Source organism: Alkalimonas collagenimarina (genome assembly GCF_030717845.1).
GTDB classification, from domain to species: Bacteria; Pseudomonadota; Gammaproteobacteria; order Enterobacterales; family Alteromonadaceae; genus Alkalimonas; species Alkalimonas collagenimarina.
Genome location: NZ_JAUZVZ010000006.1, coordinates 57,672 through 113,609, shown reverse-complemented (window position 1 = coordinate 113,609; position 55,938 = coordinate 57,672). Strand labels below are relative to the sequence as shown.

The following is a 55,938-nucleotide window of genomic DNA, read 5'->3' as shown; positions in this document are numbered from 1 at the left end:
GCTCCGGTGGCGGATGAGTTCAATGCACTGGGCTGGCAGGTTGCTGTCGGCGCATCAGGCACCGTGCAAGCCATGCAGGAAATATTGATTGCGCAGGGCATGGATGAAACCATCACGCTGCCCCGGCTCGAAGGGATCATGCAACAAGCCGTAATCTGTGGCCGGCAAGATCAGCTCAGCATTATCGGCTTGGCGCAGGAACGTAAACAGGTGTTCCCATCTGGTTTAGCCGTGCTTATCGCCTTGTTTCGCTCATTGCACATCAAAGGCATGACTCTCTCTGGTGGTGCTTTGCGTGAGGGCGTGCTGTACAGCATGCTACCACAGCTGCAAGGTACTGATGTCAGGCAACACACCATCAATAGCTTAATGGTGCGTTATCATATTGATCAACAGCATGCCAGCCGTGTGTCTGATATGGCATTGTCGCTTGCCAATCAAGTCGCTTCGCGCTGGATGCTAACCGGCTTTGATGGCCTGAGTTTATTGCATGGCGCAGCCCTACTGCATGAGCTTGGTTTGCTAATCGAGTACAAAAATCACCATCACCATGGTGGCTATATCATCAGCCACTCCGATCTGCCGGGGTTTACCCGGGCACAGCAGCAATTATTGATGGCTTTGGTGCATAACCATCGGGCCGATATCAACCGTGAGCTGATTGCCAAACAAACCATGACCTCGGTCCTGTTGACGGTACGTCTGACCCGTATCCTGAGGCTGGCAGTGGTGCTATCCATGCGCCGTCGGCATGAAGCACTGCCAAACGTCAGTGTATCTGGCAAGGGTGAGCAACTGATCCTACAACTGCCTGCCGGTTGGCTCGATCAGCACCCGCTGATGCGAGCTGAATTGGAGCAGGAAGTGCAGTATCAGCAGGCTGCTGGCTGGGAGCTGGAGCTGCGTTAGGATGATTACCATCCTTCCTTGCCCATTACCGGCGCCCGCCGAACTGCTGCAACTACAGGTGCTGCCAGCGCAACAACCTTTTGTACTGCCTATCGGGGAACAGTTAGCGCAGCAACGCGCAGGTGAACACTTTCAGTTACTGTATCAGCAAGGACAGTTGGTGGGTTGCTTCATACTGGATAACGACTATGGTCGTTATCATTCCTTTGCTAAGACAAACGACCTTGGCTTGCGTGGGTTTTTTATCACGGCATCAGCGCAAGGGCAAGGCTCTGCCAAAGCGGCACTGCAACAACTTCCCAGCTATGTGCAGCAGCATTTTCCTCACGCTCAGCGTTTGCTACTGACCGTCAACTGCCGTAACACAGCGGCTCGTCAGCTGTATCAAGCGACCGGCTTTCAGGACAGTGGTAGCTTGTATCATGGCGGCCCATCCGGGCCACAGCATGTGATGTGGCGCGAACTCTAAAGGAGCAAGTATGCGATATTCTGTTGAGCATCAGCCCGAACTGCAACGCTTCCGCATTGTGCAGCAAGGCGAAGAAGCACTGCTGGAATACCAGCTGTTGGGTGATAGCGTCGATTTCTGGCGCACCTATGTACCCGACGCACTGCGTAACCAGGGCATCGCTGAGCAATTGGTGCGACATGGGCTGAGCTGGGCACAGCAACAGCAGCTCGGCGTGCAGGCCAGCTGCTGGTATGTGCAGAAATTTTTGTAAGGATTCACTATCCAGAAAGGACTTAGGCTATGCAAGGAATGCTGCTAGCAACTATTTACCTGAGTGTCCTCGGCACGCCATTTTATGCTTTCTTTACCAGTATTGCTGTGCAAAACCTAAAACGCCTGCTGCTGGTTTCCGCTTCCGTGATGGAGTTGCAACCGGATAATCAGCTGCAATAACCAGTGCCTGGTCAGTTCTTTTCTTGCTGCAACCACATCGCCACTCTTTTGGCAAAGTAAGTCAGGATGCCATCGGTACCAGAGCGTTTAAGAGCTAGCAGGGGCTTTATATTTGTTAATAATTAGCTGTTAAAATAATTCATTAATTAGAGTTTAATAATTATTTTATTGACTTTTGGTTTCCGTTATAGGTACCCTTTTCAGCAGTTATTAACTGCTGGGGAGCCTAACTGACTATGATGACTTTATACAATCGCTACGCCAGCAAGCATTACCAAAACCGGCCATTCAAGGCATTTATGCTGACATTTTTTTTAGTATTGTGCGGTTTTATAAGCTACGTTGCTGAGCAGTTCTATGCCTATACCGGAGCTGTGATCGTAATGGGGGTCATGACAAAACATATTCTCGAATACATAGAAATGACCTATGAAAAACGCGATCAGAGTGCGAGTTCGCTTGATGCAAAGAACTGACCGCATCGCCGGTCAGTTCTTTTTCTCCTGCAACCAAATCGCTACTTTTTTGGCAAAGTAAGTCAGGATGCCATCGGCGCCGGCGCGCTTGAAGGCCAATAGGGATTCCATAACCACCGGTTGTTCTGCCAGCCAGCCGTTTTGAATGGCGGCCATATGCATGGCGTATTCGCCGCTAACCTGGTAGGCGTAGGTAGGAACGCCAAATTCGTCTTTGACCCGCCGCACAATATCCAGGTAAGGCATGCCGGGCTTTACCATCACCATATCCGCGCCTTCTTCCAGATCAAGCGCCACCTCGCGTAAGGCTTCGTTGCTGTTGGCCGGGTCCATCTGATAAGTTTTTTTATCGCCACCTTTTAAGTTGGCGGCAGAGCCGACGGCATCGCGAAAAGGACCATAGTAACTGGAAGCGTATTTAGCGGAATAGGCCAAAATACGGGTATTGATAAAACCAGCTTCTTCCAATGCTTCGCGAATGGCGCCAATACGGCCATCCATCATATCCGAGGGAGCGACCACATCGGTCCCGGCTTCAGCATGCGACAGTGCTTGCCTGACCAGTGCCGCGGTAGTGACGTCATTCACCACATAACCGCTATCGTCGATGATGCCATCTTGCCCATGGGTGGTGAATGGGTCGAGCGCGACATCGGTAATAATGCCTAGCTCAGGCACGGCGGTTTTCAGCGCCCGAACAGCACGTTGCGCCAGCCCTTCCGGGTTCCAGGCTTCTTCGGCATCCAAAGATTTTTTTGTACTTGGCGTGACTGGAAATAGTGCAATCGCTGGGATCCCTAAAGCAGCCAATTGCCTGGCTTCTGCGACCAACAAGTCGATACTGAGGCGCTCAATGCCGGGCATAGAAGCGATGGGCTCTCGCTGTTGCTCACCATCCAATACAAATACCGGATAGATCAAATCATTGACGGTCAGTTGATGCTCCGCCATCAACCGGCGACTGAAATCAGCCTGACGCATACGGCGCATTCTGTTGTAGGGAAAATAACTAGCTTGAGACATGGGGTTGTTCCTTTGAAGCGGTATCCGAAGCCGATGCATTGAACAAGGATGGATAGCTGATCACTTGGTTTCGGCCGGCATTTTTTGCCTGATACAAGGCTTTATCTGCGCAATGAATGTAATACTCGGGGCTGGAGTCAGCATCAGCATTGGCGGCATAGCAGCCGGCACTAATGGTGACGGCTAACTGGTGTTCTGCAACGTGCAGAGCAGCGGCGGCCAGCAAAGCGCGAATACGTTCAGCAACTTCCACGGCACCTACCGTATCGGTATTGGGTAAAATCAAGGCGAACTCTTCACCACCATAGCGGCAAACATGATCACTGCAGCGCTTTAAGTTGCTCTGGATTAATTCAGCCACTTGACGAATGATTTGATCGCCTGCCAAGTGGCCAAAGTCGTCATTCACTTGCTTAAAAAAATCAATATCGAGCAAAACAACCGCGAGAGGACGTTGCTCACGGCGACTACGATTGAGCTCAGCAACCATTTTTCGATCAAAATATGCCCGGTTGCGTACTCCAGAAAGCGCATCAGTAGTGCTTTGGGCTTCGAGCAGCTCATTCTTTTCTGCCAATTCTTGCAGGGTAATTTGCAACTCAAGGGTCCGTTCCTGAATGATGTTATCGAGCTGAGCCTCCATGCGCTCTATGCGACGGCGATACTTGTATATTAACCAGCTGCTGAATGCGATAGCGCTGACGAACCCTCCGGTTAGGGCTGCCACAATGGTTCTAAACTCTATCCAATCCAACAGCGTCATGGCATACCTCGCTCAAGATTAAATAGTGTAACACTATTTTGCCAGCACTGAACCTCGACATCGTGCAACGAAAGCCCTTTTAACTGCGCCACACGCTCAGCTATAGCCGGCAAGTAAGCGGGTTCGTTGCGTCGGCTTTTAGGCTTAGGGGACAGGTTTTTTGGCAGCAAATAGGGTGCATCAGTTCCCAGACAGATACGATCAAGCGGTAAGTAGGTGATGGCATCGAGCAATGCCTGATTTCGCCGATCGTCACAAAGCCAGCCAGTAATACCAATATAGAGGCCAAGGTCGAGATAGGCTTTGAGTTGTGTGCTATCGCCGGTGAAACAGTGAGCAATACCATGCTTGATGCCATAATCCTTGAGCAGCTGATACTGGGTATCAAACGCATCGCGTTCATGCAAATACACCGGCAGAGCTACCTCATTGGCTAGCTGCAGTTGTTTTGAAAAAACATCAATTTGATCCGCTTGGCTAGAGAAGTTGCGATTAAAATCTAAGCCACACTCACCAATAGCGACAATATCGTTGTTAGTCAGAATGCTCTGTAATTGTTGCAGCCAGTTCGGCCCGGCCTTGCTGGCTTGATGCGGGTGGATGCCTGCGCTAGTGCTGCAATCTGCATGCAGTTGGCACCAGTTGATATTGTGCTGGCATTCGGCAAGGTCAGATGCGATCAAGATCTGCCTTTGAACACCTGCCATGTGAGCGCGTGCTAAGACCTGTTCGCGATCGGTTGTAAATTGTTCACTGAACAAGTTGACGCCAACATCACACCAGGCCATTCGTCTAGTTCATCCTACGGACACGGGTAGAACGGTTACTGTCATCGTTACTTAATATAAATGAGCCAAGCATGGCACGGCGAATATAATGCTCTTCACCAGCTTTAACGGGGTAGTATTCACTGCTGTTTTGTCGCCAGGTTTGGCCATTTTCAAAGTGAATCACCAAATGACCACGAGCATCTTGCTCTACCTTGCTGACAACGGAGTAGATGCGGTCGGTTTCATTGGCCGCAGCTTGCCTTGGCTTGCCAAATTGGTCTTCCGCCGTAGCAGCAGATGCCGCAGGTGTTGCAGCCGCGGCAGGTTGCCGGGCTTGTTGATTTTGTTTTGCAGCAGTGGAGGCACCTTGCTCGCTAGCATCCACTTGAATCGAATCGTAGCAGTGCAGTCGCAGCTGATTATCTTGTTCCTGTTGGCATAGCGAAAGCGCTTGTACCACAGAAGATTCGGCAGCTTGCAGAGGCAACAGCATCAAAGTTGCAAGAGCGAAACAGGGCAAAGCCAGTAGATGGTTACTTTTCATTATTGAGTTCCTCATCCGATTCGGTGTCGCCATTATCGGCATCGGCTGCTGGTTGATAAAAACGGCTTAATAACAGCCCACATTCAAATAAAAACCACATCGGAATTGCCAACAGGGTTTGGGAGATGACATCCGGTGGAGTCAGCAACATACCGAACACGAAAGCCCCGACCACAATATAGGCTCGTTTGGCAGCTAAAGCTTTGGCTGTCGTGGTACCCGACCAAATTAACAGCAGAATAACGACCGGGATTTCAAAGGCAATGCCAAAGGCAAAAAAGAGCTTCAGGACAAAATTCAGATAGCTACTTATATCGGTAGCAATGGTAATACTTTCCGGGGCATAACTGGTAAAAAAAGCGAACACAATGGGGAAAACTACATAGTACGCAAAGGCGATGCCTGCATAGAACAACAAGGTGCTGGAGATGACTAAGGGAGCAACCAACCGCCGCTCTTTCTGGTACAGGGCGGGTGCAATAAATTGCCAGACTTGTAACAAGATGTAGGGGATAGCTAAGCCAATAGCGACCACAAAGGTTAACTTAAATGGCGCAAAAAATGGCGACGCTACATCGGTGGCAATCATACTGCTGCCATCTGGCAACACCGCAATTAATGGCTTCGATAGCAGCTCATACAAGTCGGCGGCAAAGTACGCTAAGCAAGCGAACACAAGCAGCACAGCAATGACGCAGCGCAGTAACCGGTTACGCAGTTCAACTAAGTGTCCAAGCAGGCTGTCAGGTTCGGCTTTGATCGTCATCATTCTCTGCTGTTTTTGTTTGCTTTGGTTTACTGGAGGGATTGACATCTGCCGCGGCCTGCTTTAATTCAGCAACAGCAGATTTTTCTTCATCGGTTAAATCCAGAAAGCCTTTTTGCTCAGCTTGTTTTAGTTTTTGATGCAGTTCATGGACCCGTAGATTGTCATTCAACTCAGCTTGCATTTGTTGACCAAATTGCTTGACGGAGTTGATGGTTCGGCTGACCGAGCGAATAGCACCAGGCAGCCGCTCAGGGCCCAGAACCAGCAAGGCAACAACGGCAATGACTAACAGCTCCCAGAAACCCATTTATGGCTTGTCGTGTTCTTTCTGCTTGGCAGATGTTGATGTCTGTTCAGCATCAGAGTCAGCAGGTTTCTTCAACTGATCAGGTGATCCGTTGTGGTCATCATCAGCCTTGCTTTCATCGTCTTTGATGGAGCTGCGGAAGCCTTTGATTGCTGAGCCTAGATCCGTGCCGATGCCACGTAATTTTTTTGTACCGAACAGCAGTACGATGATTGCCAATACAATCAGTAATTGCCAGATACTAATGCCACCAAAACCCATAGTAGTTCCTTAAATACAGCTGAAATGTTTCAGGTTACGACCATACTGCTTTCGCAGCAAAAAATAAAGCACCCGTTGCGACTGCTGCGGCAGCCAGCATGGTGCCCGAGCTGAATAAAAGCGCCGCGACAATGGCCATGGAGCCAGCGCCAATAGCAGACAGTAACCGAGCCGCTTGCCGTTCTTTTTGCAGCTGCTGCTGTTGCATTAATTGCAACATCATACCTTGTTGTTTAGGCAGCTGCTCCAATACCCGGTGCAACAACGTTGGCATTTGCGGTAGCTTTTCAGCCCAAAACGGGGCATTTTCTTTTAATTGTTGCCATAAGGCCGGTAAACCAATTTGTTGTTGCAGCCAGTTTTCAAGAAATGGCTTGGCGGTTTTCCATAGATCCAGCTGCGGATACAATTGACGGCCCAGCCCCTCAATGTACAGCAAGGTTTTTTGCAGTAGCACCAGCTGTGGCTGCACCTGCATATTAAAGCGTCGGGCCGTGCTAAATAAATTCAGTAGCACATGACCAAAGGAAATATCGGCCAGAGGCTTTTGGAAAATAGGCTCGCAAACGGTGCGAATAGCACTTTCAAACTCCTCGACATTGGTGTCTGCTGGCACCCAGCCAGAGTCAAGATGAAGTTGAGCAACTTTGCGGTAATCACGGTTAAAGAATGCGACGAAATTTTCGGCCAGATAGCGCTTATCTTCGCTGTTTAAGGTGCCGACGATGCCACAGTCAATGCCGATGTATTTTGGGTTGTTTGGTGTTTCGCGGGAAACAAAAATATTACCGGGATGCATATCGGCATGAAAAAAACTGTCGCGGAACACCTGCGTAAAAAAGACCTCTACTCCACGTTTGGCCAGCAGCTCCATATCGGTGCCTTGAGCTTTTAATGCCTCAATATCGGAGACGGGTATACCATAAATACGCTCCATCACCATCACATTGATACGACAATCATCGCTGTAGACATAAGGAATATACAGCGAGTCAGAATCCATAAAGTTGCGACGCAACTGAATTGCATTGGCTGCTTCGCGCTGCAAATCGAGTTCATCAAGAATGGTTTTACGGTATTCGGCGACGACCTCGCGTGGCCGCAACCGTTTGCCATCGGGTAAGAAACGAGCGGCTGCTTCAGCGGCTGTATCCATCAAGGCTAAATCGGCCAGAATTTGTTTACGAATACCCGGACGTATGACTTTAATCACCACATCGGCATCTGGCCCATCCACTTGCAGCATCTTGGCGGCATGGACCTGAGCAATTGATGCTGAAGCCAGCGGTTGCAGAGAGAACTCAGGAAACTTGTCATGGATCGAGCTCAGACCAAGGGCTTGCTCGATCAGTACTTGAGCTTGTTCGCCGGGAAAAGGCTCTACTTTATCCTGCAGTTTTGCCAACTCATTGGCCCATTCTGCAGGCAATAAATCACGACGGGTCGACAGCATCTGCCCTAGTTTGATCCAGACCGGGCCAAGGCTTTGCAAAGCCAGCCGCAGCCGAATACCCATCGGTTGATCGGCGTGTTGATTGCGAAGCCAAAAGGCACTTTTACGCAGCAAGCGGATATACCAGGGGCGATGCGTCTGCGGGATCAGTTCATCCAGCCCGTACTGCAGTAAGGTTTTCTGAATTTGATAAAAACGTCCTATCTGCACCGGTTACTCCTGCAATGCGGTCAATTGTTGCTGCAAACGATCCACTTTAGCTTGTAAGCGACTCACGTCGACGCTGAATTGCTCGACTTCTAGCGGATGCGGCGTAAGTTGTAATTCGTCTTGCAACAGCTCCGTACTGAGTTGATCGAGTTGTTGCGCTTTGCTGGCAATGACACGAGTCATTTGCTTGAGGCTTACTTCTACCTTATGTGCCATACCATCGCCCAGATAGCTGGCCAATTTGCCGCTCCAGTCTGGCTGCAATTGCTGGAAAAAGCCACTGAATTGCTGAGCGACCTGTAAATCTCCTTCGACTTGCACCGCATCCTGCTTGATGAGCTGTGTTAACTGATTAGGATCGCGCAAGCGCTTCAGGCTCGCCAGATCGGTTTGAATGGCACAATCGACCGGCTCTTGATGTTGATTCAGTAAGATAGTGGAGTCGGTTGCCGTTAGCACCACCCGTAACTTCAACTCTTGCAACTGAAAAGCAAATTGCTTGCCCGCCAATCGTTTCAAACGAGGTTTTGCCTCTTGATCCATGGCAATGATATCAGCCAGTACTTTTTCTGCCAGACTGAGCAGGAGTTGTGGCCAGAGCTGCATCATCAGAACTTGTATCCGCGATGCAGCGCGACAATACCACCCGTCAGATTGTGGTAGCTGACTTCGGCAAAGCCAACCTGCTCCATCATCTGTTTGAGGGTTTCCTGATCAGGGTGCATCCGGATGGATTCGGCAAGGTACTGGTAACTATCGGGATCATTGGCGATCAGTTGGCCCATCTTGGGCAGCAGCTTAAACGAGTATAGATCGTACGCTTTACTGAGCAACTCGGATTCTGGCTTGGAAAACTCAAGCACCAGTAAACGACCACCGGGTTTTAGCACCCGAAACATCGATGCTAAAGCCGCTGATTTATTGGTGACGTTACGCAGACCAAAGCCAATGGTGATGATGTCAAAGCTATTATCGGCAAACGGCAGGGCTTCTGCATTGGCCTGCACATAATCGATGTTATCGACCAGCCCCTGGTCGCGCAACTTATCGCGGCCAACATTCAGCATGGAAGCATTGATATCGGCTAACACTACTTTGCCGGTAGGGCCAACCCGTTTGGAGAATAAGGCCGTTAAGTCGCCGGTACCACCAGCCAGATCCAACACGCTTTGACCGGGGCGTACGGCACTGCAGTCGATGGTAAAGCGTTTCCATAAGCGGTGAATGCCAAATGACATTAAATCATTCATCACGTCGTATTTCGCGGCAACCGAATGAAATACATCGGCAACCAGCGACACTTTTTCGTCTTCGGCAACGGTTTTAAAGCCGAAATCAGTGGTTTTTGCTTTGGAGTCAGACATGTTGTGGCCTTGGAAACGAATTCAGGCGCTAGTGTAAAAGATCTACTGGCTTACGCCAACTGATCAAGCCAAATGAATCTGTGTTGATTGGTCTTAGAGCATGGATTCTGTGGCGACTTGATTACGACCCCGATGTTTGGCGATTTGTAGTATCTGTGACGTTCTGGCGAGGAATTGCTGCCAGTTCTCTTTGGCCTGATACAAAGAAACGCCTAATGAGATGGTGACTTTGGGCAGGGTTTTTTTATTGCGAGCCGAGACAAATCGCAGCTTTTCGACGCCTTTACGCACCTGTTCGGCGATTTCACCGGCGGTACGAAGATCAACATCAGGCAGTAAAATGAGGAACTCTTCCCCGCCAGCTCGAATGGGGAGGCCACTGTCTTGCACGTAACTACGTACTTTGCGAGCCACCTTGCTGAGGATAATATCGCCGATGGTATCGCCAAAATCCTGATTGAATTGGCGGAAGTGGTCCAAATCGACAGCGATAGCCGCTATTTGTCGCTCTGGCTGTTCAGTGAACCACAGCTCAAGATGTTCTTGCATCGCCAACCGGTTGTATAAGCCTGTTAGCGGGTCAAGCAAGCGCAACTGTTTCATTTCTTTTAATTCATTGCGTAATTGGTGGCTTTGTTGGTTGGCCATATCGAGCTGTTGATTTAATTGTTGGTGGCTGCGGCGTACTTTTTCGGTGGCTTCAATCAGCTGCATCATGTTCAGCTTTAAAGCGGGATCCTGATGGATAAGTTCGGGCAGTTGATGATCAAGTAGCTCGAGATATTCACTGGTCGCCTCATGAGCAATATCCGTGCAACCAGAGAGCCGGCTCACCATACCACCGACTCGTTTCACCAACTGCTCGTTGTGTTGCTGGGTTTTTTCCACCCAATGGCTGTAAAGCTCAGCCATAATGAAATCATCAAAGGGTAACTTGGCAGCGACTCGTTGCTCGATGGCCTGACAAAGCCCATCATTGCTGCCACTGCTGTATTCATAGCTGACCGTATAGTTGACCGGATGAGGCGCAAGATTGTGCCTTAGAAGAAAAGCTGCAGCTTGAGAAGATTTTTCTCGTGCCAGCGCAACCGGGTCATTATACATCATGACAGCGTAAACTCCGTTGGATACTACATTGAACGTAGCGCAGTATAAAAGTACAGCTCAACCACGCGATTTGTCTGGTTGACCCAGCCAGAATCAACCGTATCGCTTGTTATAGCCTCTAACATAACGACTTCAGGGCAGTTAGCCAAGTCCTTTTTAACATTTGCTGTTAATTTATCTGACAACGCTGTTTTTTTATGCCACTCAGGTTATAAATGCGGCTAGTGGTAAGGTCAGAGCGTTGGTCGAGGCTGGCATTCGGCTGCAGGATCGGTAGAATCCATTTACAAACCAGAAACAGAAGGGGGTTGCATGAGATTTTTAGCCTATTGTGTCGGAGTGATGCTGGTACTGGGTTGTGCCAGTCAGCCATCTGACAGCAGAATGACTGATCAGCAGTTTAGCGATTTTGCGTCTGCATTGTGGCAGGCAGAGCAAAAGCGCAATCAAGCGCAAGAAGGCCGTCTGGCCGATTTGTCAGCCGAGCACTTGGCAGTTGTGGCCTCAGAACGTAAACAGTGGCTGGATCGTCTGGCCGTGATTGAGGTGGAGTCTTTATCGGAGCAAAATCAGATCAATCATGCCGTGTTAACGTATCGACTGGCGAATAGTTATGATCAGTATCGTTTTGGTGCGCATCGGATGCCATTAACGGCAGAGTCAGGTTTTCACAACAGCCTTGCGTTCATGGCGCAGCGGGGTGGTTTCCGCCAGACGGACGATTTCGAACAGTACTTAAGCCGACTAGAAGATATGCCTCGTTACTTTCAACAGCAAATCGATTGGATGCGACAAGGTATCGCCGATGGCATGACACAGCCGCAGGAAGTACTGACTGGTTTTGAACAGAGCATCATTGCTTATGTGACTGAGCAGGAAGAAGATAATGTGTTTTATACCCCCTTTCGTCGTCAACCGGAGGGGATTGCTGATGCAGAGTGGCAACAACTGACTGAACGGGCCAGGCAAGCCATTCGGGATGCCGTGAATCCAAGTTATCAGTCGTTTTACCAGTTTTTCGTTGATGAATACTACCCAAATGCTCGTCAAACGCTGGCTGCAGGGCAACTACCCGATGGCGAAGCTTACTATCAAAACCGGTTGGAGCATTACACCACTTTGCAGATGACACCAGCTGAAATTCACCAGATTGGCCTGGATGAGGTAGCGCGCATCAGGGCTGAGATGCAGCAGGTGATTGATGAGCTTGAGTTTGAAGGCAGCTTTGCTGATTTCGTCGAATTTTTGCGAACCGATCCACAGTTTTACGCCGAAACCCCACGCGAATTGATGATGTATGCGGCCTATTTATCGAAAAAAGCCGATGCAGCTTTACCTCAGTTTTTTCAGGTGTTGCCACGCACCCCCTATGGTGTAGAGCCTGTACCAGCTGAAATTGCCCCTAAGTACACCACGGGCCGCTATGTCAGCTCAAATCGTAGCACGGCACCGGGTTACTACTGGGTCAATACCTATGCCTTGAACCGTCGCCCACTGTATGAAATGGAAGCACTGACCCTGCATGAAGCGGTACCAGGGCATCACCTGCAGGTTGCATTGTCTCAGGAGCAAGATAGCCTGCCTGATTATCGCCGTTCATTTTATACTTCGGCCTTTGGTGAGGGCTGGGGGTTGTACGCCGAATACCTTGGTTTAGAGATGGGCTTTTATCAAAATCCATACTACAACTTTGGCCGGCTCTCCTTTGAGATGTGGCGGGCGGTACGATTAGTAGTAGATACCGGACTGCATGCCAAAGGTTGGAGCCGGCAGGAAGCCATCGACTTTTTGGCAAACAATAGTGCCCTGTCGATGCATAATGTCGTGACTGAAATTGACCGCTACATCAGCTGGCCCGGACAGGCGTTATCCTACAAGTTAGGTGAAATCACCATTCGGCGCTTGCGTCAGGAAGCTGAAGCCGCTTTAGGCAGTGACTTTGATATCCGTGAGTTTCATGATGAAGTGCTGAAAAACGGCAGTGTGCCCTTGCAGGTACTGGAACGACAAATCAACCGCTACATTGAGCAAAAACAACAAGCAGGTTGAGTCATCTATGCGGCCTAAGGGAGGCCGAAAAAAAACAGCAGTCGATGAGCTGCTGTTTTTTTATGTCAGTGAATTAAGATTCAGTGACGAATGGTGATTTTTGGCTCGGTGTCGATCTCACCATCTTGATCGATCGCAGCGAACCGTTGGCCTGCTCGTAATACGGCCAGGTTGCCGGTAGTGGCATGACGAACGAAAGCCAGTTCGTAGCCGTAACGCTGGAGCTCGGCCACAGAAAACTTTTGTGCCAGATTGAGTTCATCCCAGAACTGTTGCATTTCCCTAGTCGACTGGCGCCTTTCAATAAGTGCGGTTTGCATAACTACTTACCTTATTTCCAGTTACGTCGAAAAGCTTCAGTCCTGATCGTGAATCAGGCTGAGGATATTCTGCCATTCAGTGTCGGAGACAGGCATCACCGATAGTCGGTTGCCTTTTTTTACCAATGGCATCTGTTCCAGTGTACCGAATTTTTTCAACTTGTCGAGTGGTAAAAGTTTACCAAATTTTTGCTTGTAACGAACATCTACGGCTACCCAGCGGGGCTGCTGCTCAGTAGCTTTTGCATCAAAGTAGAGGCTGCTGCTATCAAACTGTGTTGGGTCTGGGTAGGCGGTGCGGCTGATGCTGGCTATACCGGCAATGCCCGGGGGCTTGCAACTGGAGTGGTAAATAAATACCAAGTCATCAAGCTGAACTTGATCGCGTAAAAAATTACGTGCCTGATAATTTCGAACTCCATCCCAAAGAAAGTTACGCTCTGGCTCTGCTGCCAGATCATCAATGCTGAGTTCGTCGGGTTCTGTTTTAAATAACCAATAAGCCATAGCTTCGTTGCGAATGAGGGTGTATTTGTTGGTATACTAGCTTGCATCCCCTTCTGGATAAAGCAAAAGCGAGCAGGTACTCATGAGTCAGGTGTTGGATAATTTATTATCATTGTTAAAGCTAGAGACCATCGAGCTTGGGCTGTATCGTGGTCAAAGTCAGGACCTCGGGTTTAAAGCAGTCTTTGGTGGTCAGGTTATGGGGCAGGCGCTGTCGGCTGCCAAGGAAACCATAGCCGAAGATCGTAAAATCCACTCTTTCCATTCGTACTTTTTACGACCTGGTGATGCCAGTAAGCCCATTGTGTATGAAGTCGAAGCGATTCGGGATGGCAAAAGCTTTAGCACCCGGCGGGTCAGCGCCATTCAATTTGGTAAAGCAATTTTTTACCTTACGGCGTCGTTTCAGCGCGAAGAGTCGGGTTTTGAGCATCAGGACGTGATGCCGGAAGTGCCCGGCCCGGATGAACTGGTGTCGGATTTGGATTTTTATCAACAACATGCTGAGCTTATTCCAGAAGCATTGCGCAGTAAGTTCATTTGTGAAAAACCAATCGAAATGCGACCGGTTGATTTTCAAAACCCTTTCCAACCTGAAGTGAGCCTGCCCAAGCGCTATGTTTGGTTTAAAGCCAATGGTCAGATGCCGAATGATTTACGGGTACATAAATACCTGCTGGCTTATGCCTCGGATTTTAATTTCTTACCCACCGCCCTGCAGCCGCATGGCCGCTCTTTTATGGCGCCCAATATGCAGGTCGCTACCATCGACCATGCCATGTGGTTTCATCAAGACTTCCGCTTTGATGACTGGCTACTGTATGCCGTTGACAGCCCCAGTGCTTCTGGTGGTCGCGGCTTGGTACGTGGTCAATTCTTTAACCGTCAGGGCCAGCTGGTTGCATCAACCATGCAAGAGGGTGTGATCCGCCAGTACCCCGTTACCAGCAGCTCATCCTGAGGCCATTCGATGCGGTGGTTATTTCTTTGACTCCGTATCATGAGATATATGGGTTCTGACCAAGGCTTGAATGCTTTGCAAGACATCAGCGTGCAGCAGCGAGTTTACTGTGGTGGTCAGCACTTTGATCTGCGCTGATGGAGCCAGCTGCCCGTCCTCACTTGCTTGTAAGTAATTCTGTTGGCGCAGTGCTCTGATCAGGGTGGCAAACAGTTGTTTATCCAGATACTCCGGGGCGGTAATGCCATGCAGCGTTAACAAACGTGCAGCCAAGGCTTGGCTTTGTTGCTCCAGGGTGGCTCGGCTGATTTGCTGGAATGACTGCGTGCAGGATGATTGCAGTAAATTCAATACGATGGCGTAGCGTTGCAACGTATCGGTGCTTATCCCTGCTAATAAACCTAACATACGATAACCCGACTGTTGCTGGCTAACCGTTTGTACTCCTTCATCCGAGAGCTCCACCAATTGATGCTTTGCCATAAAATCAAGCAATTGATCTATCATCTGCTCTGGAAGGCTGGTCGGTTGCAAATACAATTCGGCCGCCAATAGCGGAAACAGCTGCTGAACTGTTGCTATTAACTGAACTTTGGTAAGGTGGCGCTGCCTTAATAAAGCCGAGGCCAAAATAGCTGGCATCATAAACAAATGGATGACGTTATTTCGGTAGTAACTAAGCAAAATGCTTTGCTGCAGATCCAACTCGATGATGTCGCCAAAGTGATCATGGCTTTGCGTGATCTTCTCCAATTTTAACGCATGTTCGACCAACTGCGACGGTGTTTGCTCTGGGCTGGTCACTCGGCTGTGATAGGGAAGTTGTTGCTGTAAATCCAGATAAAGTTGGATTTGTTGTTCCAGTTCAGGCCGTGCCAGAGCTTTGTGGCGTGTCGCGAGCAACACCAGTGCAATTAAGTTAATGCTGTTGAGCGCTGCAGCCTGATTAATATGCACCATGATGGTCGTGGCCAGCTCGTCAACTACGGTGCCAAGCCATGCTGGTTTATGGGCTTCGCTTTCATCGCGCAGACGTTTCCAATCAGGTACCCGCTCGGTCATAAAGCTGTTCAAAGCAATCGGTTCACCAAAATTAATGTAACCAAAGCCATAATTACGGAGCTTGCGCATGGCTTTAAATACACCAAAAGCAGATTCCTTCTGCTTGGCTGATCCTTTTAATTCCTTTAAGTAGGTATCCACTTCCATCACATGTTCATAACCAAGGTAGACCGGCACCAAGGTGATGGGCCTATCAATGCCTCGCAGCAGCGCCTGTACCGTCATGGCCAGCATGCCAGTTTTCGGCGTCAGCAAACGACCAGTGCGGCTACGCCCCCCTTCCGGGTAATATTTCACGGCATAGCCTTTGCTAAAAAGCAGGCTCAGGTATTCACGAAATACAGTGGAGTAAAGCTTATTGCCACTAAAGCTACGGCGAATAAAAAAGGCGCCACCACGGCGGAAGATTGGGCCTGCTGGCCAAAAATTCAGGTTAATGCCGGCTGCTATATGGGGGGGCACCAATCCCTGATGATAGATCACATAGCTCAGCAGCAGATAATCCATATGACTGCGATGACAGGGTACATAAACGATCTCATGGCCTTTTTGTGCCAGCTCTTGCAATTGTTTACTGTGGTTAATACTAAGACCGTGGTACAGCTTATTCCAAAGCCAGCTGAGCACTCTGTCACCTACCCGTAATGTAGACTCACGGTAATCCGCCGCGATCTCTAACACCAGTTTCCGTACGCGCTGCCGGGCTGCAGCTTTGGTGATGGAGTGCGTTTTCGCTTCATCAGCAATGGCTTTTTTTAGCGCCGATCGTGCGAGTAAAGCGTGATGCAGTTGATTTCGATTCATCAATCTGGGGCCTGTCGCCGCCAATCGCTGACGATAAAAATGGATGCGCGACATGCGAAGTAGCTTGCGGGCAATGAGTGGACCATGGCCAAACTGTGTGGCCATTTGTTGCAGAGCAACCGGCTTGCTCAACCGGATCATGGTGTGGCGGCCTGAAATCAGTATGATCAGCAATTTAGCCAGCCAGTTGGGTGAGTGAGCTTCTCCTATCAACCATTTGATACTATTTTCTTTGCCTGGGGCCCGGCCCCATAAAATAGCAGCTGGGATCAGCTGGGCGTTGAGTTCTGGTTGCTGACTATGCAGTTGCAGCAACTGTTGGCCTTGCTGCAATGCGGTCGTTTTTGAGCGACCACCTATCAGCTGATGTGGGCGTTCCAGAAAAAGTATGCGATCCAGTTTTTGCCCTGCGCACGTGACCGGCTGCAGTGGGTCTGGTAACTCCAGCTGCTGGCAAACACGACGTAAAGTCGCCAGATCACTGGCAGATTCGGTATGGCAGATATAAAAAATGGGCTGGCTGCGGTCAAGTTGCAATTCCGTTATCGGATCATCGGGCAATACTTTGAAACGCACCAAAGGACGCAATGGCCATTTTAATAAGGATGCGAACCACTTTAATCGCAGCAACATACAAGCATCTCATCAAGACAAAATGCTATTTTAGCATGGCAAAGTAAAAGCATGAATGACTCCGTTCTGCGGAAGGTTTGCATTTGCTAAAAGACTGTATATACTAACAGTAATCACTGTATAGGTAACCAGCACTATGAGACCACTTACTGCACGACAGGCTGAAATTTTACAATTAGTACGCGATTATCAGGCGGAAACAGGTATGCCGCCAACTCGCGCAGAAATTGCACGCCAACTTGGGTTTAAATCTGCCAATGCGGCAGAGGAGCATTTAAAAGCACTGGCCCGCAAAGGGGTGATTGAAATGCTACCGGGTACTTCGCGCGGTTTACGTATTATTGAAGACGAAACCGAGCAACCTGAGCAATTGGGTCTGCCGCTGATCGGTAAAGTCGCCGCAGGTCAACCCATTTTGGCGGCCGAAAATGTGCAGCAGCACTATCAATTGGATGCACACTTGTTCAAACCTCATGCGGATTTTTTATTGCGGGTACAGGGTATGAGTATGCAAGATATCGGTATTTTGGATGGAGATTTGCTGGCCGTCCACAAAACTGAGCGAGCTGAGCAGCGCCAGGTCATCGTAGCGCGTGTCGGCGATGATGTGACGGTGAAACGATTTGAGCGTCAAGGTAACAAAGTGCTGTTGCATCCCGAAAATGCAGACTTTGATGTGATTGAAGTAGATTTGACAGAACAAGACTTTCACATTGAAGGTTTGGCTGTGGGGGTAATACGCAATGGAAGCTGGATGTGATGATTAATACGGTGACGAGGTCCCGGATCAGACAGTAGCCCCCTAACTATCTGAGACAAAAAACAGAAAGCGCTGGTATGACCACTTGGTTTTGCCAGCGCTTTTGCTATTTAGGGGTTTACACTGAGCGCGATTTGGATAATTCTTACACTAAGGCTGGTTATAAAATAAGTACCTAAAAAAGGGCAGCACCAGTTCCGCTTTGTGCGATAACAATCAAATCATTGTGCGCTAGCAATGCGAAAATAACTATAACGATTTCAAATCAGCAATTGCGAAATGTCAGCCATGGATCACGATGTACTATGGGCTCCGTTTCTGCAGCTTGCTTTTGCAAAATGTCAGAGGAGAAGTAACGTGGCGAAAACGAGAGGTTGGCGTTGGTCGCTACCCGCCTTGTTGTTGGCAGGCCCGGCTTGTGCTTCAGGTTCTAACCTGAACATGACCCCCGGTGTAACGGATATCAGTCTGCAGGTTTACAATCTGCACATGACGATTTTCTGGATCTGCTGTGCAATAGGCTTGGTAGTATTTGGCGCAATGTTTGTGTCCATTCTATTGCATCGCAAATCCCGTGGGGTCGAACCGGCCACCTTTCACGAAAGTACTAAGGTAGAAATTATCTGGACGGCGATCCCGGTGTTGATCCTGATCGTGATGGCGATTCCGGCGACCAGAGTACTTATTGCCATGGAGGACACCAGTGATTCGGATGTTACCGTGCTTATTACGGGTTCGCAGTGGCGCTGGCATTATGAGTACCTTGATTACGATATCAATTACTTCTCCATTCTGGCGACACCGCGTGGTCAGATTGAAGGCCGCCTGCCAAAAGGTGAAAATTATTTGCTGGAAGTTGATCGACCGCTGGTGATTCCAACCGATAAAAAAGTTCGCTTTTTGATGACATCAGATGATGTCATCCACTCCTGGTGGGTGCCTGATTTTGCCATCAAAAAAGATACCAACCCGGGTTTTATTAACGAAGCCTGGACTCAAGTCAATGAACCCGGTATTTATCGGGGTCAATGCACAGAGTTGTGTGGTATGGATCATGGCTTTATGCCAATAGTGGTGATTGCAAAAGAACCTGCTGATTTTGAAATATGGGCCAAAGCAGAAGAAGCTCGCATTGCTGAAATTCGTGAAGAAGAGCAGCGCCTATTAGCTTTACAGATGAACCTGGATGAGCAAATGGAGTTGGGTGAACGCGTTTATATGGCGCATTGTGCTGCCTGCCATCAACCGAATGGTGAAGGTTTGCCTCCGATGTTCCCGGCACTGAAAGGCAATCAGGTTACTATGGAAGACCGTGCTGAACACATTAAGGTGATGGTGGACGGGCGTCCGGGCACCTCAATGGCATCTTTTGCCCGTCAGTTGAGTCTGCGAGAGCTGACTTCGGTGATTACCTATGGCCGTAATGCCTGGGGGAATGATACCGGAGATGTAGTGCAAGCAGCTGAAGTCTACGAATACATGCAGGGGAAGGGGAGTAACTAATGAGTACAGTAACCACTGCAGATCATCATGATGAGCATCATGATCATAAGCCGACGGGGATAAAACGTTGGCTGTTTACTACCAACCACAAAGACATTGGTAGTATGTATTTAATTTTCGCACTGGTGATGTTTTTCATCGGTGGTGCGATGGCAATGGTGATCCGCTTGGAATTATTCCAACCCGGGTTGCAATTTGTCGATCCCCAGTTCTTCAATCAGATGACCACGGTACACGGCTTGATCATGGTATTCGGCGCGGTAATGCCCGCCTTCACCGGGCTTGCCAACTGGATGATCCCGATGATGATTGGGGCGCCTGATATGGCGTTGCCACGAATGAACAACTGGAGTTTCTGGATTTTACCCTTTGCTTTCTTAATCCTGTTGATTACTTTGTTTATGCCGGGCGGTGGTCCTGATTTTGGTTGGACTTTTTACGCGCCGTTATCGACAACTTACAGCAACGACACCACTGCATTGTTTGTGTTCTCTGTTCACATCATGGGTATTTCATCGATCATGGGTGCGATTAACGTCATCGTAACCATCGTCAATATGCGGGCACCTGGTATGACCTGGATGAAAATGCCATTGTTTGTCTGGACCTGGTTGATTACTGCCTTCTTGTTGATCATGGTAATGCCTGTTTTGGCCGGTGTGGTGACCATGGTGTTGACGGATAAATACTTCGCTACCAGTTTCTTTGATGCCGCTGGTGGTGGTGACCCTGTGTTATTCCAGCATATTTTCTGGTTCTTTGGTCACCCTGAAGTGTACATCATGATTTTACCTGCTTTTGGTATTGTCTCGGCCATTGTACCAACCTTTGCACGCAAGAAACTGTTTGGCTACGCCTCCATGGTGTACGCAACCGCTAGTATTGCAATTTTGTCCTTCCTGGTATGGGCGCACCATATGTTTACTACCGGCATGCCGGTGTTTGCTACGTTGTTCTTTATGTACACCACCATGCTGATTGCAGTTCCAACCGGGGTAAAAGTATTTAACTGGGTGGCTACCATGTGGCGTGGGGCGATGACTTTTGAAGTGCCAATGATGTTTGCACTGGCCTTTATCGTGCTCTTTACCATAGGAGGACTCTCTGGCGTAATGTTGGCGATTACTCCAGCAGACTTCCAGTACCATGATACCTACTTTGTAGTGGCTCACTTCCATTATGTCTTGGTGTCTGGTGCGGTGTTCTCGATTGTGGCTGCAGCGTATTACTGGCTGCCAAAATGGACCGGACATATGTACGATGAGAAATTGGGACAGCTGCATTTTTGGTGCTCGCTGATTTCGGTTAACTTATTGTTCTTCCCGATGCATTTCGTTGGTCTGGCGGGTATGCCGCGACGGATCCCTGATTATGCACTGCAATTTGCCGACTTTAATGCCTTTATCAGCGTGGGCGGCTTCCTGTTTGGTTTGTCACAGTTGATCTTTGTCTGGGTGATCATTAAGTGTGCCCGGGGTGGTGAAAAAGCGACAGCTCAAGTGTGGGAGGGAGCCGAAGGTTTGGAATGGGAAGTGCCATCACCAGCGCCTTACCACACCTTTGGTACACCGCCACAAATAAAATAAGGAGTCAGCAGCATGAATGCAAAACAAAGTACATTGATTGGCAAATTAAGCCTTCTCGTTGTGGCCATGTTTGCATTCGGTTATGCCTTAGTGCCTTTGTACGATGTGTTTTGTGACATCACTGGGATCAATGGCAAGACGGCTGCTGAACCTGTGTCGGCTGAGGAAGCGATTGTCGATACCAGCCGGGAAATAACGATTGAGTTTATTGCCCGGCCAAATCAGCAAATGCCATGGATATTCAAACCTGAGGTGCGCCGAATGACGGTACACCCGGGTGAAATTCATGTCATGAATTACCTTGCTGAAAATCCGACGATTCGCTCTATTGTGGGTCAAGCCGTGCCATCGGTTTCACCTGGCCGGGCGGCACTATTTTTCCATAAAATTGAATGTTTTTGCTTTACTCAGCAGTATTTAGCGGGCGGGAAGGACATGTTGATGCCATTGCAGTTCTATGTCGACCCAGCGCTGCCTGCTCAGTACAGTACTATTACGTTGTCGTACACGCTCTATGATGTGACTGCCCAATGGCAGCCAGATGAGCACGACAATGCATCTGAATTTGGGGAATAACAATGAATAATGAAAGTTACCAAAAATACTATGTTCCCGATCAAAGCCCGTGGCCTATTGTCGGGGCCGTCGCTCTTTTCTTTATTGCCATGGGAGCAGGCCTCTTTGTCATGGATATGGATAAAGAGCAAAGCGGTTGGGGCGGCTACATGCTGTTGCTTGGCATCGCTATTTTATTCTTTATGTTGTATGGCTGGTTTAAAAATGTGGTTGATGAGTCGATGTCCGGTTTATATAGCGCACAAATGGATCGCTCATTTAAGCAGGGCATGAGCTGGTTTATTGTGTCTGAGATCATGTTCTTTGCTGCCTTATTTGGTGCGTTATTTTATGCCAGGATGATTGCTATACCTTGGTTAGGTGGGGCCAGTAATAATGAAATGACCGGTGCTATATTATGGCCCGATTTTTCAGCGGTTTGGCCTCTACTGACCACGCCTGGTGGTACTGAAACTCAAGCTATGGGCTGGGGTTTACCTGCCATCAATACCACAATCCTGGTCATATCTTCTATTACCTTGCACTTTGCTCACACCGGCCTTGAGCAGAATAAGCGCAAGCAATTAACGACGATGTTGTTGGTCACCTTAATACTAGGGGTTATCTTTCTGGGATTGCAGGGCTATGAATACGTGCATGCTTACCGTGATTTAGGTCTTCGGTTGGATTCTGGCATTTATGGCAACACCTTCTTTATTTTGACCGGCTTCCATGGCATCCATGTGGCACTAGGAGCAATCATCCTATTCTTCGTGTTCTTGCGGGTATTGAAAGGGCACTTTACACCTGAGAAACATTTTGCCTTTCAGGCTGGCGCCTGGTATTGGCACTTTGTAGATGTGGTGTGGTTGATCGTATTCTTTGTGGTCTATGTGCTATAAGGGATGGCGTGTCGGGTGGAGTGAAGGCTCCACCCTCAATAGTTATCTTTAGTAAGGCCTGGGATTTGGTGTGATCATGCCGGTGGCTATGGCCAGTAGAATGAGCAAAAGGGCGATAGCGGAAACAAGTACACGCTTACCAAGAAACTGACTCATCCGCACCGTTCCCGGTTCACTTCTTAACATGGTGAACAGCGCACGAAATAAATTAAAAACAATAAAGAGCAGTAGTGCGATGATAATTAATTTTAGCCACATCTATTCTAGTCTCCCGAGATGTTGTTATGCAGTTTAAAGTTAGACGCATGCATGTTCATCTGCATCCGGTGTGGTTCTTGATCACTTTGACGGCATTTGCGATTTTAATCAAGCTCTCCTGGTGGCAGCTGGATAGAGCGGCTGAAAAAACCGGTCAATTGCAGCAGCAGTCCGAGTGGCAAGCGCAGGGGCCAGTGAATTGGACGCAATTACAGCGTATTGACTTGTCGCAAGCTGATTTATTGCAGTTTGCGGATCACGGGCAGTGGCTGGCACCCATGGTGTGGTTAGTCGATAATAAGATTGTCGATGGTAAGGTCGGCTACGATGTGGTGGTTCCAGTGCAATTTAGTCGCTTTGATGCCCCATTACTGGTAAATCTGGGCTGGATTGAAGGGGCTGGTAGCCGGGCTGAATTACCAGAATTTGAAATTCCAGAGCATTTAGCGATAGAAGGTGTGCTGCGTACCACATTTGGCAATATACGCTTGGGACAAAACCTTGAGGATCATGGTCAGTGGCCGATGAGGATCCAGCAAATTGAATTGGATGACTTAGCGGCGTATTTACCACAGCCAGCGTTTCCTGCTGTTATTTATCAACAGGGCGCTAGCCCGTTTGTTACCCATTATCAAGCCGTCGTGATGCCACCTGAGAAGCACCGGGGGTATGCATTGCAATGGTTTTTGTTAGCAATTGCGGTGGTGGGTGTCGCCCTGGCGGCCAGTATTCGTAAAGAGGGAAGTGATGAGTAAGAATAAGTTTTTAGCATTATTCCTGGTGTTCTGTTTTTTGCCACTCATTTTAGCAAAACTAGCATTGCACTTTGATTGGTTTGAAGGTGGTACGGTCAGCCAGGGAGAGTGGTTGCAAGAAGAGGTTTTCGCTTTACCTGCATTAGAGGCCCATGAGAAAGTCTGGCGTCTAGCCGTGGTCCCGGCCGGTACCTGTGACGAGTTATGTGAGCAAGGTTTGTATTTAGTGCAACAGATGTTTATTGGTTTGGGCCGTAAGCAGGCGCAGGTACAGCCATTGTTGGCCAGTGCAGAGCCTATCACTGAGTTAAAGCAAAGATTCCCGGTATTTACCTGGCAACAAGCAACAAATCACAGCGAGATAGACAATTATATCGTTATTATCGATGTGCAGGGTTTGGTCTTGCTTCGATACCCCCTTAGCAGTGATGAGTTGTCACAGGCCGATATTGCTCGCCACATTCGTTCTGACTTACTTAAACTGATGAACTACGATCGGATCCGCGTATGAACAAAAGCATGCTAAAAACTCTATCCAGCTGGACCTTGGTACTGACCATGGTAGTGATTATTCTTGGTGCCTATACCCGGCTCACCGATGCTGGCCTGGGTTGTCCTGATTGGCCCGGCTGTTATGGATTTCTGAAAGTGCCAATGAGCTCAGAGCGGATCGCGCTGGCAGAGCAGGCTTTCCCTGAACGCCCCCTTGAGCCGTTTAAGGCGTGGAATGAAATGGTGCATCGCTATTTTGCGGGTACCTTAGGCTTGATGATTGCTGCAATATTCTTTTTCAGCTGGTTCGGTAAAGAGCAAGGCCCACGCTTATTGCCAACTTTGCTCGCTGGCTTGGTGATTTTTCAAGCGGCACTTGGCATGTGGACGGTCACCATGAGCTTACTGCCTATCGTGGTCATGGCTCATCTGATGGGAGGTTTTACCCTGCTCTGTTTGCTAGGGCTTTATTGGTTGCAGTTGCGGCCAGAGCTCGTTGAGGGCATAGAGACAAGGCTAGCGAGCTTAAAGCCGCTAGCTGTAATCACCACCATCGTTGTTGCACTTCAAATTGCATTAGGGGGCTGGACTGCTGCAAACTATGCGGCACTTGCCTGCATTGAGTTACCTATTTGTGAGGCAGGTTGGAGCAGCCGACTGGCGATTTCAGAGGCCTTTGATTTGCACTTAGGGCATGATGATTATGAGTTTGGTGTGATGTCGGCCGATGCCCGCCAGACCATTCATGTATTTCATCGACTAGGAGCTGTGATTACCTTACTTGTGGTGGGGCTTTTTAGCGCCTTGTTGTGGCGTCGGGCAGAAACGTCTACCATGAAAAAGTTAGCGGTGGCCTTAGCGCTGATTTTACTGCTACAGTTTAGTTTAGGCGTGCTCAATGTCGTGCTGCATTTGCCGTTGATCAATGCAGTCGCGCACAACTTTGTTGGTGCTAATTTATTGCTCTGTATGGTGCTGATTCTGTATCAGTTGCGCCACCGAGCTAAGCAACAGGAGATCCACTAATGGCAATCGCAAAGCAAGCAACCCGGTTTGGTTTTGCCCAGTGGCGAGATTATTTAGAACTGACTAAACCGAAAGTGGTTGCGTTGCTGGTATTGACGGCTTGGGTGGGAATGATGCTGGCCAGTCCGTCGTTACCTGATGTGTGGGTGGTTTTGTTGGCTACGGTAGGTATTGGTTTGCTTTCAGCCGCTGCTGCGACCTTAAATCATGTGGTTGATCAGAAGATTGACGCCAAAATGGCTCGAACGCATAGCCGGCCCGTTGCCAAAGGCCGTATCAGTTCGGCCCAAGCCATAAGTTTTGCTCTGATCTTAGCCTCGCTAGGTTTTGTTATGCTGTATCTGGGCGTGAATGCACTCACAGCCTGGCTTACCTTGCTTAGCTTATTTGGCTACGCGGTGGTGTACACCATGTTTTTAAAACGTGCTACGCCTCAAAATATCGTCATCGGTGGTTTAGCAGGTGCGATGCCACCGCTGTTGGGTTGGACTGCCGTCACAGGTAGTTTGCATGGCTATGCGCTGCTGTTAGTGATGATCATTTTCACCTGGACACCTCCCCACTTTTGGGCCTTGGCAATTCACCGTCGGGATGATTACGCCAAAGTAAACATGCCAATGCTACCTGTTACTCATGGTATCGACTTCACCAAAAGTGCAATTCTGCTTTATACCGCGTTGTTATTCATCGTCTGTCTACTGCCTTATGTGGTGGGAATGACCGGATTGATTTATTTGGTAGGAGCTTGTCTGCTCAATATTCGTTTTATGCAGCACGCCTGGCGTTTAAAGTTTGGTGCCGATGAGGCTCAGGCAATGAAAATGTTCCGCTTTTCCATTGTGCATCTGATGGTGTTGTTTTTAGTATTACTGCTTGATCATTATGTAAAGGTATCACCGATTTATGGTAGCTAAGTTTTTTTATGGGGTGGTCGCCGTGCTGGCGTTACTGGCTGGCATTATTGGCTTTCATCACTGGCAGCAACAGCATGAACCAGAACATACGTTGATGTATCCACAGGCAAGAACCTTGGCCGATTTTCGTCTGCAAGGCCATACGGGCTCCGCAGTGACTCGTGAGCAGTTGTATGGTCAGTGGACTTTGGCATTTGTTGGATATACCTATTGCCCGGATATTTGCCCGTTAACACTGGCCCAATTGGCTGGGGTGCATGAAGACTTACAGCAGCATGTTAAAGAGCCATTAGGGATCTGGTTTGTCTCGGTTGATCCAAACCGCGACACGCCTGAGCAATTAGCCAATTATGTGCATTACTTTGATCAAGCTGCTGTGCTTGGTGTGACTGCTGGCCATGACCAGCTTTTTCCTTTTGTTCGGCAACTGGGTTTGATGTACGCCATGTCCAGCACAACAGAGGAACACTATCTGGTCGATCACAGTGCGTCTATCGTATTGATTAACCCGCAAGGGCAGTTGGTGGCCATGTTTAAACCAGAGCTAGCTGCTGGCCGGGTGCCGACTGTCCGAACCGAAGACTTGCTGGCAGACTTCCCTTGGGTCATTCGCCAGCTAAAGCGTGGTTAGTCGCTGGAGCGGCCATAGAGCCATGGCTGGGAGTACCAGTAAAAGTAGCCTCGTTTACTAATGGATGGAGCTGTGCAATTGTAACGACTGCGGCCTTGGTTGACCGCTTTGCTGGCCTGGGCTTGAAATGTTTGGTCATCCAGCCAGTCTGGTTCAATCACTTCCATCCCAGCGTAACAGCGTAGTTGGGCCGGCCGAAAATCTTCTACTTCTACTTTCAGCGTTAACACCGGAGGGTTGTTTTCACTGTGGACCATTGGGTTGGCATCAACATGCTGAATGATGGAAAAAGGAAGTGTGCGTAGTTTTTGAGATAAATCAGTCATATCGGCAAAGCGACCAGCTGCTGGAAAGCGTGGCAGCCTGGTTAGTTTTGTGGTCGGGCCAACAGCACCAGATTGCTGACCAATACCGATAAAACCAAGCTCTTTAACCAGAGACTCCAATGCAGGGCTAAACTCACCATAAGGATAAGCCAACCATTGGTGGCTCTGCCCTGTTTCTTCTTTAATACGCTGCTCTGCCGTTACAATGGTGTCCTTCATCCGGGCCAACCACTCTTGTTCGCTCTCATTGGGGTTAGGCTGAGCCATTTTTTCATGGTACATAGCATGATTGGCCACCAGCACACCATCATCTGACATCTGCTTGATTTGCGGCCAACTCATAACCGGGCCTGTTCGATTGTCGATATCGCCCGGGCTGATAAAAATAGTGTAAGGAAAACCAAACTCCATCAAAATCGGGTGTGCAGTAGTAAAGTTATTCTCATAACCATCATCGAAAGTGATCACTACAGCATTATCGGCAACCGCTTTGCCTTGTTGCAGTTGCTGTAGCAGCGTATCTAGCCCGATGACTTCAAAATCATTTTCTTGCAGGTAGGTCAGGTGCTGGCGAAATTCATCTTCAGTGGTGCTACTGACCCGAGGCGTATCTTCAGCAATATGATGATAAATCAACACCACTGCTGCTTGAGCGGGCTGAAGTATCCACAGTAAGATAACAGTTAACCATAGCGTCGATAATTTCATAGCACCTACCTATTGATTTTTTCGTACCAGACCGTGTTCGTATCAAGCATTGTGTACAGTAGAGACGTTTAGTAATACGAATGCTCGCCACGCTGATGTTCTGTCATATCCTTTACACCCGTCAACTCGCCCGCGAAACGATTGAGTAACTCTTTCTCAATACCTTCTTTTAAGGTTAAATCAACCTGAGCACAGCCATTGCAGCCACCGCCAAATTGCAATACCACAATGCCAGACTCGGTCAGTTCAACCACAGAAACCTGACCACCATGATTGGCTAATTGAGGGTTGATTTCGGAATCAATGACATATTGTACGCGTTCCTGTAACGAGGCATCGTCACTTACCTTACGTACCTTGGCATTCGGCGCTTTTAATGTCAGCTGCGATCCCATTTGATCGGTGACAAAATCAATGACTGCATCAAGAAGGTAAGGCTGACTTTCTGCGTCTACAACCGCGTTAAAGCCATTAAATGTCAACTGTTCATCGGTTTCTTCGACCGAGTCTGGCGGGCAATAGGATACGCCACACTCCGCGTTTGGCGTGCCTGGATTGACCACGAACACACGAATATGTGTTCCTGCCGGTTGTTTGGCTAACAAGGTCACGAAATGACTTTGTGCAGTTTCTGAAATAGTGATCATCATGAGTACCTGACTAAATTACTAGGGTATAACCTATCATACTCTGCCTTGCGCTCTGTTTCCAGCCCTGCTTGAGTTTGCTGTCAGTTTCATAGACACTTAGCGTTGTAAAATCTCATAAATTTATTTGGTTGGAGAACCTGGATGAAAAATCTGTCACTTGCCTTTTTCGTGCTCTGCAGTAGTTTTGCTGTTCAGGCGGTGCTGCCAGATGGCCCACTGAAACCTGACGTACCAAAACCATCGCAGGTCAGTGGTTATGCGATGGGAGAATGGCATTGGCGGCATGATCAAATCCAACACTATTTTGAACAGCTGGCTTCGCAATCTCCATTAGCCCAACTTGAGGTCATCGGGTATTCGCATGAACGTCGCCCCGTATTGCAATTGGTGATTTCATCAGAGGCAAATATGCAACGATTGGCGCAGATCCGCCAGCAAAACTTAGCTCAGAGTCAGGGCCAGACATTGGCAGAAGATGCGCCGGTGGTAATCTGGCTGGGCTATGGTGTGCATGGTAATGAACCAAGTGCCGCCCATGCCGCGGTGTCATTGGCGTATCACTTGACCGCATCGAACTCTGCCGAGGTACAGCGCTGGCTTGATGAGGCGGTTATTTTGATCCAGCCTAGTCTCAACCCGGATGGCCATGATCGGTTTTCGCATTGGGTCAATATGCATCGTGGCGCTACACCCGTTGCCGATCCGCAGCATCGGGAGCACGTTGAACCATGGCCAAATGGTAGGCCAAACCACTATTGGTTTGATTTAAATCGCGACTGGTTGTTGTTGCAACATCCAGAAAGTCAGGCGCGTATTGCGCAGTATTATCACTGGCAGCCGCAGGTGGTCGGTGACTTTCATGAAATGGGGACCAATAGTAGTTATTTTTTCCAGCCAGGGATCCCGAGCCGGAATTATCCGCTCACCCCAGAGCGTAACTTTGAGCTAACGCGTTATTTGGCGGAGTTCCATGCCGCTGCTCTGGATAGTAAGGGTGAGTTGTATTATACCGAAGAGAGCTTTGATGATTTTTACATAGGTAAAGGCTCGACCTACCCGGATGTTACCGGTGCTGTCGGGATCTTGTACGAACAAGCCAGCAGCCGCGGGCATGCACAAGAATCTATCCATGGTGTATTGACGTTTGAGAAAACCATCGATAACCAACTCACAACCTCTTTATCCACCATTCGTGGAGCAGTGGAATACCGCAAAGAACTGCAACAATACCAACAAGCATTTTTTCAATTGGGTCAAACCGAATCCCGGCAAGAAAATAATCGTGGCTACATGCTGACCGAGGCTGAGGATAAAACTCGTCTAACCAGCTTATTGCAACTGTTACAACAGCATCAGATAGAGGTCTTTGCCTTACAGCGAGACTGGCAAGATGGCCAAAACAGCTACAAGGCGGGTGAAAGCTATTTTGTCCCTTTGCAACAACCACAATACCGTTTGTTAAAAGCTGCTTTTAGTACCCGGAAAAACTTTCCTGATAATACCTTTTACGATGTGTCCAGCTGGACTCTGCCGTATGCTTATAATATTGAGTTCACCACCGTGCAGCGCGATCCATCCAGAGCGCTGGCATCACAACCATGGCAGCCAACAAATCGATTTGCTGCCGTGCCAGAAGGGGATGCGTATGCATATGCCTTTTCCTGGCAGGATCAGTCGGCTCCAGCCATGCTTCAGGCTGTATTAGCATCTGGTTTATCAGTAAAGATGGCGCGTGGGGATTTTACGGCAGTGACCAGCGAAGGGGAACATGCCTTCAAAGCTGGCACAGTACTGATCCCTGCCGGCTTACAGCAACAGAATGGTTGGTTCCAGTATCTGACCGAAATTCAGCAATCGTTCGGTCTGCAGGTGCATGCGATACAAACCGGCCTGACTTCTGCTGGCAGTGATTTAGGCAGTCATCGCTTTATTCCGGTGCATTTGCCTGAAGTGCTACTAATCGCAGGACCGGGTATCAACTCTACTGAGGCCGGAGAGCTTTGGTATAATCTTGAGCGTTTAGCTGGTATTTCGCCAACTATGGTCGAGCCAGACCGTCTGCGCCGGGTCGATTTGAAACGCTACAGCCACATTGTTTTACCCGACGGCAATTATCGGCAATGGGGAGAGCAAGAACGTGATCAGTTACGCAGCTGGATCCAAGACGGAGGTATCCTCTGGGGGCAGAAACGTGCGGTGGCCTGGCTGGCACAGCACGAGTTGCTACAAGCTCAGGTCTGGCACAGCAATGAGATGGCGAGGTTAATTCCACAGCATGATTTACGCTATGCTGATCAGGAGGCGTTATCGGCCAAACAACGTATTGCTGGCGCTATTTTTGAAGCTGAGTTGGATCTGAGTCATCCGCTAACATTTGGGTTACCACGCAATCGTTTGCCGGTGTTTAAAAACTCAACTCTGCTTTTGCAGCCATCCCCGTTGCCTTTTGTTAATGTAGCTTTGTACAGTGAGCAGCCTCATTTGGCAGGTTACACCGCAGAAGAATATGTACCTCGTATTGCTCAGGGCGCGGTGTTATTGGCGCACAATCTGGGGCAGGGGCGAGTGATTGCCATGACGGATAATCCGGTGTTTCGTGGTTACTTTAAAGGCTCGAGTCGATTGCTGGTCAATGCTATGTATCTGGGCCATGCATTTCGTGCCAGCGCTTCCCATGAGGACGAAGACGACGAGTAAAGCTACGCTGGTGAAGGATTAGTCAACAGCAGACTCGGTAATAGCCAGCGTCCACAATTGGATGCTGTGAGCACCCGCCTGCTGCAATGCTTTACAAGCGAAGCGCATGGTTGAGCCGGTGGTGATGACATCATCAACCAAAGCAATGGACTCTGCTTGCTGGATCCACTGCTGCTGTGGCTGCAGTACCTGGAAAGCCTGCTGTAAATTTCGCAAACGCTCTGTACGATCTAGCTTTAGTTGCTGCTTATCGAGCTGCTGACGGTCTAGCAAAGCAACCACTGGCCGTTGCCAGACATCGGCTAGTGCAGTGGCCAGCAGCTCGGCCTGGTTAAAACCACGTTGCCGTTGTCGCTGTTTTGGCATCGGAATATAGGTCAGTACATCGGGGAGCGGAAACCCGGCTGCTTGATAGCTGTGCGCCAACTCAGCAAAGCTCGTCAGTAGCCACTGGCCGGCCGCTAAATCTTGTTTAAACTTCCATTGTGAGATAGCGAGCTTCCAGGGTTGCTGATACCAACTCAGGCTGACCAGGCGCTCTGCTTTTAGTTTGGGTAAACCGCGCTGAACAGCCGGTAACCACAACAAGTTGCCTTGATAAAATGCAATGTCAAATGTGGGCAAGGCATGGCAACAGGCATCACACAATTGTTGTTTGGGCTGATGAACCGGTAAAGTACACCAGAGACAGCGGTTGGGTAGCAGCCAATGCAGCCCTTGAGTGATTAGCCTGGTAATCATAATGTGTTTTATTTGTTTTTTAATGGTGAATTATGGCAGTGATAACCGAAAGCCGCAAACCCTCGCTGGTGTTATTGCATGGTTGGGGCATGAACCGGGCGGTTTGGCAGCAATGGCTGCCGATGCTTGAATCCGATTGGAGGGTAACGACATTGGATCTTCCTGGTTTTGGACAGTCGGGTCAGTACCCCGAGCCGTATCAGTTAGCAGCGGTTTGTCAGCAGCTTGAAACCGAACTGCCAGAGTCGTCCGTGCTCTGTGGCTGGTCTTTGGGTGGTTTAGTGGCAGTAGCGCTGGCTGCTCGTTATCCAGAGCGAGTCAAAGCCTTGGTGCTGATGGCCGCTTCACCCTGTTTTATGGCTCATGCCTCATGGCCGGGTATGGCCGCCAGTCTGTTCCAGAAATTTCAGCAGCAGCTTAGTCACGATATCAATCAGACCATTCAACGTTTTTTGGCGATCCAAGCCATGGGTAGCCCATCAGCTCGGGAAGATATTAAGTGCTTGCGTCAGGCGATTTTGCAGCAACCCACCGCACAGCCAGCGGCGCTTATCGGCGGACTAGCGTTGTTAGCCAGCTGTGACTTACGGCATGAGTTGAGCGCGTTGGCGATGCCAGTATTTGCCGGTTTTGGCCGATTGGATACCTTGGTACCTGTATCTGTCGTGGATGCTTTCAGGGCGTGCCAACCAAATGCATTGATCCATCGTTTTGAGCATGCCTCACACGCACCGTTTATTTCGCATCCGGTTGAAGCCGCAGAGTGGCTTTATGACATACAAAAACAGCTCCATGCTCAGGCCAGGTAGCCTGCTCTTTGGTGGTTGTTGCTGATTTAAATTCGGCAGAAAGCTTTCAATTTTGCTCGAAATGGTCAATAATTGAACATTCCACGCAGTCATTAAAGGAGGTCCTCTATGGAGATCCAATCCGCATTCGCAGCAGGCATGCAAGGGTTACAACGTGCCAGCACCGGGGTCACGGACGCCACCTTAAATATAAACCAGCAAACGCAGCAAAACCGTAACAATGCGGCTGAAGCTGAAACGCAGCGGCCGGTGGCAGAAGCTGAACAAGCTGAAAATGGCACACTGGAGTCCACAGCGCAAAATGCTGTTGGTCAGGCTGGTGCCCCAAGTGTTGAAGCGAGCTTGGTTGACTTAAATGTCCAAGAGCTTAATGCTCAGGCCAATGTTCGTTCTATCCAGTCTGCCGATGAAGTGCTGGGTACTATTGTGGATATCCGTGCTTAAACGGAACCCTGATGAACATCACCTCGCATTATCCTAATGTCAGCCTGAATACCAGCAACCCGTCGACCGATATGGCTCGACGGGACAATCAACGTCGTGAGCTGATTGAGCCGGTTAAAGAGCTGAGTAAAGGTCCGGCAGAAAAGCCGGTCGCGAGTGATGATAAACAAAAGCAGCAAGCGATTAATGGCGGCAACAATGGTGGTGTCCAGCGGGCAGGTCAGGACACTGAGTTGCCTCAGGCTGTCACAGGTCGCAACAGCGATGCTGAGCAAGATTCTGAACAAGGCAGCAACCCGGAAGACTCCAGCCGGAGCCAACAACAAGCAGAGCGTCAACAAGAGCAAGCCGAGCAGCAAGAGCTGCGCGAGTTAAGGGCGAGAGACCGTGAAGTGCGTACGCACGAGCAAGCCCATGCTGCTATAGGTGGTCAGTACGCCAGCGCCCCGACGTATACTTATGAGCGTGGACCGGACGGCAATCAATACGCTGTCGGCGGAGAAGTGCAAATTGATCTCTCCGAGATCCCAGGTGATCCACAAGCGACCGTACAGAAAATGCAGCAAGTTCGAGCTGCTGCTTTAGCCCCGGCAGAGCCCTCAGCTGCCGACCGTCGTATTGCCGCCGATGCCAGCCGCCGTATGCTGGCCGCCAGAGCAGAAATGGCGAAAGAGGCCATCAGCCGCAGCAATGAACCTGGCGCCCCTCAGCGGTTCTTTGCTGATCAAGATGCTGAACAGCAGATCCGTGTTCCTGATAGCAGTAGTAATGCATTACCGCAATCCGAGAGTGAAACCCTGCAACGCCGCTCACAAGTCATTTCCGGTTTCTACCAACAAGCTACCACACCGCAGCAAAGCACATTACGCCAGCAGGCCTAGGTGCCAACCGTCGAGCGATTGGTTGACACTCCCCAGCCACTCATAGTTACTTCTTAAGCTTTGCCAATGCATCAGCAAATGCATTGCCCATGGCTGCGTTCGCTGGTGCGGCTGCCTTGGCTGGCTTAGCCGCTCGTGGCGCGTTGCTATGGTTGTTTTTGCCTTTGGTCGGTGAGGTTTTCTGGCTAGCCGGCGTTTGACCCGGCTGTTCATCCATCCGCATGGTTAGTGCAATGCGTTTGCGCTCTTGATCCACTTCTAACACTTTGACCTTGACGATATCGCCGGCTTTAACCAGTTGATGTGGATCGCTGACAAATTTATCTGCCAGCGATGAGATATGCACCAAGCCATCCTGATGCACACCGACATCCACGAAGGCACCAAAGTTGGTAACATTGGTAATCACGCCTTCCAGCAACATCCCTATCTTCAAATCGTTCAGCGTGTTGACGCCATCTTTAAAGGTAGCCATCTTAAACTCAGGCCGGGGGTCGCGGCCGGGCTTATCGAGCTCAGCCAGAATATCGCTGATGGTCGGAATACCAAAATGAGCATCGGCAAAATCTTCTGGTTTCAGCTTACTGATAAAGTCGTGGTTGCCAAGCACGTCTTGCATCGATTTCTGATGTTGTTGCAGAATTTTTTCAACCAATGGGTAGGCTTCCGGGTGAACTCCCGAGGCATCCAGCGGGTTATCCCCTGCTGAAATTCGCATAAAACCTGCCGCCTGTTCAAAGGCTTTTGGTCCAAGGCGAGCGACTTTCAACAATTCCTTTCGGTTAGCGAAGCGGCCATGTTGCTCACGGTGCAGCACGATGTTTTGTGCCAGTGTTTTGTTCAGCCCAGCCACCCGACTGAGTAAGGGGACGGACGCAGTATTTAAATCGACTCCGACCGCATTCACACAGTCCTCGACCACAGCTTCCAGCGATTTACTTAGCAAGCTCTGGTTGACGTCGTGCTGGTATTGGCCGACGCCAATGGCTTTCGGCTCAATTTTCACGAGCTCCGCCAGAGGGTCTTGCAAGCGACGACCGATGGATACAGCGCCGCGGTAGGATACATCCAGATCTGGAAACTCTTGGGCAGCAAACTCTGAAGCGGAGTACACCGAGGCTCCGGCTTCTGAGACCATCACTTTAGTCAGCTTCAGCTCGGGTGCTTTTTGCATCAACTCAGCAATCAGTTGGTCGGTTTCGCGCGAGGCGGTGCCATTGCCAATAGCCACCAGTTCAGGTTTAAACTGCTGGCAGACATTGAGCAAGGTACGTAGCGATTTATCCCAATGATTTTGCGGGGCATGTGGAAAAATAGTGTGATTAGCCACCAATTTGCCGGTTTCATCCAGCATGACAAATTTGACGCCGGTACGAAGACCAGGATCCAAGGCAAGCGTTGGCCGTAAACCAGCCGGAGCAGCCATCAATAAGTCTTTCATATTGCGAGCAAATACTTTGATGGCTTCCTGCTCGGCACGCTCTCGTAGCTCACTGAGTAAGTCATTTTCCAGATGCAAATAGAGTTTTACTTTCCAGGTCCACTGCGCCACGGTTTGCAAAAAGGCATCAGCCGGGCGGCCTTGTTGCTGTAAGTTAAAATGCGATGCCACCTGAGCAATACATCGTTGATGCGCTTCGGCCTCATCGCTATCCGGCACTAACTGCAATTGCAAGAAGCCTTCATTACGGCCACGAAACATAGCCAATGCGCGGTGTGATGGGATCTGTTTCCACAACTCGCTATAGTCGAAGTAGTCGCGGAATTTGGCACCATCTTTTTCTTTGCCTGTCACCACGGTGCTTTTTAGCACCCCTGACTGGCTCAGCTGCTGCCGTAAACGGCTGAGCAGATCGGCACTTTCTGCAAAACGCTCCATCAGGATGTATTTGACACCATCCAACACAGCTTTGGTATCACCGTAACCTGCATCGGCTTTCAGATAACCGCTTGCTTCTGTCTCGGGATCCAGTGTGGGTGTAGTCAAAATAGCCTCAGCCAGAGGCAATAAGCCTGCTTCAATGGCCATTTGTCCTTTGGTACGCCGCTTGGGTTTGTAAGGAAGGTATAAATCCTCCAGTCGGGTTTTGTTGTCGGCTTGCTCAATGGCTTGCTGTAACTCAGCCGTTAGCTTGCCTTGTTCTTGAATGGTTTTTAAAATCAGTTGTCGGCGCTCTTGCAACTCACGCAGGTACGACAGACGCATTTCTAGTGTACGTAGCTGAGTATCATCTAAACCACCGGTCACTTCTTTGCGATAGCGGGCAATAAAGGGCACTGTGGCGCCTTCATCCAGCAGCTGTATAGTGGCACGAACCTGCTCTTGGCGAGCTGAAATTTCCGTGGCGATTTGCTGTTCAAGCGTAACGGTCATAATTATTTCCTGATCCCTGAATCGTGTTTCAGGTGTAAAAGTGATGCTATAGCCATTCAAGAAGCATCATACGAGTTATGAGTAGATGCGGGAATTGTCTCTGTTCTTACCATAAAAATCCAATAGCAATTGGTTATTCTGACGTTGGCTCAGACAACTGATAACGGATTTGATTGATATACCAGCGTTTTTTTCCTGTAGGTGTGGTTACCAGTACTTCATCATCGACTTGTTTCTTCAGTAAGGCGCGCGCCATGGGAGAGTCGATAGAAATGTAATCGCGGCGGCCATAGATTTCATCTGGCCCGACAATGCGAAAGTGACGTTGCTCAGCATCATCGTTTTCGATATCTACCCAAGCGCCGAAGAAAATTTTTCCTTCCTGCTCAGCAGCGTAATCAACCGGTCGCAGTACTTCGAGCCGCTTGCGCAGGAACCGGATGCGACGGTCGGTTTCACGCAGTTGTTTTTTGTTGTATTGGTAGTCTGCATTTTCACTGCGATCCCCCAAACTGGCTGCCCAACTGACTTTTTGGGTAATTTCAGGGCGTCTAATGCGCCAGAGGTAATCCAGCTCCTGCTGCAGTTTCAGGTAGCCTTCACGACTGATCAAGTTGGTCTTCATCAAGGTGCCAAACAAAAAAACATTCAGAAAGACTCAATGGGGGTTGGTTGACTACTTTTAAAGCCGTTAATCGCACTTTGTCTGCCATTGGTCACAAAACAATCGAACCGCTCTGTTTTGTACAAAAAACAAACTATACTTAAAGTGACTGGGTTAGTCAGGAGATATGATCATGAAACACTATATCGTGGTTCTGGCAAGTGCGATGGTGCTGGCATTGACCGGCTGCTCTGCCATCAATCAAAGTGAGTATGTCTGGGTGACGGACTATGAGCAAATGCAGCTGGTGGAGGAAGCAAACAGAATGAGTGCTTTGCCCAATAAGTTGCATTGGGTGAACCCGCCGATGAAACGGATCCATCGTTCGGAGTTGGCTCAACGCCAGCAACAACAGCAACAACCAGCACATCAGCCGCAACCATAGTAAGCCAGTGTCTGTTGGACAAACTTTGTAACACTGTTTTCAAGCCCGGGTCTCTCACCCGGGTTTGTTTTGGTTTATAGTGGTGAAAAAACTACAGGGTCACGATGCATGGCTTCGCAGGAAACCACGAAAATTTTGGTTGTTGATGACGATGTTCGTTTGCGGGCTTTACTGGAGCGTTATTTGGTAGAGCAGGGATTTCAGGTTCGCGCTGTTGCCGACTATGAGCAGATGCAGCGAGTGATGGAGCGGGAAAACTTTCATCTGATCGTGCTTGATCTGATGCTGCCTGGTGAAGATGGTTTATCAATTTGTCGTAAGTTGCGTCATCAGGACAACAGCATTCCGATCATTATGCTGACTGCCAAAGGTGATGAAGTCGACCGCATCATTGGTCTGGAGATGGGGGCCGATGATTACCTGCCTAAACCATTTAATCCACGTGAATTACTGGCACGCATCCGGGCTGTCTTGCGGCGGAAAAATAAAGAGCTGCCCGGAGCGCCCTCGCAAGAGGAAACGGTGGTGTCCTTTGGTCCTTTTCGATTTAATCTGGCCACCCGGGAAATGCACAAAGGCGATGAGGTGATGCCATTAACCAGCGGTGAGTTTGCGGTGCTCAAAGTACTGGTAAGTCACCCGCGAGAGCCTTTGTCCCGCGATAAGTTGATGAACCAAGCCAGAGGCCGGGACTATTCCGCCATGGAACGCAGCATCGATGTTCAGGTCTCCCGTTTAAGACGGATGTTAGAAGATGACCCGGCACACCCCCGCTATATTCAGACGGTATGGGGGCTTGGCTATGTCTTTGTGCCGGATGGTGCTGTGACTTCATGAGAGTGCTCCCCCGCAGTGCTTTTGGTCAAACGGTTTTTCTGATTGGCTTGCTGTTACTGATTAATCAGTTGGTGTCTTATGTCACGGTGGCGTTTTATGTCATTAAGCCTACTGCCCAGCAAATCAATCAGTTGGTGGCTAAACAAATTAAGGTGGTATTTATTGATCACCACCATGATGAAGCGCTATTAACCGAAGCTATGGCGCAACGTTTCCAGCAAGCGACCGATATTGAAATTTATCCTCAGCATCTGGCGGAACAGCATGGCTTGTTGCAAGCGCGTTTTTATCAGTTTATGTCGACCGATATGTCGAATGAACTCGGTGGCCCGGCAGAGGTGCGCATAGAGCAGGGGGCTCAACTCGCCTACTGGGTGCGGCCACCACAGGCGCCGGATTACTGGGTTCGTATTCCTTTGTCTGGCCTCGATGAAAGCCAGTTTTCGCTGTTGACTTTTTATTTGCTGATGATTGGTTTTCTTAGTGTGGCTGGTGGTTGGTGGTTTGCCACCACCCTCAACCGGCCATTAAAGAGTTTGCAGCATGCGGCGTTGCGGGTTGGCCGCGGCGATATACCAGACCCCTTGCCTGAGCGTGGCTCGAGCGAGATCCGGGCCGTGACCCGAGCCTTTAACCATATGGCGACGGGTATCAAACATTTAGAACAAGATCGTGCCTTGTTGATGGCTGGGGTATCCCATGATTTACGAACGCCCCTGACCCGGATACGGCTAGCGAGCGAAATGCTGCAACAGCAAGATAACTGGATCCGTGATGGTATCATCAATGACATAGACGATATGAATGCCATTATTGATCAGTTTATGGATTACATTCGCCACCATAAAGACGAAGAGCTGCAATGGATCAATTTGAATGATCTGATTGAGGAGCTGCTGGAGTCTGAGCATTTGCAACAGCGAGAGTTACTGCATGAGTTGGCGGCTGACTTACCCAGCATTCCGGCCAGACGTATTGCTATCAAGCGGGTACTGAATAACCTCATGGAAAATGCACTGCGCTACAGCACAGGTGATATTGAAATTAGCACCGGCTATGAACAAGGACGTCGTCAGGTTTATTTGCAGGTCAGGGATTATGGTCCAGGTATTCCGGAAGAAAATATGCAGGCAATGTTTGAGCCTTTCACCCAAGGCGATAGTGCCCGTGGTTCCGGCGGATCGGGACTTGGTTTAGCCATTATCAAAAAAATTGTAGACATGCACCATGGCGAGATCACTTTGCATAATCACGCTCATGGTGGCTTGGTGGCACGGATCTATCTGCCGCTTAAAGCACGTAAAAGTTCACTCTAAATGGTTTTTTACTCTTTATCCTGATCCTGCTGCACTGTGTCCAGTAGCTGCTGCAGATGCGCTGGATCAAAGTGGTAGTTGGTTTTGCAGTACTCGCACTGAATATCCAGCTGACCGTCTGCGATGTGCTCTTGAATGGCTTGGGCACCTAAATTTAAAATAGCGGCCTCACACTTTAATCGTGAGCAGCCGCATTCAAAGCGGACTGGCTGCAGCGGAAACGCTTCCACCACTTCCTGATGAAACAGACGATGTACCACCTCGGCCGCAGGTAAGTTCAACAGCTCATCCGCTTGAATCGTATCCGCCAGCACCACGAGCTCAGCAAATTCCTCATGGGATTTTTGTTGATCAACCGGCAAGACTTGCAGCAACATGCCGGCGGCTCTGGCTTTATCAGATTGTACATCGGTGCACAGATAAACCCGGGTTGGTAGCTGCTCCGATTGCACAAAGTAGGCTTCGATTGTTTCTTTTAAGCTATCCCCGGTGAGCGGGATAATGCCTTGATACCGTTCGCCCTGATGCGGCGTTATGGTCACCAGCAAGTAGCCCTCGCCAACTAAAGCACGTAAGCCTTCACCTTGAATTTCCGATTGCAGCCGTGCCACACCCCGGAACACTTGCTGATCAGTACCGTTGACGGTGGCATAACGGACGGGGCCATCCCCCTGCAGTTGCACTGAAATTTCGCCTTCAAATTTCAAGGTGGCCGTCAGTAAGCTGGTGGCTGCTACCATCTCGGCTAACAGTTGCTTTACCGGGAATGGGTAATCATGGCCCTGCAGCATGTGCTGCAAGCTGTGGGCTAAATCGACAATTTCACCACGGACATGTTTGTCGCGGAATAAAAAGCGGAATAAAGTATCTGAATTCATCTGGGTTCTCATTGCTGGGATTTAATAAGCAGCAGCTGGCGACGCATTTTTTTGTCAGGCTTGGTATCAGGATGCGGAGCATACAGGCTATTGGTTTTTCTAAGCTCGGCCCGTTCCTGGCGTATCTTTAGGCTGTCGCTCGTTTCTTCATACAGCGCTTGTGCTAGTGGTGCCGCCAATCGCTTTTCTGCCAGCCCTTTGACGATGACTGTTTTTTCATCGTAGCCCTGAGCCAGTTTGATGCTGGCCCCTACTTCTACCATTTTGCTTGCTTTACAACGCTGGCCATTATAATGCACTTTACCGCCATCGATCATATTTTTTGCCAGAGTTCGGGTTTTGTAGAAACGACAGGCCCACAGCCATTTATCCAGCCGGATGCTGTCTGGATGCTGTATTTCTGTTTTGCTCATAATAATCCTCTGGTCGACACTATTTATCTGTTATACAGTAGGTCAGTCAGCGCCGTTTTGCCGTTAACATACTGTGAAACTTTAGAGCGCCCCTTGTTGTCTGAAGCACAACTCAGTAAGATGATGCGTCCTCTATTATAAGAACTTGATAAATGAATTGGCAGTCCTTTTCCCAACATATCACCAGCAGGGCTCAGCGTATGCCCCAAAAGCGGATCAGTCAGATCCTGGCTGTGTTGCTGCTTGTGCTGGCTGGCTGGTTACTGGCTCGCTTTAGCTGGTTGATGATACCACAACCGGCTGCGAATAGCTGGCAGCCGCAAGTGGGCGCAGGCTCGGCTGCAACAGCATCGGCGCCCGATGTACAGCGTTTATTAAGTTTCTCTTTATTTGGTAAAGCCGAGCAACAGGAGGCAGCAACACCAGAACCCGTAGTCACTGAAGCGCCAAAAACGCGCTTGAATGTGAAGCTGACTGGCTTGGTTTCCGGCTTGGATCCTGCAATGGGGAGCGCGGTGATTGAAAGCCGGGGCGCTGAATTTGGTTATGCTGTTGGTGATAGCATCGAAGGCACCAATGCCACCTTGTATCAGGTGTTTAATGATAGGGTATTGCTTCGCGTTGCTGGACGATTTGAAACCTTGATGCTCGATGGCGTTGAATTTACCCGTATCGCTGAAGCCAATGTGGGGCTTGGCCGTGAGGATGAACCTGAGCCAGAGACCATCGTCGAGTCTTCGCAACCGATGGGTCCTCGTGTGAACAGTGCCGAACTTGCGGCACAGCGCGAGGCGCTTTTAGCCGAACCCATGCGGTTTTTTGAGTTTATCCGTGTCACACCAGAGCGACGTGGCAATGAGATGCTAGGTTTTCGCCTGATGCCCGGCCGGGATCCCGCTATGTTCCAGCGCTTGGGTTTTCGGCCGAATGATCTGGCGGTTGAAATCAATGGTATACCGTTGAATGATTTACAGCAGGCCAATATGGCAATGGAACAATTACGTGAGGCGTCGGACGCCTCGGTGCGGATCGAGCGCGATGGCGAGCTGATCGATATTCAGTTCAACCTGTCTCAATAATAATGATGAAGCAGATGGTGACATACACAATGCAGTCAGGGTCTTTTTTACAGCGGTGTAGCCGCAAGTTTGCAGTGCTGGGTTTGGCCGTTTTACTCAGTTATTCTATTCACGCCAATGAAGAAGAAGTGATGTATTCACCCAACTTCCGTGGCACCGATATCAATGAGTTTATTAGCATTGTGGGCATGAATCTGGAGCGAACCATCATCGTCGAGCCTCAGGTGCGTGGCCGTGTCAATGTGCGCAGCTATGAAATGCTCAATGCCGATCAGTATTACCAGTTTTTCCTCAACGTGTTGGAAGTCTACGGCTTTGCTGTGGTGGAAATGGAAAGTGGTGTACTGAAAGTGGTGCGTGGCAAAGATGCCAAAACGTCAAATATTCCAGTGGTGGGTGATGAAAATCCCGGCATGGGTGATGAAATGGTGACCCGGGTGGTGCAGGTGCGCAATGTTTCGGTGCGCGAATTAGCGCCTTTACTGCGCCAGTTTGTCAATCAGGCGGGCAGCGGCCATGTGGTCAATTATGATCCCTCCAATGTGTTAATGATGACCGGGCCTGCCGCTACCGTGAACCGGATGGTGGATATTATCCAACGGGTAGATCGGGCTGGTGATCAGGAAGTTGAAATTATTCGCTTAAACTATGGTTCAGCCAGTGAAATGGTGCGAATTCTGGAAAGCATCTACCGCTCTCAGGGGCGTGGTGAGCAGCCAGACTTTCTTATTCCTCGCATTGTGGCCGATGAACGCACCAATAGTGTAGTGGTTAGCGGTGAGCCACAGGCGCGTCAACGTGTGGTTGAGCTGGTGCAGCGATTGGATGCCGAGCTGGAAACCAGTGGCAATACCCGGGTGTTTTATCTGAAGTACGCCAAAGCCGAAGAGCTGATCTCTGTGTTAAAAAGTGTCGGCGAAACCATTGTGACAGAAGCCAGCGGTCAGTCACAGCAACAACAGCCGCAAGGGCGCCGTGCTAGTCAGGGCCGTAATGTGAGCATAGAAGCTCATGCCGATAGCAACTCGGTCATTATTACCGCTCAACCTGATATTTTGCGTTCACTCGAAGATGTCATTCGCCAACTGGATATCCGTCGTGCTCAGGTGCTGGTTGAAGCCATTATTGTGGAAGTATTTGATGGCGATGGCACCGACTTTGGGGTGCAGTGGATCCATGAAGACGGCGGTCTGACCAACTTCAGTACCGGCAATGTGGTGCCTATTTCCAGTATCGCCGCGGGTGCCGCACAAGCCTCTCAATTTACCCGTGGTACTACGACCAGAACGCGGGATCCTGCTACCGGGCAAATCATTGAAACGGTAACGCCGGACGGTAACCGGGATTACTCCGGGTTAGCGCAAGCATTACAAGGCTTAAACGGCGCTATGCTGGGGGTGTATCAGGGCAATTGGGGGGCTGTACTGCAGGCAGTACGCACCAGCACCAATTCCAATATTCTGGCTACGCCGCATATTACCACCATGGACAATCAGGAAGCCTTCTTTCTGGTTGGGCAGGAAGTGCCGGTGATCACCGGATCGACCACTGGCTCTAATAATGACAACCCGTTCCAGCAGGTGAACCGGCAGGAAGTGGGGATTAAACTGAAAGTGACGCCGCAGATCAATGAAGGCGATGCTGTTCAGTTGATGATTGAGCAGGAAGTGTCCAGTATCGGTGGTGCGACGGCAGTTGATATCACCATCAATAAACGGGAAATCCGTACCACCGTGATGGCCGATGATGGCGCCACTGTGGTACTAGGTGGCTTGATTGATGAAGATGTGCAGGAAAGTTCTTCAAAAGTTCCACTATTGGGTGATATTCCTATCTTGGGCCATTTGTTTAAATCGACCAGCGTCAGCAAACGCAAACGAAATTTGATGGTGTTTATCCGGGCCTCCATCGTCCGTGACGGTGCCACTATGTCGGAGATGAGCCAACGCAAATACAATTACATTCGCGCTGAGCAGTTAGAGCGTGATCAGCGTGGCATTCAGTTGATGCCAAGAACACCACAAGCTGTTTTGCCAGAGTGGGACGATAGTTTGATCTTGCCGCCGACCTTTGATGAATATCTGCAGCAAGATAGGAAGCAGGACTAATGGATAGCGAGTTGTTGATGGAGCATGACGAGTTGCCTGAAGCGCAACCGGTCAGTGCTCGTATTCGTCTGCCATTTGCCTTTGCCAAACGTCATTCGGTGTTGCTGCAACAGCAAGCCGAGGGCTTCATGCTTTATGTTCAGCCAGCGACGAAGCCGGAAGCTGTGCTGGAAGTACGGCGCATGTTGTCGGATTCGTTCAGCATTACCCGGTTGTCGGCGCTCGAATTTGAAAGCATTCTGGAAGCGAGCTATCAGCGAGACTCGTCTGAAGCTCAGCAAATCATGCAAGACATCGGTAATGAGGTGAATCTGGCCTCGCTGGCCGATGACATTCCGGAAAGCGAAGATTTGCTCGATAACGAAGACGATGCGCCGATTATTAAGCTGATCAATGCCATGCTGGGCGAAGCGATCAAGCTGGGTGCTTCGGATATTCATGTTGAAACCTTTGAAAAAGCATTAGTGGTGCGTTTTCGGGTCGATGGTATTTTGCGGGAAGTGCTCCGGCCCAATCGCAAGCTGTCCAGCTTACTGGTGTCGCGGATTAAAGTCATGGCCAAGTTGGATATTGCTGAAAAGCGGGTGCCACAAGATGGCCGTATCAGCTTAAAAATCGCTGGGCGGGCAGTAGATGTGCGGGTTTCGACCATGCCGTCCAGTCACGGCGAACGGGTGGTGCTGCGCTTACTGGACAAAAACACCTCGCACCTGAATCTGGCTGATTTAGGCATGACGCTGGCTATTCAGCAGCAGTTTTCCAAATTAATTTTAAAGCCACACGGGATTTTGCTGGTGACCGGGCCCACCGGCTCCGGTAAAAGTACCACCCTGTATGCCGGCCTGACCGAGATTAACACCAAGGATCGCAATATTCTGACGGTGGAAGATCCAATCGAATACGAGCTGGAAGGTATTGGTCAGACCCAGGTGAATACCAAGGTCAATATGACCTTTGCCCGTGGTTTACGTGCTATTTTGCGGCAAGATCCAGATGTGGTGATGGTCGGTGAGATTCGTGATTTGGAAACGGCGCAAATAGCCGTGCAAGCTAGTTTAACCGGCCATTTGGTGATGTCGACTTTGCACACCAACACGGCCGCTGGTGCCATTACCCGATTGGAAGATATGGGTATTGAGCCCTTTTTGTTGTCTTCCAGTTTGCTCGGAGTGTTAGCGCAGCGGTTGGTGCGAACCTTATGCCCGCATTGCAAAGAAGCACATACTCCGGATAAAGAAGAACGCAACCTGCTCGGGGTACAGAAAAAAGACAACGCGCTGATTTATCGGGCCAAAGGCTGTGAGCATTGCAACTTTACCGGGTATCGGGGCCGTACCGGTATTCATGAGCTGTTGGTGGTGGATGATCACTGCAGGGAGATGATCCATAACCGTCAGGGTGAGCAGTTGATCGAGAAATACATTCGGCCGAACTGCCCCAGTATTCGGCGGGATGGTTTTGATAAAGTTTTATTGGGACAAACCACCTTGGAAGAGGTGCTGCGCGTCACCCGTGAGGACTTGTAGTGGCGGCTTTTGAATATCAGGCACTGGATGGCAGGGGTCGCAAGAGCAAGGGAGTACTGGAAGCGGATAACGCGCGCCAGGCCCGGCAGTTATTACGAGAACGTAAGTTAACACCGCTAACAGTGGAAGTGGCATCCAGACAAGAAAAAGCCATCTCGGCCAGCAAAAGCTGGTTTAAACGCAAAATCCCCACTGCAGAATTGGCACTAATCACCAGACAGCTGGCTACTTTGGTGGCGGCAGCCTTGCCGATTGAAAATGCCTTGCTGGCGGTTGCTGAGCAATGCGAAAAACCTCGGCTGAAGAACATGTTGATGGGAGTACGGTCTAAAGTCGTCGAAGGCTATAGTCTGGCTGAGGGGTTGGCAGAATTTCCGCATGTGTTCGATCACTTATATCGCTCCATGGTAGCCGCGGGTGAAAAATCAGGCCATCTTGATCAGGTGTTAAACCGACTGGCCGATTACACTGAACAGCGTCAGCATATGCGCAATCAGATTTTAATGGCGTCGATTTATCCGGTGGTGATGGTGTTTGTGGCGATTGCGGTGATTGCGATTTTGCTGTCGGCCGTCGTGCCACAAATTACTGAGCAGTTTGAGCATATGGGCCAGCAGCTGCCGTTGCTAACCCGCTTTATGATCGGTGCCAGTGATGTGGTGCGTAGTTATGGTATCTGGATCCTGTTGTCGATACTGCTGTTGGCTGTGCTGATTGAGCGGCTGTTGCGGCGCAAAGACATGCGTTATCGTTACGATCAGTTCTTATTAAGCAGCGCTTTGGTCGGCAAGGTGATCCGCAGTATTAACACGGCCCGCTTTGCCCGCACCTTGAGTATTTTGAATGCCAGTTCGGTACCACTGTTGGAGGCGATGCGCATCAGTGGTGATGTCCTGAGCAATAGTTATATGAAGCAGGCGGTGGCGGAAGCCACCTTAAAGGTGCGTGAAGGCAGTTCACTTCGCAATGCGTTGGAGCAAACCAAGTTGTTTCCGCCGATGATGCTGCATATGATTGCCAGCGGTGAAAAAAGTGGTCAACTCAATACCATGCTGATCCGCACGGCAGATACGCTTGACCGGGAGTTTGAAATGACCATGACGGTCACGCTGGAAATTTTTAAGCCGGTGGTAGTGATTACCCTGGCAATTATTGTCTTTTTGATCGTGCTGGCAATTTTGCTGCCGATCCTCGAACTTAATCATATGGTAGGTGGGTAACATGAAAAAGCAGCAAGGGTTTAGTTTACTGGAATTAATGGTTGTTATCGTGATTCTGGGTATTATCGCTAGCCTGGTGGTACCAAATGTGATGGGCAATAAAGAAGAGGCCGATCGCCAGAAAGCGGTGGTCGATATTCAGCAGCTGGAAAATGCGCTGGATATGTACCGGTTACGCAATGGCTTTTATCCTACTTCGGAGCAGGGTCTGCGTGCTCTGGTTGAACCGGCAGCGTCAGAACCAGTGCCTCGCTCTTTTCCCGAAGGTGGTTTTATCCGACGCTTACCACGTGACCCATGGGGACAAGATTACCAACTGGCAAGCCCGGGGCAGTTCGGCCGTATTGATATTTTTAGCATGGGACCGGATGGGGTGCCCGGTACCGATGACGATATTGGCAACTGGGATATCGACAATAATAACTGAGAGCATTGATGCAGCGTACCGCCAGCAAGCAGATAGGGTTTACCCTACTGGAAGTGATACTAGTGATTTTGCTGTTTGGCTTACTGGTCAGCGCGGTGGTGGTCAATTTCTCTTGGGATAACCGGGATGATCAGTTAGAGCAAGAAGCGCATCGCTTTCAGCAGCTATTTCACTATGCCGCTGAAACGGCCTTAATGCGGCAGCAAGAATGGGGCGTAGTCATTAAACCCAATGGTTATGAGTTTCTGGTATACCAGCCTGATAACGACAAGTGGCTGCCAGCCGATAGCCCGGCCTCATTATTGTGGCACGAACTGCCAGCTGGGCAGGAGCTTAAACTGGAACTCGAAGGACTACCCTGGCAAGAGGATAGCTTGCTTGGTGAATTAAATTGGGCAGCCGACGCCTTGGAGGCCGAGCAAGGCCAAGCTGATGATGTCGCTGTGCTGCCACATATTTTTATCTTATCGTCTGGTGAAATTACGCCGTTTCAACTGATTTTGCAGGATGAGAGCGAACGACCTTTTTGGTATGTCGAGGTGCGGGGCGAGTTCAGTATTCCGCTGTATCGCGAGCAGGTGGGGAGCCAGCTACCATGAAGCCGCGTGGCTTTACCTTGATCGAAGTGCTGTTTGCACTGGCTATCTTTGCTACTGCAGGGCTAGCGGTTATGCGAACGGTAACGGAGCATATCCGAGCGGTGACCATGCTGGAGGATATGACGTTTGCCAGCTACGTGGCGACCAACCAACTGACCTTGTTGCAATTGGAAACGCGATGGCCGCCAGCAGAACAAGAGCAGGGTGAGGTAGAACTGGGCAATCGCCAGTGGCGTTGGCAGCAGCGGGTCACGGCGGTGGAAGACAATGATTTGCGTCAGGTGGAAGTGCAGGTCAGTTTGGTCGAGCAACCGGATGAAATACTGTACCAATTAATCACCTTTATTGGACGGCCACATGCGAATTAAAGTCAGAGCCTGTGGCCTGAAGCGTATTGATGGCTTCACTTTTATCGAAATGCTGTTGGCTGTGGCGATTTTTGCTATGGTGGGTCTGGCTTCTTTTGCCGTGTTAAACAGTGTGACTGAAGGCGACCGATTATCGCAACAAGCTGCTGAGCGGTTGCAAAAGCTACAGTTTGCCTTGATGGTAATGGAGCGGGACTTGATGCAAATCAGCTTGCGTCATGTACGGATCCAAGGTGAAGCCGCGCAAAAAGAGCGTTTCTGGGGCGGTCGTTTTTTGCTGGAAAGTGAAGATGGTGCTTTGGGTTTTGCTCGCCATGGTTGGCGCAATCCCGGCATGGTGTTACCACGCAGTGAATTGCAACTACTGGGCTATCGCTTGCAAGAAGAGCAATTGCAGCGTTTATTTACCTTGTACCCTGACGCCATCACCGGCACTGAGCCGCGGGTGCAGGTGTTGTTAGAAGACATTGCAGAGCTGGAGTTTGGTTTTCTACAGGGCGAGGCGTGGGAAGATAGCTGGCGCGATGCGTCCTGGCCACAAGCGGTGCGTATTCGATTAACGCATAACGAGTTGGGATTGATCGAAAAGGTGGTGTTGCTACCGAATGAGAATGCCACTGCCGGGGAGCAGATACGATGATGCATCTTCAGAGTCGTCAGCGTGGTGTGGCCTTGGTGATGGTGTTGATGATTGTGGCCATTGTGGTGGTGATCGCGGTCAATATGAGTGGTCGCTTGCAGTTGACCTTGCAGCGACAGCAAAACTTACAGCAGCAACAGCAGGCATTTTGGTATGCCATGGGGACGGAAGCGTTCGCCCGACAAGTGCTGAGGCGCTCGTTGCAAGGGCAGGAAACAGCGCATTTGGGGCAAGACTGGGCATTGCAGGGCGCGGTATTTCCAGTGCCGGATGGCACCATTAGCGGTGTGATTACCGATCTGCAGAGTTGCTTCAATTTAAATGCGTTGTATCAGGCAGCTGATCCATCCGGGCAAATGAACACCGAGGCAACACCGGCCCAACAAAGCTTTCAGCGTTTGCTGGAGCTGGTGGCGACGGATTTATCGATGCCAGCAGAGTTTTTGATGGCACGCATTGCGGATTGGTTGGATGAAGATACCTTGTTGCGCACCGCGGGTAGTGCCGAAGACGATGACTATGCTGCCTTGGTTTATCCGTATTATGCTGGCAATACCTTGATGGCAACCGAGACGGAACTGCGTGCTATTTACCAGATCACGCCAGATGATTATAAGCTGTTGCAGCCTTATATCTGCGTGATCCCTGATGAGCAAGTGCTGCAGTTGAATGTGAATACACTGACTGAAGACACGGCTATTTTGTTAAGTGCCCTGGTGGCTGAACTGGACCCATCGGCAGCGATGGATCTGGTGGCTAATCGTCCAGACAATGGATTTGAGTCGGTGGATGAATTTTGGGGATCCGGTGCTTTGGCCGGGATCGAGGTGGATGAAGCCATTAAAGAGCTGGTGACGGTGAGCTCCAGCTATTTTAAATTAACAGCCCGAATAGGTTATCAGGAGAGTGGGATGACGATGGAGTCCGTGCTGAAAGTGCATCAGGATCAAGGAGTCACTATCATGAGCAGGCGTTTAGGAGGCGCGGGATGAGTGAACAACTGCTGATCCGGCTTGGAAGTCGTGCCGAACAAAGCATCAGCTGGCTGGTGTGGACGCCGCTGAGTCAAGAGGTGATCGCTTCAGGTACACTGAGCTCCGCTGCCGAACTGCCGGAATTGGCTGAGCGATTAGGCCCGCGCCCTGTGCTCGCACTGGTGCCTGCTGCCGATCTGGTGCTCAAAGAGGTGATTCTGCCCACCAAGCCAAGCCGACAAATTCTGCAGGCATTGCCTTATATGCTGGAGGATGATGTTACCGAAGATATCGAGCAGTTATGGCTGGCGTATGCAGCGCTGAAAAAAGAGCCTGCCAGCCCGGAACAAGCTGAACACTACGTGCAGCAAGTCGCACTATGCAAACGGCAACAGCTAGATTCATGGTTGTCCTGGTTAGCAGATGCTGGTTTTCAGCCCCGTCAACTGCTTCCCGATGCATTGCTGTTGCCGGTTGATCAGGGTCCTGCGGCCATTGAGCTCGACGGTAGCTGGTTGTTGCGACAAGCAGAATGGCAAGCGACCAGTATTGAGCAGGATTGGTGGTCGGATTATTTGCAACTGGCTGCCTTGCCTGAACTCATCAGCTTCAGTCCCTGGCCTGATGATATCCAGCAGCCGCATACGCTGGCCGAGCCTGAACTGCCATTGCTGCTATTGGCCAAGCAAAGTCAATCACAATCCTTTAATGTACTGCAGGGGGAGTATGCCCCAAAACGACAAAGCAATAGGCTCTGGCAGCAGTGGCGGGTCGCCGCGGTGCTGTCAGGTGTCTGTTTGATCTTATATCTCGGTTTAACAGCGGTGGAAGGCTGGCGCTATGGTCAGCAGGCACGCTTACTGCAACAAGAGGCCATTAGCACCTATCAGGCTGCTTTTCCGGGAGAAAGCGTGGTGAACCTAAGGGCCTTGGTGCAGCGAAAGTTGCAACAAGCCGGTGGTGGCGACCAACAGCAGCACTTCTTGAGCTTGTTGCAGGCGTTGCAGAATAATTTGGCGACTGTGCAGGAAGTTCAGCTGGATAACTTGCGCTACGAAGCACGCCGCAACGAATTGCGTTTTCAGGCCCGAGCTGAGAGCTTTCAAAGCTTTGATCGATTAAAGGCACAATTAGAACAAGCTGGCTATCAGGTTGATCAAGGGGCTTTGAGCAATGATGGTAATAAAGTGCAAGGCACAGTCAGCATGAGGAGCCAACCATGAAGCAGCAACTGAACCAGTGGTGGCAGTCGTTGCAACAGCGAGAGCAGCGCTTGGTGTTGGTCTGTGGGATTGCCATCGCTGTATTTTTGTTTTACTGGCTGATTTGGCAACCAGTGCATCAGGCCAAAGCAAGCAATCAGCGTGCGTTGCAACAAGCGGAGCAGCAACTGCTCTGGTTGCACTCGGTGCTGCCGCAGTTGCAACAATCAGGCGTCAGTGTCGAGCGCAGCTCCGGCAGCTTATCGCAAATCCTGACCAACAGTGCCCGTCAGTATGGTATCCGCGTCAATCGGATGCAGCCGCAAAACGAGCAAATGCAGCTGGTGCTGGATGACGTGGCTTTTGAGCAATTGTTACGTTGGTTGCACGATCTGCATTACCAGCATGGCTTGCGCTTGGTGAATCTGGATGTCAGTCTGTCCAATCAACCTGGCATCGTTCAGGTACGACGAATTTTGGTAGAGTAGATGCGTATTCGAAGTATGGTACTGCTCGGCAGTGCAGTCTATCTGTTGAGCTTATTGATTTTAACCCCAGCGGCCTGGTGGCTGAAGTTGGCCCCCCTGCCGCCTGAGTTGCGGCTTGGTCTGGTGCAGGGAACCTTGTGGCAGGGTCAGCTGACCGCCGCGCGTTATCAGTCGATTGAACTTCGCGCTATTCATTGGCAGCTGAAACCCTGGTCGTTGTTGACGGGGAAGCTGGTGGTGGATGTGCAAGCTGGTGACTTGGCTGAAGCACAACAACCCTATGTGAAAGGTCAGCTGAGTTATGGTTTTTCCGGGGTGCAGCTAAGCGATACGTTACTGCGCTACCCGGTTGCACAATTGGCACCTATGCTGACGCTGCCTTTACCGATTGATGCCGATGGTCAGCTGATGGTAGATATTGAGCTGTATCGTCAGGGTGCGCCTTGGTGTCAGCAACTAAGTGGTCAGGCGAGCTGGCAAGAGGCGCGGCTACAACCACCGACCGGCTGGATCGATCTGCAGCATATTTTTGCCACCTTGCACTGCGAAGAAGGCGAGTTGGTGTTGCTGACGGATGGCCAGAACCCACTGGGCCTTGATGTAGCGGCACGTTTAATCGCCTCCGGCCAGTTTACTGTGGACGGCACACTGAAGCCGGATGACACCATGCCGGAAGAAGTGCATCAAGCCATGCAGTTTGTTGGCGCGCCGGATGCAGAAGGTCGCTATCGGATCCGGTTTTAGCCTGTGCTGACCTTTGCTGATATTTCAGCAATGAATGCCCGGTATTAATCGCAATCAGCAGCGAAATGGTGCTGATTTTGGTAGGCTGGTTTTTTTCTGGTTGTGTTGCGAGAGAACCTGATGATCCCAGCTCCTGATTTTCCGCCCTTTTATCCTCCTCGTCGTATTCTGATGGGGCCCGGCCCGTCCGATGTCTACCCTGAAGTACTGGCTGCTCAAGCCAAACCTACCATCGGCCATTTGGACCCATTGTTTATTGGCATGATGGATGAGCTACGCAGTCTGCTGCAGTATGCCTTTCAAACCAACAACCCGATGACATTAGCGGTATCTGCGCCGGGTTCTGCTGGTATGGAAACCTGCTTTGTGAACTTGCTGGAGCCCGGCGATAGCGTCATCGTGTGCCGTAACGGTGTCTTTGGTGAACGGATGCGTCAAAATGTAGAGCGCTGTGGTGCTACCGCCATTGTGCTGGATTTTCCCTGGGGTGAGCCAGTTGACCCAACGGCCGTCGAGCAGGCGCTGAAGCAGCATCCAGAGGCGCACTTTCTTGCCTTTGTGCATGCGGAAACTTCGACCGGGGCATTATCAGATGCCAAAAGCTTGTGCGCGCTGGCCCAGCAATACGATTGTTTATCGATTGTCGATGCAGTTACCTCGCTAGGTGGGGTGGAATTACGTGTCGATGAGTGGGGCATTGATGCCATTTATTCTGGCAGCCAAAAGTGTTTATCCTGCGTGCCTGGTTTATCGCCAGTGTCGTTTTCGCCACGTGCGGTTGAGCGCATGCAAAATCGCTCGCGCCCGGTGCAAAGCTGGTTTTTGGATCAAAGTCTGGTAATGGGCTACTGGAGTGGCGAGGGCAAGCGCAGTTATCATCATACCGCTCCGGTCAATGCTTTGTATGCTTTGCACGAAAGCCTGCGCCTGTTGGCCAAAGAAGGTTTAGAGCAAGCCTGGCAGCGTCATGCCGCCATGCATCAGGAGTTAAAAGCCGGTCTTGAAGCGTTGGGGCTGACCTTTGTAGTGGACGAAGATCATCGCTTGCCACAACTAAACACCGTCTGGATCCCATCAGGGGTTGATGATGCGGCAATACGCAGCCGCCTGCTGCAGGACTACAATCTGGAAATTGGTGCAGGCCTCGGCGATCTGGCAGGCAAAGCATGGCGCATTGGCTTAATGGGCTATGGCGCTAAGCGGGAAAATAGTGCGCTTTGTCTTAAAGCATTGGCTGATGTATTGAAGTGATGTATTAAAGTAAAACAACGGCTCCCCGGGGAGCCGTTGTTGCTTAGAAACTCAGGCTGACTGTAGCGCTAATCGTGCGGCCGGCCCCCAGCAGGTAGGCACCTTCCTGGCCACCACTGATATGAGCTTTGTCTGAGATGTTGTTGAGTACCAGCGCTAAATCCACGCCTTTAAACAAGCCATTTCCATTTAAGCTGTGCTCGTAGCCGAGATAAGCATTGAAAATGGTATGGGCCGGAATGACATCGCGGTTCCACACCGGGCCAGCTGCGGTATCCAGTCGTTTGGCGGCACCAAAGTACTCTGCTGTGTATTTGGCGCTTAGCCCTGCCCGGTAGTTACCATCGTGGTAATGTAAGCCTAAATTCAGCATGGTTTCAGGCACGGCGGCCACTTTATCACCTTGACGATAGCCGTTGATGGTATCGGTGTAGGTCGAGTCATTCAGTGTTAGTGCGGAACGCAGTGACAGATTGTGCGACAGCTGCCAGTCAAGCGAGGCTTCCAGACCTTTGGAGCGCACGCCACCGACGTTGACGTAAGTACCATCCAGCTCCGACAAATAATCCGGTGCACCATCCAGTTCTTCATAGGTTAGCAGGGTAATGCGGTTGTCGAAGTTGATTTGGTACAGAGTCAGTGATGCATTTACATCGCCGCCAAAATAACGCAAACCCAGATCGATGTTATCAGCAGTCTCCGGCTCTAGCTCGGAAAAATCTTCGCCCACTGTGTTCAGTAGTGTATCCGGAATGGCTTTAAAGTTTTTGGAGTAACCGGCAAACAGTTCGATGCTTGGCGTCAGGCCATAGACCAAACCAGCGCTTGGTAGCAAGGAGGAGTTGCTGTCTAAGCGGCCATTGTTGCCCGCATCAAAGTTGTCAGTGCGGCGAACCGACACCCGATACTGCTGCACGCCAAGGGTTAGCTGCATATCGCCAAACTGCATTTGATCTTGCAGGTAATATTTTGCCACGCGCTGGCGGTAATCGTCATCAAACTGCACCCAGTATGGGGTGTTATCAAAGTAATGATAGACTTTAGGATCCAGTACTTCGTGCCAGTCACGGATTTGGTTGCGGTCTTGATGTTCCAGCCAAATGCCGCTGCGCAGCCGGTGAGCGCCGAGCTCCCAGCTCAGGTTGGCTGTGGTGCCATAACGGGTTTTGTCGTAGTGAGTATGGCGGTACGACGATACTCGGGTGGCACCGGTTAGGTCGGCATCGCTTGCCAGTATGGGCTGGCCATTGGTATCGACATGGGTAAAGGTGGTTCGGCTGACACCGTTGCCACGCTGAATGCGGTTGCCACTGGCATCGGCGGCAAACACTTGGTAAGGCGGTAACCAGTCGCCACGGCCATTTTGCAGATGCAAATAGGGCGTCATGTCCAGCTCTAGGCTATCCGTCAAATAAAACTCGCTCTTAACATAAAAGAGAGTGTTTTCACGCAGGGTCGACCAGGCTTCAGCAAAGTTTTGATCGATATCCGGATCCCCGGTCCAAACATTGGTCAGGCCATCCCAGCGTGGGTTTTGGTAGAACTGCTCCAGACTACGGTAATCGTAATTGTCTTCGTGCGCGTCGTCGTAAGACAACCTTGCAGTGAAGCGGCTGCTGTCGAGTTCCGTGACGCTTTTAAATTCCATATGAAAGCGATCGCTGTGGCCATTGCTGCCGGTGCCAATCCAACGATTGTTGTAGCTATCTGAAACACTGACATAAGCGCTGGTGTGGCCAAAGAGCTCGCCGGTATCAAAGCGGGCAAAATAACGACGGGCATTGAAGCTACCAGTGGTGTATGCAAACTGGGCACCCCGATCGAGCTCCGGATTGCTGGAAACAAAATTGATGGTACCACCCAATGCATCCAGCGAAGCAGATGCAATATCGGCACTGCCCTGGCCTACTTCCACCCAACGAGTATTTTCCACATCCAGATAACGATTGGCCTTGCTACCACCGGCATAAGCGGAACCACCATTTGGTACCCCATCAACGGTGATGCCGAGTTGCTGATCGGCACGGTCAATCACAAAGCCACGCATGCTAATGGTGGTGGTGTAGTCATCACCACCAAAGGCATCGCCCTGTCCGACATTGATGCCTGGTAAATAATCAATCAAGTCCATCACATTGCCAATCGATGCTTGCTGGTTTTTCATGCTGTCATCGGTGCTGTTGTTGGCGTAACTGACCCGCTTACCCAAGACAGAAATGACTTCCATGGCTTCGTCTTGCTCTGTGTTCTGCACTTCACCGGCATAAGCGGTGGTCGTTAAAGCGGCTATAATCGCCAGGCTAAGGCGTTTGGTTTTAAAATACTGCACAAGGCTCTCCGTCTGAACATAGGTTGTATTTGTGATTCTCATGGTTTTGTGGTCGGATCAGATCCCGACGGCGTGCAAGTATGGCCCGACAAAATGACGGTTTTGTGAATTAATGAGTGTTGTTTTTACTTTGAATTATCATGAGGTGTTACATTGTAACTTTTTGCAGCTGAGCGTCATCAGGCTGTCATCTTTTTTTGCCAGACTGCGCGGTTTACGTTGAAACAGAGAGGGTAATGATGAGGAGACAATGGGGTCTATGGTTGAATTTGGCGCTGAGCC

The 55,938-nt window shown here is 50.0% G+C and carries 61 protein-coding genes (2 of these 61 running past the window's edge); 38 read left to right on the top strand and 23 right to left on the bottom strand.

The genetic code is table 11. The features are described from left to right. The 5 genes from gppA to Q3O60_RS05660 all read left to right on the top strand — a co-directional run. Positions 1–909 carry the 3' portion of a guanosine-5'-triphosphate,3'-diphosphate diphosphatase gene (gene gppA / locus Q3O60_RS05680; RefSeq protein WP_305892933.1) on the top strand. Its footprint begins 615 nt before the window's first position, so the window shows 909 of its 1,524 coding nt (coding positions 616–1,524); its start codon lies off the left edge, out of view; its stop codon occupies positions 907–909. A gap of 1 nt (position 910) precedes the next feature. Beyond that, positions 911–1,378 carry a GNAT family N-acetyltransferase gene (locus Q3O60_RS05675; RefSeq protein WP_305892932.1) on the top strand — a complete coding sequence of 156 codons (468 nt, stop codon included), beginning with the start codon at positions 911–913 and terminating at the stop codon, positions 1,376–1,378. A 10-nt stretch (positions 1,379–1,388) separates the two neighbouring features. Further along, a complete protein-coding gene (locus tag Q3O60_RS05670; protein WP_305892931.1) occupies positions 1,389–1,631 on the top strand; it encodes a GNAT family N-acetyltransferase in 243 nt (80 codons plus the stop codon). Positions 1,632–1,660: 29 nt separating this feature from the next. Then, on the top strand, positions 1,661–1,813 hold the full coding sequence (locus Q3O60_RS05665; RefSeq protein WP_305892930.1) for a hypothetical protein: 153 nt from the start codon (positions 1,661–1,663) through the stop codon (positions 1,811–1,813). Between the two features lie 236 nt (positions 1,814–2,049). After that, entirely contained in the window at positions 2,050–2,289 is a 240-nt protein-coding gene (locus Q3O60_RS05660) for a hypothetical protein (protein ID WP_305892929.1), read from the top strand. Positions 2,290–2,301: 12 nt separating this feature from the next. Here Q3O60_RS05660 and hemB read toward each other — a convergent pair whose 3' ends face one another. The 11 genes from hemB to Q3O60_RS05605 all read right to left on the bottom strand — a co-directional run bounded on the left by hemB (position 2,302) and on the right by Q3O60_RS05605 (position 10,860). Further along, positions 2,302–3,312, bottom strand: coding sequence for a porphobilinogen synthase (gene hemB, locus Q3O60_RS05655; RefSeq protein ID WP_305892928.1), 1,011 nt, complete (start codon positions 3,310–3,312; stop codon positions 2,302–2,304). After that, positions 3,299–4,075, bottom strand: a complete 777-nt coding sequence (locus tag Q3O60_RS05650) for a GGDEF domain-containing protein (RefSeq protein WP_305892927.1) — start codon at positions 4,073–4,075, stop codon at positions 3,299–3,301. Before Q3O60_RS05650 ends, hemB begins: the two co-directional genes overlap by 14 nt. After that, the gene (locus tag Q3O60_RS05645; protein ID WP_305892926.1) at positions 4,072–4,863 is read right to left on the bottom strand and encodes a TatD family hydrolase; all 792 of its coding nucleotides are present in this window, start codon (positions 4,861–4,863) and stop codon (positions 4,072–4,074) included. Before Q3O60_RS05645 ends, Q3O60_RS05650 begins: the two co-directional genes overlap by 4 nt. A gap of 4 nt (positions 4,864–4,867) precedes the next feature. Continuing rightward, on the bottom strand, positions 4,868–5,389 hold the full coding sequence (locus Q3O60_RS05640) for a hypothetical protein (RefSeq protein ID WP_305892925.1): 522 nt from the start codon (positions 5,387–5,389) through the stop codon (positions 4,868–4,870). Further along, on the bottom strand, positions 5,379–6,155 hold the full coding sequence (tatC, locus tag Q3O60_RS05635; protein WP_305893002.1) for a twin-arginine translocase subunit TatC: 777 nt from the start codon (positions 6,153–6,155) through the stop codon (positions 5,379–5,381). Before tatC ends, Q3O60_RS05640 begins: the two co-directional genes overlap by 11 nt. After that, positions 6,133–6,465: a Sec-independent protein translocase protein TatB gene (gene tatB, locus Q3O60_RS05630; protein ID WP_305892924.1), complete on the bottom strand. Its 333-nt coding sequence runs from the start codon at positions 6,463–6,465 to the stop codon at positions 6,133–6,135. The genes tatC and tatB overlap by 23 nt, the downstream gene beginning before the upstream one ends. Beyond that, positions 6,466–6,726 carry a twin-arginine translocase TatA/TatE family subunit gene (tatA, locus tag Q3O60_RS05625; protein ID WP_305892923.1) on the bottom strand — a complete coding sequence of 87 codons (261 nt, stop codon included), beginning with the start codon at positions 6,724–6,726 and terminating at the stop codon, positions 6,466–6,468. Positions 6,727–6,760: 34 nt separating this feature from the next. Next, entirely contained in the window at positions 6,761–8,389 is a 1,629-nt protein-coding gene (ubiB, locus tag Q3O60_RS05620) for a ubiquinone biosynthesis regulatory protein kinase UbiB (RefSeq protein WP_305892922.1), read from the bottom strand. Positions 8,390–8,392: 3 nt separating this feature from the next. After that, positions 8,393–8,998 carry a ubiquinone biosynthesis accessory factor UbiJ gene (locus tag Q3O60_RS05615; RefSeq protein WP_305892921.1) on the bottom strand — a complete coding sequence of 202 codons (606 nt, stop codon included), beginning with the start codon at positions 8,996–8,998 and terminating at the stop codon, positions 8,393–8,395. Continuing rightward, complete coding sequence (ubiE, locus tag Q3O60_RS05610) at positions 8,998–9,753, bottom strand: bifunctional demethylmenaquinone methyltransferase/2-methoxy-6-polyprenyl-1,4-benzoquinol methylase UbiE (RefSeq protein WP_305892920.1); 756 nt, start codon at positions 9,751–9,753, stop codon at positions 8,998–9,000. Before ubiE ends, Q3O60_RS05615 begins: the two co-directional genes overlap by 1 nt. A gap of 93 nt (positions 9,754–9,846) precedes the next feature. After that, positions 9,847–10,860, bottom strand: coding sequence for a GGDEF domain-containing protein (locus Q3O60_RS05605; protein ID WP_305892919.1), 1,014 nt, complete (start codon positions 10,858–10,860; stop codon positions 9,847–9,849). A 312-nt stretch (positions 10,861–11,172) separates the two neighbouring features. Between Q3O60_RS05605 and Q3O60_RS05600 the strand changes: the two genes are divergently transcribed. Beyond that, positions 11,173–12,909, top strand: a complete 1,737-nt coding sequence (locus Q3O60_RS05600) for a DUF885 domain-containing protein (RefSeq protein ID WP_305892918.1) — start codon at positions 11,173–11,175, stop codon at positions 12,907–12,909. 80 nt (positions 12,910–12,989) lie between these two features. On the opposite strand, the gene Q3O60_RS05595 is transcribed toward Q3O60_RS05600, so the two are convergent. Both Q3O60_RS05595 and Q3O60_RS05590 read right to left on the bottom strand, forming a co-directional pair. Beyond that, positions 12,990–13,229, bottom strand: a complete 240-nt coding sequence (locus Q3O60_RS05595) for a hypothetical protein (protein WP_305892917.1) — start codon at positions 13,227–13,229, stop codon at positions 12,990–12,992. Between the two features lie 36 nt (positions 13,230–13,265). Further along, positions 13,266–13,736: an EVE domain-containing protein gene (locus tag Q3O60_RS05590; protein ID WP_305892916.1), complete on the bottom strand. Its 471-nt coding sequence runs from the start codon at positions 13,734–13,736 to the stop codon at positions 13,266–13,268. Positions 13,737–13,818: 82 nt separating this feature from the next. Here Q3O60_RS05590 and tesB point away from each other — a divergent pair, with 82 nt between their 5' ends. Continuing rightward, entirely contained in the window at positions 13,819–14,697 is an 879-nt protein-coding gene (gene tesB, locus Q3O60_RS05585) for an acyl-CoA thioesterase II (protein ID WP_305892915.1), read from the top strand. Positions 14,698–14,715: 18 nt separating this feature from the next. Here the strand turns inward: tesB and plsB are convergent, their stop codons facing one another. Further along, positions 14,716–17,196 (bottom strand): glycerol-3-phosphate 1-O-acyltransferase PlsB, encoded by a 2,481-nt coding sequence (gene plsB / locus Q3O60_RS05580; RefSeq protein ID WP_305892914.1) that lies wholly within the window; start codon positions 17,194–17,196, stop codon positions 14,716–14,718. 136 nt (positions 17,197–17,332) lie between these two features. Here plsB and lexA point away from each other — a divergent pair, with 136 nt between their 5' ends. The 5 genes from lexA to Q3O60_RS05555 all read left to right on the top strand — a co-directional run bounded on the left by lexA (position 17,333) and on the right by Q3O60_RS05555 (position 22,502). Further along, on the top strand, positions 17,333–17,956 hold the full coding sequence (gene lexA, locus Q3O60_RS05575; protein WP_305892913.1) for a transcriptional repressor LexA: 624 nt from the start codon (positions 17,333–17,335) through the stop codon (positions 17,954–17,956). A gap of 357 nt (positions 17,957–18,313) precedes the next feature. Continuing rightward, positions 18,314–19,459 carry a cytochrome c oxidase subunit II gene (gene coxB, locus Q3O60_RS05570; protein WP_369812636.1) on the top strand — a complete coding sequence of 382 codons (1,146 nt, stop codon included), beginning with the start codon at positions 18,314–18,316 and terminating at the stop codon, positions 19,457–19,459. Further along, on the top strand, positions 19,459–21,045 hold the full coding sequence (ctaD, locus tag Q3O60_RS05565; RefSeq protein WP_305892912.1) for a cytochrome c oxidase subunit I: 1,587 nt from the start codon (positions 19,459–19,461) through the stop codon (positions 21,043–21,045). The genes coxB and ctaD overlap by 1 nt, the downstream gene beginning before the upstream one ends. Before the next feature lie 12 nt (positions 21,046–21,057). Then, on the top strand, positions 21,058–21,621 hold the full coding sequence (locus Q3O60_RS05560) for a cytochrome c oxidase assembly protein (protein ID WP_305892911.1): 564 nt from the start codon (positions 21,058–21,060) through the stop codon (positions 21,619–21,621). Between the two features lie 2 nt (positions 21,622–21,623). After that, a complete protein-coding gene (locus tag Q3O60_RS05555) occupies positions 21,624–22,502 on the top strand; it encodes a cytochrome c oxidase subunit 3 (protein WP_305892910.1) in 879 nt (292 codons plus the stop codon). Positions 22,503–22,550: 48 nt separating this feature from the next. On the opposite strand, the gene Q3O60_RS05550 is transcribed toward Q3O60_RS05555, so the two are convergent. Then, a complete protein-coding gene (locus Q3O60_RS05550) occupies positions 22,551–22,760 on the bottom strand; it encodes a DUF2909 family protein (RefSeq protein WP_305892909.1) in 210 nt (69 codons plus the stop codon). A 26-nt stretch (positions 22,761–22,786) separates the two neighbouring features. On the opposite strand from Q3O60_RS05550, the gene Q3O60_RS05545 reads away from it, so the two are divergent. From Q3O60_RS05545 to Q3O60_RS05525, 5 genes are read left to right on the top strand one after another with little or no spacing between them, the layout of a single operon-like run. Then, positions 22,787–23,515, top strand: coding sequence for an SURF1 family protein (locus tag Q3O60_RS05545; RefSeq protein WP_305892908.1), 729 nt, complete (start codon positions 22,787–22,789; stop codon positions 23,513–23,515). Next, complete coding sequence (locus tag Q3O60_RS05540; RefSeq protein ID WP_305892907.1) at positions 23,508–24,026, top strand: redox-active disulfide-containing membrane protein; 519 nt, start codon at positions 23,508–23,510, stop codon at positions 24,024–24,026. The genes Q3O60_RS05545 and Q3O60_RS05540 overlap by 8 nt, the downstream gene beginning before the upstream one ends. After that, on the top strand, positions 24,023–25,033 hold the full coding sequence (locus Q3O60_RS05535; protein WP_305892906.1) for a COX15/CtaA family protein: 1,011 nt from the start codon (positions 24,023–24,025) through the stop codon (positions 25,031–25,033). Before Q3O60_RS05540 ends, Q3O60_RS05535 begins: the two co-directional genes overlap by 4 nt. Continuing rightward, positions 25,033–25,947, top strand: coding sequence for a heme o synthase (cyoE, locus tag Q3O60_RS05530; RefSeq protein ID WP_305892905.1), 915 nt, complete (start codon positions 25,033–25,035; stop codon positions 25,945–25,947). The genes Q3O60_RS05535 and cyoE overlap by 1 nt, the downstream gene beginning before the upstream one ends. Then, complete coding sequence (locus Q3O60_RS05525; RefSeq protein ID WP_305892904.1) at positions 25,937–26,578, top strand: SCO family protein; 642 nt, start codon at positions 25,937–25,939, stop codon at positions 26,576–26,578. The genes cyoE and Q3O60_RS05525 overlap by 11 nt, the downstream gene beginning before the upstream one ends. Here the strand turns inward: Q3O60_RS05525 and Q3O60_RS05520 are convergent. Together Q3O60_RS05520 and nfuA are read right to left on the bottom strand one after the other, a co-directional pair. After that, the gene (locus Q3O60_RS05520) at positions 26,575–27,612 is read right to left on the bottom strand and encodes a polysaccharide deacetylase family protein (RefSeq protein WP_305892903.1); all 1,038 of its coding nucleotides are present in this window, start codon (positions 27,610–27,612) and stop codon (positions 26,575–26,577) included. The two genes, Q3O60_RS05525 and Q3O60_RS05520, sit on opposite strands and share 4 nt — an antisense overlap. Positions 27,613–27,680: 68 nt before the next feature. Then, on the bottom strand, positions 27,681–28,259 hold the full coding sequence (nfuA, locus tag Q3O60_RS05515) for a Fe-S biogenesis protein NfuA (protein ID WP_305893000.1): 579 nt from the start codon (positions 28,257–28,259) through the stop codon (positions 27,681–27,683). A 144-nt stretch (positions 28,260–28,403) separates the two neighbouring features. On the opposite strand from nfuA, the gene Q3O60_RS05510 reads away from it, so the two are divergent. Continuing rightward, the gene (locus Q3O60_RS05510) at positions 28,404–30,959 is read left to right on the top strand and encodes a M14 family zinc carboxypeptidase (RefSeq protein WP_305892902.1); all 2,556 of its coding nucleotides are present in this window, start codon (positions 28,404–28,406) and stop codon (positions 30,957–30,959) included. An 18-nt stretch (positions 30,960–30,977) separates the two neighbouring features. Here the strand turns inward: Q3O60_RS05510 and Q3O60_RS05505 are convergent, their stop codons facing one another. Further along, entirely contained in the window at positions 30,978–31,700 is a 723-nt protein-coding gene (locus tag Q3O60_RS05505; RefSeq protein WP_305892901.1) for a ComF family protein, read from the bottom strand. Positions 31,701–31,732: 32 nt separating this feature from the next. Here Q3O60_RS05505 and bioH point away from each other — a divergent pair, with 32 nt between their 5' ends. The 3 genes from bioH (at position 31,733) to Q3O60_RS05490 (ending at position 33,834) form a co-directional block, all read left to right on the top strand. Next, positions 31,733–32,509: a pimeloyl-ACP methyl ester esterase BioH gene (gene bioH, locus Q3O60_RS05500; RefSeq protein WP_305892900.1), complete on the top strand. Its 777-nt coding sequence runs from the start codon at positions 31,733–31,735 to the stop codon at positions 32,507–32,509. A gap of 108 nt (positions 32,510–32,617) precedes the next feature. Next, the gene (locus Q3O60_RS05495) at positions 32,618–32,953 is read left to right on the top strand and encodes an excinuclease ATPase subunit (RefSeq protein ID WP_305892899.1); all 336 of its coding nucleotides are present in this window, start codon (positions 32,618–32,620) and stop codon (positions 32,951–32,953) included. An 11-nt stretch (positions 32,954–32,964) separates the two neighbouring features. Beyond that, positions 32,965–33,834, top strand: coding sequence for a putative metalloprotease CJM1_0395 family protein (locus Q3O60_RS05490; RefSeq protein ID WP_305892898.1), 870 nt, complete (start codon positions 32,965–32,967; stop codon positions 33,832–33,834). Positions 33,835–33,880: 46 nt separating this feature from the next. On the opposite strand, the gene Q3O60_RS05485 is transcribed toward Q3O60_RS05490, so the two are convergent. Next, on the bottom strand, positions 33,881–36,208 hold the full coding sequence (locus Q3O60_RS05485; protein ID WP_305892897.1) for a Tex family protein: 2,328 nt from the start codon (positions 36,206–36,208) through the stop codon (positions 33,881–33,883). A 133-nt stretch (positions 36,209–36,341) separates the two neighbouring features. Further along, positions 36,342–36,833, bottom strand: coding sequence for a transcription elongation factor GreB (gene greB / locus Q3O60_RS05480; RefSeq protein ID WP_305892896.1), 492 nt, complete (start codon positions 36,831–36,833; stop codon positions 36,342–36,344). A gap of 172 nt (positions 36,834–37,005) precedes the next feature. On the opposite strand from greB, the gene Q3O60_RS05475 reads away from it, so the two are divergent. From Q3O60_RS05475 to envZ, 3 genes are all read left to right on the top strand, one after another. Then, entirely contained in the window at positions 37,006–37,257 is a 252-nt protein-coding gene (locus Q3O60_RS05475) for a hypothetical protein (protein WP_305892895.1), read from the top strand. 108 nt (positions 37,258–37,365) lie between these two features. Continuing rightward, a complete protein-coding gene (ompR, locus tag Q3O60_RS05470) occupies positions 37,366–38,094 on the top strand; it encodes an osmolarity response regulator transcription factor OmpR (RefSeq protein WP_305892894.1) in 729 nt (242 codons plus the stop codon). Further along, positions 38,091–39,410 (top strand): two-component system sensor histidine kinase EnvZ, encoded by a 1,320-nt coding sequence (envZ, locus tag Q3O60_RS05465; RefSeq protein ID WP_305892893.1) that lies wholly within the window; start codon positions 38,091–38,093, stop codon positions 39,408–39,410. The genes ompR and envZ overlap by 4 nt, the downstream gene beginning before the upstream one ends. A gap of 8 nt (positions 39,411–39,418) precedes the next feature. Here the strand turns inward: envZ and hslO are convergent, their stop codons facing one another. Continuing rightward, on the bottom strand, positions 39,419–40,288 hold the full coding sequence (gene hslO / locus Q3O60_RS05460; protein ID WP_305892892.1) for an Hsp33 family molecular chaperone HslO: 870 nt from the start codon (positions 40,286–40,288) through the stop codon (positions 39,419–39,421). A gap of 8 nt (positions 40,289–40,296) precedes the next feature. Then, on the bottom strand, positions 40,297–40,701 hold the full coding sequence (gene hslR, locus Q3O60_RS05455) for a ribosome-associated heat shock protein Hsp15 (protein WP_305892891.1): 405 nt from the start codon (positions 40,699–40,701) through the stop codon (positions 40,297–40,299). A gap of 152 nt (positions 40,702–40,853) precedes the next feature. On the opposite strand from hslR, the gene gspC reads away from it, so the two are divergent. The 13 genes from gspC to Q3O60_RS05390 all read left to right on the top strand — a co-directional run bounded on the left by gspC (position 40,854) and on the right by Q3O60_RS05390 (position 53,327). After that, the gene (gene gspC / locus Q3O60_RS05450; RefSeq protein WP_305892890.1) at positions 40,854–41,780 is read left to right on the top strand and encodes a type II secretion system protein GspC; all 927 of its coding nucleotides are present in this window, start codon (positions 40,854–40,856) and stop codon (positions 41,778–41,780) included. A 29-nt stretch (positions 41,781–41,809) separates the two neighbouring features. Beyond that, positions 41,810–43,888 carry a type II secretion system secretin GspD gene (gspD, locus tag Q3O60_RS05445; RefSeq protein ID WP_305892889.1) on the top strand — a complete coding sequence of 693 codons (2,079 nt, stop codon included), beginning with the start codon at positions 41,810–41,812 and terminating at the stop codon, positions 43,886–43,888. Then, entirely contained in the window at positions 43,888–45,414 is a 1,527-nt protein-coding gene (gene gspE, locus Q3O60_RS05440) for a type II secretion system ATPase GspE (RefSeq protein WP_305892888.1), read from the top strand. The genes gspD and gspE overlap by 1 nt, the downstream gene beginning before the upstream one ends. Next, entirely contained in the window at positions 45,414–46,634 is a 1,221-nt protein-coding gene (gspF, locus tag Q3O60_RS05435; RefSeq protein ID WP_305892887.1) for a type II secretion system inner membrane protein GspF, read from the top strand. Before gspE ends, gspF begins: the two co-directional genes overlap by 1 nt. 1 nt (position 46,635) lies before the next feature. Continuing rightward, a complete protein-coding gene (gspG, locus tag Q3O60_RS05430; protein ID WP_305892886.1) occupies positions 46,636–47,061 on the top strand; it encodes a type II secretion system major pseudopilin GspG in 426 nt (141 codons plus the stop codon). An 8-nt stretch (positions 47,062–47,069) separates the two neighbouring features. After that, positions 47,070–47,660: a type II secretion system minor pseudopilin GspH gene (gspH, locus tag Q3O60_RS05425; protein WP_305892885.1), complete on the top strand. Its 591-nt coding sequence runs from the start codon at positions 47,070–47,072 to the stop codon at positions 47,658–47,660. Then, positions 47,657–48,028: a type II secretion system minor pseudopilin GspI gene (gene gspI / locus Q3O60_RS05420; protein WP_305892884.1), complete on the top strand. Its 372-nt coding sequence runs from the start codon at positions 47,657–47,659 to the stop codon at positions 48,026–48,028. Before gspH ends, gspI begins: the two co-directional genes overlap by 4 nt. Continuing rightward, entirely contained in the window at positions 48,018–48,668 is a 651-nt protein-coding gene (gene gspJ / locus Q3O60_RS05415; protein ID WP_305892883.1) for a type II secretion system minor pseudopilin GspJ, read from the top strand. The genes gspI and gspJ overlap by 11 nt, the downstream gene beginning before the upstream one ends. Beyond that, on the top strand, positions 48,665–49,660 hold the full coding sequence (gspK, locus tag Q3O60_RS05410) for a type II secretion system minor pseudopilin GspK (protein WP_305892882.1): 996 nt from the start codon (positions 48,665–48,667) through the stop codon (positions 49,658–49,660). Before gspJ ends, gspK begins: the two co-directional genes overlap by 4 nt. Beyond that, positions 49,657–50,865: a type II secretion system protein GspL gene (gene gspL, locus Q3O60_RS05405; protein ID WP_305892881.1), complete on the top strand. Its 1,209-nt coding sequence runs from the start codon at positions 49,657–49,659 to the stop codon at positions 50,863–50,865. Before gspK ends, gspL begins: the two co-directional genes overlap by 4 nt. After that, positions 50,862–51,332 carry a type II secretion system protein M gene (locus tag Q3O60_RS05400; RefSeq protein WP_305892880.1) on the top strand — a complete coding sequence of 157 codons (471 nt, stop codon included), beginning with the start codon at positions 50,862–50,864 and terminating at the stop codon, positions 51,330–51,332. The genes gspL and Q3O60_RS05400 overlap by 4 nt, the downstream gene beginning before the upstream one ends. Continuing rightward, positions 51,333–52,076: a type II secretion system protein N gene (locus Q3O60_RS05395; protein WP_305892879.1), complete on the top strand. Its 744-nt coding sequence runs from the start codon at positions 51,333–51,335 to the stop codon at positions 52,074–52,076. Positions 52,077–52,196: 120 nt separating this feature from the next. Further along, positions 52,197–53,327, top strand: a complete 1,131-nt coding sequence (locus tag Q3O60_RS05390) for a pyridoxal-phosphate-dependent aminotransferase family protein (protein ID WP_305892878.1) — start codon at positions 52,197–52,199, stop codon at positions 53,325–53,327. Positions 53,328–53,370: 43 nt separating this feature from the next. On the opposite strand, the gene Q3O60_RS05385 is transcribed toward Q3O60_RS05390, so the two are convergent. After that, positions 53,371–55,656, bottom strand: a complete 2,286-nt coding sequence (locus tag Q3O60_RS05385; protein WP_305892877.1) for a TonB-dependent receptor domain-containing protein — start codon at positions 55,654–55,656, stop codon at positions 53,371–53,373. Positions 55,657–55,892: 236 nt separating this feature from the next. Between Q3O60_RS05385 and Q3O60_RS05380 the strand changes: the two genes are divergently transcribed. After that, positions 55,893–55,938: the beginning of a glycerophosphodiester phosphodiesterase family protein gene (locus Q3O60_RS05380; RefSeq protein WP_305892876.1), read on the top strand. It continues 1,202 nt past the right edge of the window; 46 of the gene's 1,248 nt are visible here — the first part of the coding sequence; its start codon is at positions 55,893–55,895; its stop codon lies off the right edge, out of view.

Bases quoted from the DNA above. Each gene is read 5' to 3' on its own strand.
- Q3O60_RS05675 (WP_305892932.1), top strand. From the start codon at position 911: ATGATTACCATCCTTCCTTGCCCATTACCGGCGCCCGCCGAACTGCTG.
- Q3O60_RS05670 (WP_305892931.1), top strand. From the start codon at position 1,389: ATGCGATATTCTGTTGAGCATCAGCCCGAACTGCAACGCTTCCGCATT.
- Q3O60_RS05665 (WP_305892930.1), top strand. From the start codon at position 1,661: ATGCAAGGAATGCTGCTAGCAACTATTTACCTGAGTGTCCTCGGCACG.
- Q3O60_RS05660 (WP_305892929.1), top strand. From the start codon at position 2,050: ATGATGACTTTATACAATCGCTACGCCAGCAAGCATTACCAAAACCGG.
- hemB (WP_305892928.1), bottom strand. From the start codon at position 3,312: ATGTCTCAAGCTAGTTATTTTCCCTACAACAGAATGCGCCGTATGCGT.
- Q3O60_RS05650 (WP_305892927.1), bottom strand. From the start codon at position 4,075: ATGACGCTGTTGGATTGGATAGAGTTTAGAACCATTGTGGCAGCCCTA.
- Q3O60_RS05645 (WP_305892926.1), bottom strand. From the start codon at position 4,863: ATGGCCTGGTGTGATGTTGGCGTCAACTTGTTCAGTGAACAATTTACA.
- Q3O60_RS05640 (WP_305892925.1), bottom strand. From the start codon at position 5,389: ATGAAAAGTAACCATCTACTGGCTTTGCCCTGTTTCGCTCTTGCAACT.
- tatC (WP_305893002.1), bottom strand. From the start codon at position 6,155: ATGACGATCAAAGCCGAACCTGACAGCCTGCTTGGACACTTAGTTGAA.
- tatB (WP_305892924.1), bottom strand. From the start codon at position 6,465: ATGGGTTTCTGGGAGCTGTTAGTCATTGCCGTTGTTGCCTTGCTGGTT.
- tatA (WP_305892923.1), bottom strand. From the start codon at position 6,726: ATGGGTTTTGGTGGCATTAGTATCTGGCAATTACTGATTGTATTGGCA.
- Q3O60_RS05615 (WP_305892921.1), bottom strand. From the start codon at position 8,998: ATGATGCAGCTCTGGCCACAACTCCTGCTCAGTCTGGCAGAAAAAGTA.
- ubiE (WP_305892920.1), bottom strand. From the start codon at position 9,753: ATGTCTGACTCCAAAGCAAAAACCACTGATTTCGGCTTTAAAACCGTT.
- Q3O60_RS05605 (WP_305892919.1), bottom strand. From the start codon at position 10,860: ATGATGTATAATGACCCGGTTGCGCTGGCACGAGAAAAATCTTCTCAA.
- Q3O60_RS05600 (WP_305892918.1), top strand. From the start codon at position 11,173: ATGAGATTTTTAGCCTATTGTGTCGGAGTGATGCTGGTACTGGGTTGT.
- Q3O60_RS05595 (WP_305892917.1), bottom strand. From the start codon at position 13,229: ATGCAAACCGCACTTATTGAAAGGCGCCAGTCGACTAGGGAAATGCAA.
- Q3O60_RS05590 (WP_305892916.1), bottom strand. From the start codon at position 13,736: ATGGCTTATTGGTTATTTAAAACAGAACCCGACGAACTCAGCATTGAT.
- tesB (WP_305892915.1), top strand. From the start codon at position 13,819: ATGAGTCAGGTGTTGGATAATTTATTATCATTGTTAAAGCTAGAGACC.
- plsB (WP_305892914.1), bottom strand. From the start codon at position 17,196: ATGTTGCTGCGATTAAAGTGGTTCGCATCCTTATTAAAATGGCCATTG.
- lexA (WP_305892913.1), top strand. From the start codon at position 17,333: ATGAGACCACTTACTGCACGACAGGCTGAAATTTTACAATTAGTACGC.
- ctaD (WP_305892912.1), top strand. From the start codon at position 19,459: ATGAGTACAGTAACCACTGCAGATCATCATGATGAGCATCATGATCAT.
- Q3O60_RS05560 (WP_305892911.1), top strand. From the start codon at position 21,058: ATGAATGCAAAACAAAGTACATTGATTGGCAAATTAAGCCTTCTCGTT.
- Q3O60_RS05555 (WP_305892910.1), top strand. From the start codon at position 21,624: ATGAATAATGAAAGTTACCAAAAATACTATGTTCCCGATCAAAGCCCG.
- Q3O60_RS05550 (WP_305892909.1), bottom strand. From the start codon at position 22,760: ATGTGGCTAAAATTAATTATCATCGCACTACTGCTCTTTATTGTTTTT.
- Q3O60_RS05545 (WP_305892908.1), top strand. From the start codon at position 22,787: ATGCAGTTTAAAGTTAGACGCATGCATGTTCATCTGCATCCGGTGTGG.
- Q3O60_RS05540 (WP_305892907.1), top strand. From the start codon at position 23,508: ATGAGTAAGAATAAGTTTTTAGCATTATTCCTGGTGTTCTGTTTTTTG.
- Q3O60_RS05535 (WP_305892906.1), top strand. From the start codon at position 24,023: ATGAACAAAAGCATGCTAAAAACTCTATCCAGCTGGACCTTGGTACTG.
- cyoE (WP_305892905.1), top strand. From the start codon at position 25,033: ATGGCAATCGCAAAGCAAGCAACCCGGTTTGGTTTTGCCCAGTGGCGA.
- Q3O60_RS05525 (WP_305892904.1), top strand. From the start codon at position 25,937: ATGGTAGCTAAGTTTTTTTATGGGGTGGTCGCCGTGCTGGCGTTACTG.
- Q3O60_RS05520 (WP_305892903.1), bottom strand. From the start codon at position 27,612: ATGAAATTATCGACGCTATGGTTAACTGTTATCTTACTGTGGATACTT.
- nfuA (WP_305893000.1), bottom strand. From the start codon at position 28,259: ATGATCACTATTTCAGAAACTGCACAAAGTCATTTCGTGACCTTGTTA.
- Q3O60_RS05510 (WP_305892902.1), top strand. From the start codon at position 28,404: ATGAAAAATCTGTCACTTGCCTTTTTCGTGCTCTGCAGTAGTTTTGCT.
- Q3O60_RS05505 (WP_305892901.1), bottom strand. From the start codon at position 31,700: ATGATTACCAGGCTAATCACTCAAGGGCTGCATTGGCTGCTACCCAAC.
- bioH (WP_305892900.1), top strand. From the start codon at position 31,733: ATGGCAGTGATAACCGAAAGCCGCAAACCCTCGCTGGTGTTATTGCAT.
- Q3O60_RS05495 (WP_305892899.1), top strand. From the start codon at position 32,618: ATGGAGATCCAATCCGCATTCGCAGCAGGCATGCAAGGGTTACAACGT.
- Q3O60_RS05490 (WP_305892898.1), top strand. From the start codon at position 32,965: ATGAACATCACCTCGCATTATCCTAATGTCAGCCTGAATACCAGCAAC.
- Q3O60_RS05485 (WP_305892897.1), bottom strand. From the start codon at position 36,208: ATGACCGTTACGCTTGAACAGCAAATCGCCACGGAAATTTCAGCTCGC.
- greB (WP_305892896.1), bottom strand. From the start codon at position 36,833: ATGAAGACCAACTTGATCAGTCGTGAAGGCTACCTGAAACTGCAGCAG.
- Q3O60_RS05475 (WP_305892895.1), top strand. From the start codon at position 37,006: ATGAAACACTATATCGTGGTTCTGGCAAGTGCGATGGTGCTGGCATTG.
- ompR (WP_305892894.1), top strand. From the start codon at position 37,366: ATGGCTTCGCAGGAAACCACGAAAATTTTGGTTGTTGATGACGATGTT.
- envZ (WP_305892893.1), top strand. From the start codon at position 38,091: ATGAGAGTGCTCCCCCGCAGTGCTTTTGGTCAAACGGTTTTTCTGATT.
- hslO (WP_305892892.1), bottom strand. From the start codon at position 40,288: ATGAATTCAGATACTTTATTCCGCTTTTTATTCCGCGACAAACATGTC.
- hslR (WP_305892891.1), bottom strand. From the start codon at position 40,701: ATGAGCAAAACAGAAATACAGCATCCAGACAGCATCCGGCTGGATAAA.
- gspC (WP_305892890.1), top strand. From the start codon at position 40,854: ATGAATTGGCAGTCCTTTTCCCAACATATCACCAGCAGGGCTCAGCGT.
- gspD (WP_305892889.1), top strand. From the start codon at position 41,810: ATGCAGTCAGGGTCTTTTTTACAGCGGTGTAGCCGCAAGTTTGCAGTG.
- gspE (WP_305892888.1), top strand. From the start codon at position 43,888: ATGGATAGCGAGTTGTTGATGGAGCATGACGAGTTGCCTGAAGCGCAA.
- gspG (WP_305892886.1), top strand. From the start codon at position 46,636: ATGAAAAAGCAGCAAGGGTTTAGTTTACTGGAATTAATGGTTGTTATC.
- gspH (WP_305892885.1), top strand. From the start codon at position 47,070: ATGCAGCGTACCGCCAGCAAGCAGATAGGGTTTACCCTACTGGAAGTG.
- gspI (WP_305892884.1), top strand. From the start codon at position 47,657: ATGAAGCCGCGTGGCTTTACCTTGATCGAAGTGCTGTTTGCACTGGCT.
- gspJ (WP_305892883.1), top strand. From the start codon at position 48,018: ATGCGAATTAAAGTCAGAGCCTGTGGCCTGAAGCGTATTGATGGCTTC.
- gspK (WP_305892882.1), top strand. From the start codon at position 48,665: ATGATGCATCTTCAGAGTCGTCAGCGTGGTGTGGCCTTGGTGATGGTG.
- gspL (WP_305892881.1), top strand. From the start codon at position 49,657: ATGAGTGAACAACTGCTGATCCGGCTTGGAAGTCGTGCCGAACAAAGC.
- Q3O60_RS05400 (WP_305892880.1), top strand. From the start codon at position 50,862: ATGAAGCAGCAACTGAACCAGTGGTGGCAGTCGTTGCAACAGCGAGAG.
- Q3O60_RS05395 (WP_305892879.1), top strand. From the start codon at position 51,333: ATGCGTATTCGAAGTATGGTACTGCTCGGCAGTGCAGTCTATCTGTTG.
- Q3O60_RS05390 (WP_305892878.1), top strand. From the start codon at position 52,197: ATGATCCCAGCTCCTGATTTTCCGCCCTTTTATCCTCCTCGTCGTATT.